Annotated in this window: 51 protein-coding genes and 1 riboswitch (1 of these 52 running past the window's edge); of the genes, 31 read left to right on the forward strand and 20 right to left on the reverse strand. The window is 37.3% G+C overall.

The window, feature by feature from the left end; translation table 11 throughout:
- Positions 1 to 539, reverse strand: a 539-nt coding sequence (locus WBM60_RS04115; protein ID WP_424282785.1) for a TrmH family RNA methyltransferase, incomplete at its 3' end; no start/stop codon positions are given.
- A gap of 45 nt (positions 540 to 584) precedes the next feature.
- Between WBM60_RS04115 and WBM60_RS04120 the strand changes: the two genes are divergently transcribed.
- Positions 585 to 1,280 carry an SIR2 family NAD-dependent protein deacylase gene (locus WBM60_RS04120; protein ID WP_424280055.1) on the forward strand — a complete coding sequence of 232 codons (696 nt, stop codon included), beginning with the start codon at positions 585 to 587 and terminating at the stop codon, positions 1,278 to 1,280.
- Here WBM60_RS04120 and WBM60_RS04125 read toward each other — a convergent pair.
- On the reverse strand, positions 1,243 to 1,716 hold the full coding sequence (locus tag WBM60_RS04125; protein ID WP_424282786.1) for a heme-binding domain-containing protein: 474 nt from the start codon (positions 1,714 to 1,716) through the stop codon (positions 1,243 to 1,245). The genes WBM60_RS04120 and WBM60_RS04125 overlap by 38 nt on opposite strands.
- A gap of 37 nt (positions 1,717 to 1,753) precedes the next feature.
- Between WBM60_RS04125 and WBM60_RS04130 the strand changes: the two genes are divergently transcribed.
- Positions 1,754 to 2,344: an adenylosuccinate lyase gene (locus WBM60_RS04130; RefSeq protein ID WP_424278087.1), complete on the forward strand. Its 591-nt coding sequence runs from the start codon at positions 1,754 to 1,756 to the stop codon at positions 2,342 to 2,344.
- 114 nt (positions 2,345 to 2,458) lie between these two features.
- Positions 2,459 to 3,802: an adenylosuccinate lyase gene (gene purB / locus WBM60_RS04135; RefSeq protein WP_424277179.1), complete on the forward strand. Its 1,344-nt coding sequence runs from the start codon at positions 2,459 to 2,461 to the stop codon at positions 3,800 to 3,802.
- Between the two features lie 67 nt (positions 3,803 to 3,869).
- Here the strand turns inward: purB and WBM60_RS04140 are convergent, their stop codons facing one another.
- From WBM60_RS04140 to WBM60_RS04160, 5 genes are all read right to left on the reverse strand, one after another.
- A complete protein-coding gene (locus WBM60_RS04140; RefSeq protein ID WP_424263519.1) occupies positions 3,870 to 4,682 on the reverse strand; it encodes a mechanosensitive ion channel family protein in 813 nt (270 codons plus the stop codon).
- 158 nt (positions 4,683 to 4,840) lie between these two features.
- Positions 4,841 to 5,380, reverse strand: a complete 540-nt coding sequence (locus WBM60_RS04145; protein WP_424263521.1) for a DUF4252 domain-containing protein — start codon at positions 5,378 to 5,380, stop codon at positions 4,841 to 4,843.
- 86 nt (positions 5,381 to 5,466) lie between these two features.
- Positions 5,467 to 6,021 (reverse strand): DUF4252 domain-containing protein, encoded by a 555-nt coding sequence (locus tag WBM60_RS04150; protein ID WP_424263523.1) that lies wholly within the window; start codon positions 6,019 to 6,021, stop codon positions 5,467 to 5,469.
- 10 nt (positions 6,022 to 6,031) lie between these two features.
- Complete coding sequence (locus tag WBM60_RS04155) at positions 6,032 to 6,451, reverse strand: hypothetical protein (protein ID WP_424277181.1); 420 nt, start codon at positions 6,449 to 6,451, stop codon at positions 6,032 to 6,034.
- Positions 6,438 to 6,947: an RNA polymerase sigma factor gene (locus tag WBM60_RS04160; protein WP_424263527.1), complete on the reverse strand. Its 510-nt coding sequence runs from the start codon at positions 6,945 to 6,947 to the stop codon at positions 6,438 to 6,440. The genes WBM60_RS04155 and WBM60_RS04160 overlap by 14 nt, the downstream gene beginning before the upstream one ends.
- Before the next feature lie 235 nt (positions 6,948 to 7,182).
- Here WBM60_RS04160 and WBM60_RS04165 point away from each other — a divergent pair, with 235 nt between their 5' ends.
- A complete protein-coding gene (locus WBM60_RS04165; protein ID WP_424277182.1) occupies positions 7,183 to 8,658 on the forward strand; it encodes a S41 family peptidase in 1,476 nt (491 codons plus the stop codon).
- Between the two features lie 7 nt (positions 8,659 to 8,665).
- Here the strand turns inward: WBM60_RS04165 and WBM60_RS04170 are convergent, their stop codons facing one another.
- Positions 8,666 to 10,531, reverse strand: a complete 1,866-nt coding sequence (locus WBM60_RS04170; RefSeq protein ID WP_424262129.1) for a TonB-dependent receptor plug domain-containing protein — start codon at positions 10,529 to 10,531, stop codon at positions 8,666 to 8,668.
- Positions 10,532 to 10,602: 71 nt separating this feature from the next.
- A riboswitch (cobalamin riboswitch) is annotated at positions 10,603 to 10,827 on the reverse strand.
- A 202-nt stretch (positions 10,828 to 11,029) separates the two neighbouring features.
- Here WBM60_RS04170 and WBM60_RS04175 point away from each other — a divergent pair.
- The 5 genes from WBM60_RS04175 (at position 11,030) to WBM60_RS04195 (ending at position 15,810) form a co-directional block, all read left to right on the forward strand.
- Complete coding sequence (locus tag WBM60_RS04175; RefSeq protein ID WP_424262131.1) at positions 11,030 to 12,190, forward strand: ABC transporter substrate-binding protein; 1,161 nt, start codon at positions 11,030 to 11,032, stop codon at positions 12,188 to 12,190.
- A complete protein-coding gene (locus WBM60_RS04180; protein WP_424277183.1) occupies positions 12,190 to 13,221 on the forward strand; it encodes a FecCD family ABC transporter permease in 1,032 nt (343 codons plus the stop codon). The genes WBM60_RS04175 and WBM60_RS04180 overlap by 1 nt, the downstream gene beginning before the upstream one ends.
- Before the next feature lie 64 nt (positions 13,222 to 13,285).
- On the forward strand, positions 13,286 to 14,038 hold the full coding sequence (locus WBM60_RS04185) for an ABC transporter ATP-binding protein (protein WP_424262386.1): 753 nt from the start codon (positions 13,286 to 13,288) through the stop codon (positions 14,036 to 14,038).
- Positions 14,039 to 14,101: 63 nt separating this feature from the next.
- A complete protein-coding gene (gene rmuC / locus WBM60_RS04190) occupies positions 14,102 to 15,439 on the forward strand; it encodes a DNA recombination protein RmuC (protein WP_424262384.1) in 1,338 nt (445 codons plus the stop codon).
- Positions 15,440 to 15,444: 5 nt separating this feature from the next.
- Positions 15,445 to 15,810: a 6-phosphogluconate dehydrogenase gene (locus WBM60_RS04195; RefSeq protein WP_424262382.1), complete on the forward strand. Its 366-nt coding sequence runs from the start codon at positions 15,445 to 15,447 to the stop codon at positions 15,808 to 15,810.
- Between the two features lie 50 nt (positions 15,811 to 15,860).
- Here WBM60_RS04195 and pgl read toward each other — a convergent pair whose 3' ends face one another.
- Together pgl and zwf are read right to left on the reverse strand one after the other, a co-directional pair.
- On the reverse strand, positions 15,861 to 16,574 hold the full coding sequence (pgl, locus tag WBM60_RS04200; protein ID WP_424262380.1) for a 6-phosphogluconolactonase: 714 nt from the start codon (positions 16,572 to 16,574) through the stop codon (positions 15,861 to 15,863).
- A gap of 9 nt (positions 16,575 to 16,583) precedes the next feature.
- Positions 16,584 to 18,116: a glucose-6-phosphate dehydrogenase gene (gene zwf, locus WBM60_RS04205; RefSeq protein ID WP_424262378.1), complete on the reverse strand. Its 1,533-nt coding sequence runs from the start codon at positions 18,114 to 18,116 to the stop codon at positions 16,584 to 16,586.
- 181 nt (positions 18,117 to 18,297) lie between these two features.
- Between zwf and gndA the strand changes: the two genes are divergently transcribed.
- Positions 18,298 to 19,707, forward strand: a complete 1,410-nt coding sequence (gene gndA / locus WBM60_RS04210) for an NADP-dependent phosphogluconate dehydrogenase (RefSeq protein WP_424262376.1) — start codon at positions 18,298 to 18,300, stop codon at positions 19,705 to 19,707.
- A gap of 170 nt (positions 19,708 to 19,877) precedes the next feature.
- Positions 19,878 to 20,927, forward strand: coding sequence for a phosphotriesterase (locus tag WBM60_RS04215; RefSeq protein WP_424279504.1), 1,050 nt, complete (start codon positions 19,878 to 19,880; stop codon positions 20,925 to 20,927).
- Between the two features lie 41 nt (positions 20,928 to 20,968).
- Here the strand turns inward: WBM60_RS04215 and carB are convergent, their stop codons facing one another.
- A complete protein-coding gene (gene carB, locus WBM60_RS04220) occupies positions 20,969 to 23,821 on the reverse strand; it encodes a carbamoyl-phosphate synthase large subunit (protein WP_424262372.1) in 2,853 nt (950 codons plus the stop codon).
- A gap of 93 nt (positions 23,822 to 23,914) precedes the next feature.
- Complete coding sequence (gene rpmH / locus WBM60_RS04225) at positions 23,915 to 24,073, reverse strand: 50S ribosomal protein L34 (RefSeq protein ID WP_297702715.1); 159 nt, start codon at positions 24,071 to 24,073, stop codon at positions 23,915 to 23,917.
- Between the two features lie 138 nt (positions 24,074 to 24,211).
- Between rpmH and WBM60_RS04230 the strand changes: the two genes are divergently transcribed.
- Together WBM60_RS04230 and WBM60_RS04235 are read left to right on the forward strand one after the other, a co-directional pair.
- Complete coding sequence (locus WBM60_RS04230) at positions 24,212 to 25,096, forward strand: DUF6263 family protein (protein WP_424262370.1); 885 nt, start codon at positions 24,212 to 24,214, stop codon at positions 25,094 to 25,096.
- A gap of 2 nt (positions 25,097 to 25,098) precedes the next feature.
- Positions 25,099 to 25,614 carry a tetratricopeptide repeat protein gene (locus WBM60_RS04235; protein WP_424262368.1) on the forward strand — a complete coding sequence of 172 codons (516 nt, stop codon included), beginning with the start codon at positions 25,099 to 25,101 and terminating at the stop codon, positions 25,612 to 25,614.
- A 4-nt stretch (positions 25,615 to 25,618) separates the two neighbouring features.
- On the opposite strand, the gene WBM60_RS04240 is transcribed toward WBM60_RS04235, so the two are convergent.
- Both WBM60_RS04240 and WBM60_RS04245 read right to left on the reverse strand, forming a co-directional pair.
- Positions 25,619 to 26,575, reverse strand: coding sequence for a lytic transglycosylase domain-containing protein (locus WBM60_RS04240; RefSeq protein ID WP_424262366.1), 957 nt, complete (start codon positions 26,573 to 26,575; stop codon positions 25,619 to 25,621).
- Between the two features lie 45 nt (positions 26,576 to 26,620).
- Positions 26,621 to 27,283, reverse strand: a complete 663-nt coding sequence (locus tag WBM60_RS04245; protein ID WP_424262364.1) for an alpha/beta fold hydrolase — start codon at positions 27,281 to 27,283, stop codon at positions 26,621 to 26,623.
- A 175-nt stretch (positions 27,284 to 27,458) separates the two neighbouring features.
- Between WBM60_RS04245 and WBM60_RS04250 the strand changes: the two genes are divergently transcribed.
- On the forward strand, positions 27,459 to 27,752 hold the full coding sequence (locus WBM60_RS04250; protein WP_424262362.1) for a GNAT family N-acetyltransferase: 294 nt from the start codon (positions 27,459 to 27,461) through the stop codon (positions 27,750 to 27,752).
- Positions 27,753 to 27,782: 30 nt separating this feature from the next.
- On the opposite strand, the gene mtaB is transcribed toward WBM60_RS04250, so the two are convergent.
- From mtaB to WBM60_RS04265, 3 genes are all read right to left on the reverse strand, one after another.
- Positions 27,783 to 29,111 carry a tRNA (N(6)-L-threonylcarbamoyladenosine(37)-C(2))-methylthiotransferase MtaB gene (mtaB, locus tag WBM60_RS04255; RefSeq protein ID WP_424262360.1) on the reverse strand — a complete coding sequence of 443 codons (1,329 nt, stop codon included), beginning with the start codon at positions 29,109 to 29,111 and terminating at the stop codon, positions 27,783 to 27,785.
- Between the two features lie 141 nt (positions 29,112 to 29,252).
- Positions 29,253 to 30,428, reverse strand: a complete 1,176-nt coding sequence (locus tag WBM60_RS04260) for a GlmU family protein (protein WP_424262358.1) — start codon at positions 30,426 to 30,428, stop codon at positions 29,253 to 29,255.
- An 83-nt stretch (positions 30,429 to 30,511) separates the two neighbouring features.
- On the reverse strand, positions 30,512 to 30,820 hold the full coding sequence (locus tag WBM60_RS04265; protein ID WP_424262356.1) for a type B 50S ribosomal protein L31: 309 nt from the start codon (positions 30,818 to 30,820) through the stop codon (positions 30,512 to 30,514).
- A 168-nt stretch (positions 30,821 to 30,988) separates the two neighbouring features.
- Between WBM60_RS04265 and WBM60_RS04270 the strand changes: the two genes are divergently transcribed.
- From WBM60_RS04270 to WBM60_RS04305, 8 genes are all read left to right on the forward strand, one after another.
- Entirely contained in the window at positions 30,989 to 31,507 is a 519-nt protein-coding gene (locus WBM60_RS04270; protein WP_424279505.1) for a DUF4199 domain-containing protein, read from the forward strand.
- A gap of 43 nt (positions 31,508 to 31,550) precedes the next feature.
- Positions 31,551 to 32,507 (forward strand): glycosyltransferase family 2 protein, encoded by a 957-nt coding sequence (locus WBM60_RS04275; RefSeq protein ID WP_424263014.1) that lies wholly within the window; start codon positions 31,551 to 31,553, stop codon positions 32,505 to 32,507.
- 49 nt (positions 32,508 to 32,556) lie between these two features.
- Positions 32,557 to 34,266 (forward strand): phospho-sugar mutase, encoded by a 1,710-nt coding sequence (locus WBM60_RS04280; protein ID WP_424282788.1) that lies wholly within the window; start codon positions 32,557 to 32,559, stop codon positions 34,264 to 34,266.
- Positions 34,266 to 36,095 carry an ABC transporter ATP-binding protein gene (locus tag WBM60_RS04285; protein ID WP_424277187.1) on the forward strand — a complete coding sequence of 610 codons (1,830 nt, stop codon included), beginning with the start codon at positions 34,266 to 34,268 and terminating at the stop codon, positions 36,093 to 36,095. Before WBM60_RS04280 ends, WBM60_RS04285 begins: the two co-directional genes overlap by 1 nt.
- Positions 36,096 to 36,155: 60 nt before the next feature.
- A complete protein-coding gene (locus WBM60_RS04290; protein WP_424264196.1) occupies positions 36,156 to 36,698 on the forward strand; it encodes an RNA polymerase sigma factor in 543 nt (180 codons plus the stop codon).
- Positions 36,699 to 36,816: 118 nt separating this feature from the next.
- Positions 36,817 to 37,320 (forward strand): hypothetical protein, encoded by a 504-nt coding sequence (locus tag WBM60_RS04295; RefSeq protein ID WP_424264194.1) that lies wholly within the window; start codon positions 36,817 to 36,819, stop codon positions 37,318 to 37,320.
- On the forward strand, positions 37,313 to 37,765 hold the full coding sequence (locus tag WBM60_RS04300; protein ID WP_424264192.1) for a hypothetical protein: 453 nt from the start codon (positions 37,313 to 37,315) through the stop codon (positions 37,763 to 37,765). The genes WBM60_RS04295 and WBM60_RS04300 overlap by 8 nt, the downstream gene beginning before the upstream one ends.
- 180 nt (positions 37,766 to 37,945) lie before the next feature.
- On the forward strand, positions 37,946 to 38,293 hold the full coding sequence (locus WBM60_RS04305) for a DUF6515 family protein (RefSeq protein ID WP_424277188.1): 348 nt from the start codon (positions 37,946 to 37,948) through the stop codon (positions 38,291 to 38,293).
- A gap of 81 nt (positions 38,294 to 38,374) precedes the next feature.
- Here WBM60_RS04305 and WBM60_RS04310 read toward each other — a convergent pair whose 3' ends face one another.
- Positions 38,375 to 39,403: a WD40/YVTN/BNR-like repeat-containing protein gene (locus WBM60_RS04310; RefSeq protein ID WP_424264188.1), complete on the reverse strand. Its 1,029-nt coding sequence runs from the start codon at positions 39,401 to 39,403 to the stop codon at positions 38,375 to 38,377.
- 193 nt (positions 39,404 to 39,596) lie between these two features.
- On the opposite strand from WBM60_RS04310, the gene WBM60_RS04315 reads away from it, so the two are divergent.
- The 8 genes from WBM60_RS04315 to WBM60_RS04350 all read left to right on the forward strand — a co-directional run bounded on the left by WBM60_RS04315 (position 39,597) and on the right by WBM60_RS04350 (position 52,988).
- Positions 39,597 to 40,808: an RsmB/NOP family class I SAM-dependent RNA methyltransferase gene (locus tag WBM60_RS04315; RefSeq protein ID WP_424282789.1), complete on the forward strand. Its 1,212-nt coding sequence runs from the start codon at positions 39,597 to 39,599 to the stop codon at positions 40,806 to 40,808.
- Positions 40,809 to 40,907: 99 nt separating this feature from the next.
- Positions 40,908 to 44,585, forward strand: coding sequence for a phosphoribosylformylglycinamidine synthase (purL, locus tag WBM60_RS04320; RefSeq protein ID WP_424282790.1), 3,678 nt, complete (start codon positions 40,908 to 40,910; stop codon positions 44,583 to 44,585).
- Positions 44,555 to 45,037: a GNAT family N-acetyltransferase gene (locus WBM60_RS04325; RefSeq protein ID WP_424259863.1), complete on the forward strand. Its 483-nt coding sequence runs from the start codon at positions 44,555 to 44,557 to the stop codon at positions 45,035 to 45,037. Before purL ends, WBM60_RS04325 begins: the two co-directional genes overlap by 31 nt.
- Before the next feature lie 145 nt (positions 45,038 to 45,182).
- A complete protein-coding gene (locus WBM60_RS04330; RefSeq protein WP_424282791.1) occupies positions 45,183 to 46,955 on the forward strand; it encodes an AMP-dependent synthetase/ligase in 1,773 nt (590 codons plus the stop codon).
- A gap of 138 nt (positions 46,956 to 47,093) precedes the next feature.
- Positions 47,094 to 47,558: a MarR family winged helix-turn-helix transcriptional regulator gene (locus WBM60_RS04335; RefSeq protein WP_424259865.1), complete on the forward strand. Its 465-nt coding sequence runs from the start codon at positions 47,094 to 47,096 to the stop codon at positions 47,556 to 47,558.
- A complete protein-coding gene (locus tag WBM60_RS04340) occupies positions 47,555 to 49,960 on the forward strand; it encodes a 3-hydroxyacyl-CoA dehydrogenase/enoyl-CoA hydratase family protein (RefSeq protein WP_424277191.1) in 2,406 nt (801 codons plus the stop codon). Before WBM60_RS04335 ends, WBM60_RS04340 begins: the two co-directional genes overlap by 4 nt.
- Before the next feature lie 4 nt (positions 49,961 to 49,964).
- Positions 49,965 to 51,155 (forward strand): acetyl-CoA C-acyltransferase, encoded by a 1,191-nt coding sequence (locus WBM60_RS04345; protein ID WP_424282792.1) that lies wholly within the window; start codon positions 49,965 to 49,967, stop codon positions 51,153 to 51,155.
- A 21-nt stretch (positions 51,156 to 51,176) separates the two neighbouring features.
- Complete coding sequence (locus tag WBM60_RS04350) at positions 51,177 to 52,988, forward strand: acyl-CoA dehydrogenase family protein (RefSeq protein WP_424276567.1); 1,812 nt, start codon at positions 51,177 to 51,179, stop codon at positions 52,986 to 52,988.
- Positions 52,989 to 53,072: 84 nt separating this feature from the next.
- Here the strand turns inward: WBM60_RS04350 and WBM60_RS04355 are convergent, their stop codons facing one another.
- Together WBM60_RS04355 and WBM60_RS04360 are read right to left on the reverse strand one after the other, a co-directional pair.
- Positions 53,073 to 55,103: a dipeptidyl-peptidase 3 family protein gene (locus WBM60_RS04355; protein ID WP_424278111.1), complete on the reverse strand. Its 2,031-nt coding sequence runs from the start codon at positions 55,101 to 55,103 to the stop codon at positions 53,073 to 53,075.
- A 367-nt stretch (positions 55,104 to 55,470) separates the two neighbouring features.
- On the reverse strand, positions 55,471 to 57,270 hold the full coding sequence (locus WBM60_RS04360; protein ID WP_424278110.1) for a glycoside hydrolase family 15 protein: 1,800 nt from the start codon (positions 57,268 to 57,270) through the stop codon (positions 55,471 to 55,473).
- 102 nt (positions 57,271 to 57,372) lie between these two features.
- Between WBM60_RS04360 and WBM60_RS04365 the strand changes: the two genes are divergently transcribed.
- On the forward strand, positions 57,373 to 57,671 hold the start of the coding sequence (locus WBM60_RS04365; RefSeq protein WP_424282793.1) for a bifunctional alpha,alpha-trehalose-phosphate synthase (UDP-forming)/trehalose-phosphatase. 1,909 nt of this gene lie beyond the right edge of the window; the window shows 299 of its 2,208 coding nt (coding positions 1–299); the start codon lies at positions 57,373 to 57,375; its stop codon lies off the right edge, out of view.

Here is a 57,671-nt window from a genome sequence, read left to right on the forward strand (position 1 = left end):
CTCTTAAGTTGTAGTGTTAAATTATATAATATAATGGCCGCAGAAACGGAGATGTTGAGACTCTCCGAAAATCCGCACATAGGTATTTTTAAATAACCATCAGCTTGATCTAAAACCTCAGGGCTTAATCCTTCTTTTTCGGTCCCAAAAAACAAAGCCACTTTATCTTCTAATTTAAAATCCTCCAGCAATGTGGAATTATTATTAGGAGTGGTAGCAATAATCTTATAACCATCACCTCTCAAATTACCTATACAGGATTCTACAGCAGTATATCTTTCTATATCAACCCATTTTTGAGCTCCCATTGCTATATTTTTGTCGAGACGTTGTCCAAATCGGTCTTCAATGATATGTGCGTTCTGAATGCCAAAAACGTCACAACTCCTAATTACTGCGCTTGCATTATGCATTTGAAAAACATCCTCAATAGCCACAGTAATATAATTGGTGCGCTCCCTTAAAACTTCATTGAATCGTTTTAGGCGTTCAGGTGTAATATAACTTTCCAAATAGGAAAGCAAATCAAGATCTATCATCACTCTAATTTAAGAAAAATGTATCTTTATAATAGACCTAAAATAATGCAAAAAAAAATTGTTGTACTTACAGGAGCCGGAATGAGCGCAGATAGCGGACTTAAAACTTTCCGTGATGCGGGCGGACTTTGGGAGGGACACGACGTGATGGAAGTTGCCTCCCCCTACGGTTTTGCCAGAGACCCTGCCTTAGTATTGGATTTTTACAACCAAAGGAGAAGGCAGTTGTTAAAAGTGATCCCTAATGCAGGGCATAAAATGCTGGTAGAACTTGAACGGCATTTCAATGTCACCATTATAACACAGAATATAGATGATTTGCATGAGCGTGCGGGCAGTTCTCATGTTCTCCATCTTCATGGTGAACTTTTGAAAGTTCGCAGTACTGGTGATGAAACATTGGTTTTGGATTGGAAAAATGATCTAAACCTGGGTGAGACTTGCTCAAAAGGATATCAATTGCGTCCTCATATTGTTTGGTTTGGCGAGGAAGTTCCATTATTATCTGAAGCTGCACAAATTACTGTAACGGCAGATATTCTTATTATTATTGGAACATCAATGCAGGTATATCCGGCAGCGGGGCTTTTGAATTACGCAAGACAGGGCATACCCATTTATTTTGTAGATCCAAAACCCAGTATAAATGCTATAGATTTTGAAAATCTCACAATTATTCAATCCACTGCAGCAAAAGGAGTTCCTACCTTGGTAAAGGACCTAGTCCGTAAAGAGTTTTAGTGCGCCTTGCCCATTCGAGAACAGCTTCACCTTGTTCCTTAGAGAGTCCGGCTTCCTGATGCATCCAATGGTATTCCTTTAGAGGCATTTCTTCTTTTTTAATGACCTCAATTATTTCTTCTAATTTGCGGTCCTTTTGCCCTTTGTTGTAATTATCCCAATCAGACAAATTTAGAGCTGCTTTGGCATCTTTGATATGGGCTGAAAGCCACCACGAAACTGGTGCAATATTGTTGTACCATGGATATTCTGTATGGTTACTGTGACAATCATAACAACTATGAGTCAAAATGGTTTTAACATTTTCAGGAGGATTGGTTTCATTTATAAAACCGGCTAAATGATTGCCCTGATTGATATTCTTTTCCGGTCTGAAAAATTGGATGGCAACAAAAAGAAGTAATAGCAATTTTGCTATTTTTTTTATTACTTTCATTTGGGGGTACTTTTGTCTGACCAAAATACAAATTTTTGTGACCAAATCTGAATTATCTAAATCATTAATTTATGTAAACGGTACAAGGGATAAACGCATTGAAGTAACCCAAATAGTGCTTGATAATCCACATTTAATTTCACCTCTATTAGAAATTTCTTTTGAGGATAATGTGGAAATTTCATCAAAAGCCTGCTGGATTTTAGAATTTGTCGCCAAAAAAAACATCCAATTAATACTAACTCATATTGATGCTTTTACTTTGGGTATCTCTAAAGTGCAATTAGATTCCTCTGTAAGGCCAGTGGCTAAAATTTGTGAACTTCTTATGAAGGCATTTTTTTCTAAATCAAAAAATGAAGTTCAGATGAAATTAAAGGAACATCACCTGGAAAAAATAACTACATCGTGTTTTGATTGGCTCATAGGGGAACATAAAGTAGCTGCTAAAGCCTACTCTATGACGAGCCTTTATTTATTGGGTGACAAATTTGAATGGATCAGACCCGAACTCCGTATGATTTTAGAGCAAAATTACAGCCTGGGAAGCGCTGCCTATAAAGCAAGGGCCAGACAAATTCTTGCATTAATCAGTAAGAAAAACAAAAACCAAAAAAGGGAGGCATAAATAAATTACCCAACTCACCTCAAAAATTTTAACTATCCTCCCAATATCCTTTTAATCTCCCAAGCATATAAGTATCTTTACATCTTTCAAAAAATTTAATCAATACTAAAGCCTATGTCGTTAAATCAATTAAACGCCATTTCTCCCATTGACGGCAGATATAGATCCAAAGTCGATTCCCTGGCAAATTTCTTTTCGGAAGAAGCATTAATTAAGTACAGGGTTATGGTTGAAATTGAATACTTCATAGCGCTCTGTGAATTAGACCTGCCACAACTCCCAAAATTATCTCAGGATAAGATCAATTCCCTCCGTAATATTTTTGAAAACTTTAATGTGGATGATGCTTTGGTTATTAAGGAAATTGAACGAACCACAAACCATGATGTTAAAGCAGTGGAGTATTTTATTAAGGATAAGTTCGATGCACTGGGGCTGGAAAGAAATAAGGAATTTATCCATTTTGGACTTACCTCTCAGGATATTAACAATACAGCCATACCTTATTCCATTAAAGAAGCTATGAATGAGGTATATGTACCCCTGTTTATGCAATTTACAGGGGTTCTAAAGACTTTAGTCAAAAATTGGGAAGCTGTACCTATGCTGGCCCGAACTCATGGACAGCCTGCATCACCAACGCGTTTGGGTAAAGAAATTAATGTTTTTGTGGTGCGCCTCGAGGAACAGTTTAATCTTCTGAATGACATTCCAAGTGCAGCAAAATTTGGTGGAGCCACCGGAAATTATAATGCCCATAAAGTGGCTTACCCAGATATAGATTGGCAAAATTTCGGACAAAACTTTGTCCAGAATAAATTGGGATTATCTCATTCCTTCCCTACCACTCAAATTGAGCATTATGATCATATGGCTGCTTTATTTGACACTCTTAAACGTATAAACACCATAGTAATTGACCTGAATCGGGATATGTGGACTTACGTTTCCATGGATTATTTTAAGCAAAAAATAACCGAAGGAGAAGTAGGTTCTTCCGCGATGCCCCATAAAGTAAATCCAATAGACTTTGAAAATTCCGAAGGTAATTTAGGGATTGCCAATGCCATTTTTGAACATTTATCTTCGAAGTTACCTGTTTCACGTATGCAGCGCGATCTAACAGACAGCACGGTACTCCGTAACGTGGGAGTTCCGTTTGCACATACCTTAATTGCCTTTAAGGCTACTATTAAAGGACTAAATAAATTACTGCTGAATAAAGCCAAATTTGAAAAAGATCTGGAGGACAATTGGGCGGTTGTCGCTGAAGCTATACAAACCATCCTCAGGAGAGAAGGCTTCCCCAATCCTTATGAAGCACTAAAAGGTCTCACCAGGACCAATGAACGTATTACAAAAAAATCGATTGCTGAATTTATTGATCAATTGGAAATAAAAGAAGAAATTAAGACCGAATTAAAAAATATTAGCCCCAGTAATTATACCGGTATTTAAAAACGACTCTTATATAACCAGTTCTGTGTTATAGTGCCTTTTATTATAACTTCAATACTAATTAGTGCTATTCCTTTTTAAGTATTTGTAAATGCGGGTAAGGTATTTCTATTCCGGCTTTATCCAGCGCAACTTTACAACCCTCTACTGTTCTAAAATATACATCCCAGTAATCCTCTGGTTTAGCGAAGGGTCTTACCGCAAAATTTATAGAACTGTCAGCCAACTCAGATACATTTACTGAAGGTGCAGGTTCCTTTAGTACCTTTTCATTGGCAGTAAGGACGCTCATTAAAACCTCTTTCGTCTTTTTTATATCTTCACCATAATCTATTCCAATTTCAATATCTACTCTTATTTTACCTTCAGCCGTGTAATTAATGATATTTCCATTGGCCATAGCCCCATTAGGAACAATCGCCAATTTGTTTTGAGGTGTAATAAGTTTTGTGGTGAAAATCTCAATTTCTTTAACGGCACCCAGTACTCCCTGTGCCTCTATTAAATCACCTATTTTGTATGGCCTGAAAATCATGATTAAAACACCCCCGGCAAAGTTTGATAAGGATCCCTGCAAAGCGAGCCCGACAGCCAAACCTGCGGCAGCAAGTACAGCGGCAAAGGCGGTTACATTTACCCCTAATTGAGAGATAACAATAATAATCAGAAATATTTTTAAAGCCCAGGAAGCAAGATTTAAAAGAAACCTTTGTAAAGACTCATCATACTTACTTTTAGACATCGCATTTCTGGAAGCCCTGATTATCTTATTTATTACCCAGGAACCAATTACAAAAATGAGTATCGCTCCAATTAATTTGGGTCCGTAAGTAATAATGAAATCAATTCCTTTGTCAATCCAAATTTCTGCGTTTTCCATAGTGATCAATTTTTAACGTTATTTAGATCAGGAAGATATAAAATAGGCCAGAGAAATTTAAATCGAATGAACACTTTTAAACATATTTTACATTTTGATAACAAAAAAACCCGCACGGATTGATTCCGCGCGGATTTTATTTATTGAAAATGTTTAAGTTATCCTTTAAGAAATTGGCCTATTTCACCAAGTCCTTCGCCTTTATAATCAGATTTTTGTATTGCATTCATAAGTTGAATAATATAAGCCGGGTTCATATCCTTACCCAGAACCCGAATGAGAGCAAAACCTTTGTCATCGCTGCTTCCGTAAATGATTACCTCATCTATTGCATCTTCATCACCCAGGTATTTAATAACACCCTTTCCGTACTCAGAATTCAATTTCATGAGTTCAACAAAATTATCATTCTTTAAAATAGCATTTACTTTTGCTTTTTCTACCTCATATTCGGCTCCATTTTCGCTCGTCTTCTTAAAAGCTAATAAATTCAATTTCTTTAATGATTGAAATGCTTGTTGTTGTGTTTCTGATAGATCCTCATTCTTCAAATTTAGTATGCTTGTTGGAACATCCAATGAAATGAAATTTGGGTTTTCTGAATTATCCACATAATATTCCTGGAGACTCTGATGGGAAGAACAGGCGGAAAGTACCAGGAGGGCAATTCCTGCAATAACTGTTATGAGTTTTTTCATTTTTTTGCTTTTTATATTTTATCAAAACCATTAGTAGTGGTAATTAACCGCCTTCTACGGCGGTTAATTACCACTTTCCTGATCTGCTATTCTGATTTGTCCTTTTTCTCTGCTTTATTTAATTCTTCCGGTAAATTCATCTTTTTTGTAAGTGAACCTATTTTGGTAAGATCAATATCCCCGGTCAATGTAAGAAGAACAGTTTCAATCTTTCTGTCATTTATTTCCATATCTGCATTATCGATACCGGTGACAAACATTAATAGTTCGCTTACATGATCTTCGTCTTTGCCGTTTTTCACATAGAACTTAACATTGGTTTCTTTGTCCTTTACCCTCATCAATTCTTCCAAAGAAGAAGATTTAAGATACTTATTAACGGTTGCCTGCATATCTGCAGAAACTGCTTTGTCTTCCGTAATGAATACTTTAAGACCACTTAGGCTTTTTGCAATATTCATAAAATCCTGAGCTTCCGGATCATCCACATCTACATCCATCTTAACCAAAAGGTTAAACATGTTTTTATTAATCACTACAGAACTTACCGCATCTGAATCCTCAAATTTATCAAAAATAGACTGTGAGAAACCACTAAGTGGTAAAACTGCCATTGCTGCTATTAGAATATACTTTTTCATCTTTTAAATTTTAATTGTTGTTGTAAATTTTTTGTTTTGTTTGTTCAAATTCATTTAAATAGGCTACTTTTTCGGTACCACGTTCCAAATTCTGTGCCAACAGGTTTAATGCCTTCTTTGTTTCATTATAGGCATACTCTGCTTCCTTTTGTTCCCGGTAATCATTACCGAAATATATTCCAAAGGCTATAACTGCTACTGCTGCAATAGAAATCCATTTGTGGTAAGATACCTTAGGTTTTAATGGAACCTGCTTAGTAAACCGTTCGTCTTTGGCTTTGGAAAAATAAGTAAACATTGGTGCGTATTGTTCCAGATGCGGTTCAACCGAATCCTGTGAAAAATAGTCTCTCAATTGTTCCTCCTCCGCCACCGTGGTAGTAGCCTCGAAGTACTTTTCCAATAATTTTTCAATTCTATCCAATTCCATAACTATGTTTTTGCATTAACTTATCTCTAACTGTTTTTCTTGCTCTGGAAAGTGCTACTCTTACTGCCGTAGGTTGCATTTCCAGTAAATCTGCAATTTCTTTAAAATCGTATTCCTCAACGTCTCGCAATTGCAATACCAATTTTTGTTGTTCGGGTAATTCCTCCATAATTTTTTCTACCCAACTTACGCTGTCTCTTGCCTCCAGCTGTTTTTGCAATGAAGTGTTCCCATCTACGTAATTGCTATGAACCAGTTTCAGGTTACTTGATTGTTTCGACTTTAACCTATCCAGGCAAAAGTTCTTGGTCATTGTCATTGCAAAGGCTTCAACATTTTTGTAATTCGCAATATTACTATTCTTGGACCACAATTTCATCAGTACCTCCTGAGTGGCATCTTCAGCCTCTTCTGCGGAAATAAGCAAGCGTTTTGACAATCTGTATAACTTGTCTTTAAAAGGCATAACCACATTTAGAAATTCTGATTGTGTCATTGTCGGTTGTTCTGTTGTTGTATAAACCATTCAAGGTGTTTTACATAAGCAAGACGAAGTACATCGAATTTTGTTACAAAAAATTTTATTTTCCTGCAGATGTAAGTAATTTGCACCCTATAAAGCTACTAATTTATAGAACTTTATATTCGTTCAATACGGAGGTAATAGTGTTAATGAATATTAAAATTGGAATGATATTTGCACGAACAACGTAAATTGCGAAAAAAATTAGATGAAAAAGTTTCTCCTTTTATTTCTGGGAATTGTCTCCCTAAGTATTTCCTGCAGTAAAGATGATGACATAGGTGTAAGCGGCCCCGGAGGTGACTCAGTAAGTGTTCAGGATTTTATGTGGAAGGCCATGAATATCTGGTATTTCTGGCAAGCAGATGTAGCTGACCTGGCGGATGATAGATTTAGCACCAATGAGGAGTATAGTGCATTTTTAGTCTCAGAAGCGGATCCTGCCGATTTTTTCGATAATAAACTTCGGTACATTGAGGATCGCTTTAGTTTTTATAGTGACGATTATAAAACACTAACAGACAATTTATCGGGAATTTCGCGCAGTAATGGTTTGGAGTTTGGATTATTTTTATACGGTGATAATGATACGGATATCTTCGGATATGTACGCTATATTGTTGCTAATTCCGATGCTTCTACAAAAGACATCTCCCGGGGAGAATTGTTTACAGGCGTGGATGGTCAAAGTTTAAACGAAAGTAATTACAGAGATCTTTTATTTGGCGAAAATGCGACCTACACGTTAAATATGGCGGATATCTCGGATGGAATAATAACTCCCAACGACAAAAGTGTAGAATTAACCAAACAGGACGGATTGGTGGAAAACCCGGTGTTCATAGTAAAATCTTTTGATATAAATGGCCAAAAAATAGGCTATCTGATGTATAATGGTTTTACAAACGAGTTTGATGAAGTGCTGAATGACGCCTTTGGACAATTAAAGACCGATGGGGTTACAGATTTGGTACTTGACTTGCGCTATAATCCGGGGGGTTCTGTAAATTCTTCCCGATTACTATCAAGCATGGTTTTCAGTACCAATACCAATAATGTATATATCAGACAACGCTGGAATGACAAATTACAAGAGGTTTTTACTGACGAGGATTTAACTGACTATTTTGCAGACAGAACAGGGGCAGGTACCGCAATAAATACCTTAAATTTAAACAGGGTTTATGCAATAACAACCGGGAGTTCGGCCTCGGCTAGTGAATTGGTAATTAATGCCTTAAATCCTTATATCGAAGTTGTCAAAATAGGTACTACGACCCGTGGTAAAAATGAATTTTCTCTTACTATGGTAGATGATCCCAACCGGGATGGGGCTCCATTTATTTATACTCCATCCAGAGAAAATAAGATTAACCCCGATAATAGCTGGGCCATTCAACCGTTAGTAGGTAGAAATGAAAATTCTGTGGGCTTCTTCGATTATACCGAAGGATTTGCCCCGGATATTGAACTAAATGAGGATTTAGAAAACCTGGGAGTCTTGGGGGATGCTAGTGAACCATTACTGGCCAGAGCAATTGAAGAAATTACAGGGATTTCTGGGAAAAGAGATTTTACAGTAAAGACGCCCGTTGAGCTTTTTACGAGTTCTAAAATGTTTTTACCAATGAAGGACAATATGGTCCTGGATAAGCCCCTTCATCTAAATCTTGACTTGAAATAATCAAAGTTTAAAGTTTTAAACTTAACCCTAACCTGAGGTTCCGCCCTCTTGTTGTAAATCCTATTACCTCGGTAAAATTGGTGTTAAACACATTTTCTACGTTTAAAAAGAATTTTAGTTTGTTTGCCATTACTTCCCGTGAGATATAAAACCCAAAGGTTGAAAAAGGATCGAGAATCTTATCATCAAATGTATTAAAATCCGTATCCAGTCTTTTCCCTATGTAAGAATACGTAAGTGATGTATAGGTCCTGGCTGAAAAACTATAGCTCAAAGCTGCATTAAAACTATGCTTAGGGATTCTTATGGCACTATCTCCTTTTCTCTCGGTAAAGGTGTAGTTTGCAGTCAAATTCATTTTTTTAAGAGGTACCCAAGCTAATTCGGCCTCAAAACCCTGTACTTTAATAGTATTTGAAGCATTAAAATATTGAGATAGCGTATTATCAAAAAATACAAAATTGTCTTCTTTTCTATTAAAATACAAAGCACTTAACCTTAATGAATCATTTGCTTTATATTCCAGACCTCCTTCAGCAGTCCTGTTAGTTTCTGGCTCTAACAATGGGTTCGCTCCGAACATGCCAAATAACTGGCTCAGCGAAGGTGTGATATAGGAGGTGGCATAGGAACCCATAAATTTTAAGTAACCCTCATCTATTCCAAATGAATAAGATGGATTAATATTATATACCAGGTGTGAACCATATTCCGAATGAAGGTTAAGTCGCAACCCGGCATTTATATTAATCCCAAAAGGTGAAACATAAACCAAATTTACATAAGGATCTATCAGTGAGAATTCCTGAGTTCCTTCAGCTTCAGCTCTATCCAGATTATAGTTAACCCCTAAAATCGTATATATGTGATGGTCAAAGGTATATCTGTTAAACAGGTCAACTATATAATTATTCCCTTCAAAGACAGAAGAAAAGGCACTCCTGTTATCTGACTTATAGTTTGTAAATGAACCGTTTAAATTTAAATCGCCTTTTTCATAAGACCATTTGGAGGATAAACCCAAACGTTTTTGCTCTGTAAGAAAGTTGTAGGGAGCATCAATTAGGCCAAAAGATTCATCATAAGCGCTGTTCAAATTAGTTTGATTGGCGTAAATAGTAAGATTAACCTGATCATTAAAAGTATATCCTAATTTTAGATCAATATTATATCTTGAAAAAGGGTCTTCCTCATTAGCTTCGGTAATAATTGATGATAAACCATTTGTATACACATTGGAAAAGCCCAGAGAATAAGCAAAACTCTCAAGAGTACCAGCAATCGTAGCGGTGTTGCTAAAATCTGCAATATTATAATTCTGTTCGAATGAAGATTGGTTCGTCCCGATACTGGATTGAAAATCACCGCTTATTTTTTTATCCGAGACCTTTTTGCTTGTTATATTGATCACGGCAGTAGCCGCACTCATTCCATACAGCGTACTAGCAGCTCCTTTAATGATTTCAATTGATTCTATATTCGAGGTGGCAAGCAATCTAAGATCATACTCCTGAGAGAAAGATGAAGGATCAGAAACTCTTATCCCGTCAATCAGGATCAAAACCTGTCTGCCCCTTCCACCTCTTGCAAAAACACCCAATACCTCACCTTGCCTGCCCCTGCTGCTATTTATTTCAATGCCACTTTTGGAATTAATTATCTCTGCCACAGTTTTTCCCTGGTTGTTTTCCAGTTCTTTAAGGCCAATTCTAATAACCGTTTTACCTGAGTTTTCCCTTTTTATAGGAAATCTGGAATCACTGACCACCACCTCATCTAATGCCTGCAACTCCATGGTATCCCTTTGGTTCTGGGCAGAAACCGTTGTTAACAATACGCAAAGAATGCAAAAAAGAGAGCCTCTTTTTATCATTAAAGTCAAATAATTTTTCGGGAAAATTGTACAGCTGTTCCTATACGCAAACTTTTATCCCGAAAGTTTAACATTGTTTGTTGAATTGGGCAGGTCTCCTGACTTACGTCTTGCCACCAACCTTCCCGCGGATGTTCAACATAAATGAACACAAACAGTGGTATTGAAGTGGTAACAAGCATTCCTTATTAAGGAACTAAGCTTACAGTTGCGGGAACAGTTCCGGATTTGAACCGGATTCCCTTTTAATTTCATTTCTATATAAAGAAGTGAAAACCAAATTACGAGGCTAATGTAGCATTATTTCTCTAGTCAGAGTTACTTTTCCTTCCCAGTTTTATGATAAGCCAGAGAATTCCTATAATAAAGTGAAGTATTACAATTCCTCCTATGATATATACTATGATATTAGAATCTCTTCCCATATGAGAATTTTTAACAAATTTAGAAAGTAAACAATTTTAGAAATGTGACTTTTGTTACCTTGCGGAAGTGTTTATGAATTCAATCGCAATTAAATATATAGCATTACTTAGTCTGATTCTGGCCCATGTTTCATGTAAAAAGAAAAGTGAGATTTCTTTTCCCGAAACCTTAAATAGGGATTTGGTTGCCATCAATTATGCTAAAGGATTCTCCATCGAGAAATGTGCTTCGGGTCTAACCATAATCAAGGTATTTTCTCCCTGGCCCGGTGCAGAGGATGGTTTTACCTACGCTTTAGTACCCAAAGAACTTAAAATTGTACCTTATCCTAACAAAAAAGATTTTGATGCAATTATAAATGTTCCCGTGGAACGAATTATTGCCACCTCTACAACGCATATACCCGCTTTGGAGAATCTGGGAGTTATTGACAAGCTCGTAGGTTTTCCTGATACGAGGTATATTTCTTCAGAAGTTACCAGAAAAAAAATAGATAAGGGAAAAATAACAGATTTGGGGAATAACGAGTCTATTAATACTGAAATGGCCATAAACCTTAATCCTGATCTAATAATAGGGTTCAGTATAAATAATCAGAATAAGGCCTATGAAACTCTTCAGCGTTCAAATATTCCACTTGTTTACAATGGAGATTGGACAGAAGAAACACCTTTGGGTAAGGCCGAGTGGATTAAATTCTTTGCACCTTTCTTTAGTTTGGAGGAAAAGGCTGAAGACATATTTAAAACTACTGAATCAAATTATTTAGCCGCCAAGGATTTAGCAATGAAGGCAACCAACAAACCGACAGTACTTAGCGGTGCCCTTTATAAAGATGTATGGTATCTCCCAGGTGGGAAAAGTTGGGCAGCCAGCTTTATTAATGACGCCAATGCAGATTATTTATGGAGCGACACAGATGCAACAGGAAGTCTTTCATTAAGTGTAGAAAGCGTGCTTGCAAAAGCAGGTAACGCTTCATTTTGGGTATCTCCTTCTCAATTTATAGCCTACAATGAATTAGATGAGGCGAGCAGACATTATAGCCAGTTTAAAGCTTTTAAAGAAAAAAAGGTATACACTTTTGCAAATACAAAGGGAGCAACCGGAGGTTTGTTATTTTATGAATTGGGCCCTGCCAGGCCCGATTTGATTTTAAAAGACCTTATATACATTTTTCATCCCGAATTACTTCCCGGACACCAACTTTTCTTTTTTAAACCCTTACAGTAGTGCAAAGATCAAATACATACCTGTTTCCTTTTCTAATCTTATTTTTGGTTTTACTTTTTTGCTTTGTACTTAACCTGAGCCTTGGATCTGTAGCCATTCCGTTTAATGAGACTTTGAAGAGTCTTTTTGGAGGAACAATTGAAAACGAATCCTGGCAATACATAATATGGAATTACAGGATACCAAAGGCCTTTACCGCTATTTTGGTGGGTAGTGGTTTATCCTTAAGTGGTTTGTTAATGCAGACTCTTTTTAGAAACCCCTTAGCGGGCCCTTTTGTACTGGGAATAAGCTCAGGTGCAAGTTTAGGGGCGGCACTTTTAATCATGGGGTCTGCGCTTTTTTCTCATTGGTTTATTTTTGAAGTTATCAATGACGTTTCCCTGGCCATTGCTTCAAGTATAGGGAGTTTTTTAGTTCTTTTGGCAGTAATTACAGTAGCTTCAAGAGTTAAGGATACCATGGCACTGCTTATTATTGGATTAATGTTCGGCAGTATCACAGCTGCCCTTGTTAGTGTCCTTTCTTATTTCACTGATGCCGAAAGACTGCAGCAATATATCTTTTGGGCATTTGGTAGTGTAGGAAATTTATCGGGGTTACAACTGGCTGTCTTAACTGTATTTATACTTGCAGGTATTATATTGAGTGTAATTTCCATCAAATCACTCAATGCCTTATTGCTCGGAGAGAATTATGCACTTAGTCTTGGTGTACACTTAAAGAAAACTCGTTTCCTAATTATTATCGCGACAGGTTTACTCGCAGGTGCGGTAACAGCTTTTGCAGGTCCTATTGCTTTTATTGGCCTTGCGGTACCTCACTTAACCCGTCAAATTTTTAATACCACAGATCATAGAATATTGGTGCCTGCAGTACTTGTTTACGGTGCCATACTTCTGTTACTTTGTGATTTGATCGCTCAATTACCCTCATCCTCCTATGTATTGCCATTAAACGCTATTACTTCGGTTGTAGGTGCACCTGTGGTCATATGGCTATTGGTACGAAAAAAGAAAATGATATTTTAATCACTTATAAAAACGCTCAATCATTTCGACAAAGGATAAACATATCATCTTAGAAGCCCAGAAGTTGGCCATTGGATATACTTCAGGTAAAAAACAAACAGATGTAGCTAACCATATTAGTTTTGGACTGACAAAAGGTGAGCTCGGGGCAATTGTTGGCATAAACGGCATTGGCAAGTCAACACTATTGCGAACTTTGGGACGATTACAGCCCAAATTATCCGGTTCAGTAATCATAAACAATAAACCCATAGAATCTTTAAGGTCAGATGAGCTCGCATCCCTTGTGAGTATAGTGCTTACGGAACCAATTGCATCAAAAAATCTGACGGTATCACAACTTATTAGTTTAGGAAGACATCCTTATACCAACTGGATTGGGACTTTATCTGCTGACGATCAATCTAAAATCCTAAACGCTATTGAAATTTTAGAATTGGAGAGTTTAAAGAATAGTAAATGTTATGAACTTAGCGATGGGCAATTGCAAAAGGTCATGATAGCCAGGGCATTGGCCCAGGATACCAAAATTATACTTTTGGATGAGCCCACCACACATCTGGATCTCTATCATAAAGTGCACATATTAAAACTATTACAAAGAATTGCTCATGACACTAATAAGGTGGTTCTTTATACCACCCACGAAATAGACCTGGCTATCCAGCTTTGTGATAAAATATTTATTATGAATAGGACGAATAATACTTTTGGTGCTCCCTGTGAACTTATCGAAAGCAAAAGCTTTGAGGATTTATTCCCCAAAGACACCATTACCTTTAACCCGGAATCAGGTTCATTTAAGATTAATAAGTAAGTTAAGTTACAACTGAAAATTTAATGTTAAACAATTATCTTTACTTACCAGAATCAAAAATCTATGGAAACCTATTTGGTTTATAGTATACTTGCCTTGGTTTTTTTGGTGGCCGGTTATTTTTTAGGTAACTACATCCAAAATCTTAAAACTAAATCGAGTAACAGCACACTTCTCGAACGTGAGCAACAGCTCAGGAATAACCTTGTAGAAATGGAGAAAAGGTTAGCGTTAGGAATTGAAGAGACTAGTGAATTGCGATCGCAAAAGGAACAATTAGGGATTCAGATCAGTCGATATGAAGCCGAAATGGAAAACCTGCAACAAAAAAATACAGAGCAGAAGGCAGATGTAGAAAAACTTCAGGAAAAGTTTACCAAAGAATTTGAAAATTTGGCCAATAGAATACTAGACGTAAAGTCTGAGAAATTCACCAAGCAGAATAAAGAAAATATTGAAAATATTCTTAATCCCTTAAAGGAAAAAATTAAAACGTTTGAAGACAAAGTTGAGAAGAGTCAAAAAGAAAATATTAGTATCCACTCTTCCCTCAAAGAGCAATTATTAAATCTGCAAAGCCAAAATCTAAAAATTACACAGGAAGCAGAAAACCTTACTAAAGCTTTAAAGGGCGACAGCAAAATGCAAGGAAATTGGGGAGAATTAGTGCTGGAGAGAGTTCTTGAAAAATCAGGTCTTGAAAAAGACAGGGAATATTCAGTTCAACAAAGTTTCACCAGGGCAGATGGCAGCAGGGTATTGCCCGACGTAATAATTAATCTCCCCGATGGTAAAAAAATGGTTGTGGATTCCAAGGTATCACTTACGGCCTATGAACGTTATATAAATGCCGAAGAGGAATTTCAGGAAAAGTTTTTAAAGGAACACATAGGTTCTATAAAGAACCATGTGGACCAGTTGTCTTCAAAAAAATACGAAGATCTATATGAAATGGAAAGCCCGGACTTTGTCCTGATGTTTATTCCTATTGAACCTGCTTTTGCAATTGCAATAAACAATGACAACTCCATTTACAATAAAGCTTTTGAGCAAAATATAGTTATTGTTACACCTTCCACCTTATTGGCAACACTTCGCACAATTGATAGCATGTGGAACAATGAGAAGCAGCAAAGAAATGCCATTGAAATAGCAAGGCAGGCGGGAGCTTTATATGATAAATTTGAAGGATTTATTTCAGATTTAACCAAAGTGGGTAAAAAAATGGATGAGGCAAAGTTTGAGTATAAAGGTGCTATGAATAAATTGGTAGAAGGTCGAGGGAACATCATAACAAGTATTGAAAAACTTAAAAAAATGGGGGCTAAAGCGAAAAAATCTCTACCGGAAAAATACCTTGAGCGAGCCCAGCAAGATGATTTTGATGAAAAACTAAATTAGTATACATGAAAAAAGCTTTATTCATTGCAGTTACCGTTATAATTTTGGCTTTTGCCTCTTTCTTTGCTTTTGTCTATTATGTGCCCTATAGTGAAGGTGTCCGATCTGGAGAACTCATAAAAATTAGTCATAAAGGTGTAGTTATGAAAACATGGGAAGGCGAGTTAAGCCAGGGTATTTCAGGTGCTCAAATATTTAAATTTTCCGTGTCCAATAAAAAGAAAGATGTAATAGATAAGCTGAAAGAATATCAGGGCGCCTATGTTAAACTCAATTATGAGGAACGTTATTCTACATTTGCCTGGTGGGGTGATACAAAATATTTCATTACCGAGGTCAAACTGGAGAAATCGCCACATTTTAACAACTGATTTCTTAAAAAAAGACTTGCTTTGACCTTAGTTGAATTTAAAAATCAACTTCATTCAATAAATTTTGCTGCGTCTGCATCCAAAAACCAGTTTAAGCTGCCTGACCTGGGCTCAACAAGAGAAGCAGGATAGGTATTACAGTTTCCCTTCTTCTCAATTATCTCCAATACTTTTTCCGCCTTATTAGCACCAGTTACCAAAAACGCAACCTCTTTGGCATTATTTATAATGTTACCGGTAAGAGTCACACGTTTCTGCCCCGTTTCAGGGTGTTCGGCAACCTCACAGTGCGCTTTAGAATTCCATAAGTTGATCTGGTTTGGAAATATAGAAGCAGTATGTCCATCATCTCCAAGTCCAAGGATAACGAGATCAAATTGTGGCTGCATTTTGAAATTTGGTAGTTTTTTTTTCAATAGATCAGAATATCTCTTGGCTTCTTCTAATGGTTCATTCTCACCCTTAATACGTTGTATGTTACCTAAAGGAAGTTCTATTTTAGAAAATAAATACTCAGTAGCCATTTTATAGTTGCTTTTCTCATCATCGGGCGGAACGCAGCGTTCGTCACCCCAATAGAATTGAACTTTAGACCAATCTATTTTATTTTTAAAATGTTCTGCCAACTCCTTAAAAACCTCCTTTGGAGTGCTCCCCCCGGACAAGGCAATATGTGAAATAGTATTTTTGGCGATAAGATTACTAAAGTATTCTGAAAATAATCGTGCTGTTTGTTTTTTTGATTCTGCTATATATATTTCCATCCTTCAGGTTTAACATATTACGCAGAAACCAGGATCATCTGCAAGGTTTTCCCCCGGATTCCGCCAGCTATAAAGGCCTTCAAAAAGTTCGTCGGCATTTTGAGGACCCCAGACTCCCGATGAATAGCCATAGGTTTTAACATCTTTCCCATTCTTCCAGTATTCTAAAATTGGATCCACAAACTCCCAGGCTGCTTCCACTTCATCTGCCCGCGCATATAAGGTTGGGTCTCCTTGCATTGCATCCAATAAGAGTCGTTCATAAGCACTCATTACATTGGTCTCTGATAGGCCGGAATAGTAAAATTCAAGATTAGCTCGTTCAACCTTAAAACCTTGCCCCGGAACCTTAACCCCGAATTTTATTAAAATACCTTCATCCGGTTGTATTCGTATAATCAACTTATTGTCTTTATCAATAATTCCTGATTCACTAAAAATATGATGATGAGGCGATTTAAAATGTATCACTACTTCGGTAACTTTTGTAGGCATTCTTTTTGCAGTTCTCACGTAAAAAGGTACATCTTTCCACCGCCAGTTATCGATGTAAAATTTTAATGCCGCATAGGTTTCTGTAGTAGATTCAGGATCTACTCCTTCCTCTTCTCTATAGCCAGCTACCCTTTCGCCCATTATATCCGATGCCAAATATTGCCCTTTAATTGTATTTTTAAAGAGTGTTTCCTCATCTCTCATAATCCTCAGAGACTTCAGGGCTTTTACTTTCTCATTCCTTATTTCTTCAGCTTTATCATCAATAGGGGGTTCCATCACGACCAATGAGATAATTTGTAAAAGATGATTCTGGAACATATCCCGCAATGCACCTGATTTATCATAGTAACCACCTCTTTTTTCTACTCCCACCGTTTCCGCATTGGTTATCTCAACATGATGAATATAATTTCGGTTCCATAAAGGCTCAAATATGCTGTTTGCAAATCTGGTTATCAAAAGGTTTTGTACTGTTTCCTTACCCAGGTAGTGATCTATCCTGTAAATCTGTGGTTCCCTAAAATATTTTTGCAGTCCTGTATTTAGATTCTTAGCGGTTTCGTAGCTGTAACCAAATGGTTTTTCTACGATAATCCTTTTCCATCCCTGCGTCTCATCTGCTAATCCCTGTTCTGCGAGATTCATGGCTATGGTCTCATAAATATTTGGAGGAGTAGATAAATAGAACATATAATTGTTTTCCGTACCAAGCTTTTCGTTAAGTGAGGAGATACGTTCTTTTAATCTGCTGTAGTCAGAATTGTAATCCTTTCCAATATCTGTATAAAAGATTTTATTAGCAAAGGCATTTATATAGGCTTCGTCATGAGCATTAAGCATTTCCTTTAAATATTTGCTTTTGGTAACAACCTTCTCTCTAAATTCCTGATCACTTAAAACACTTCTGCTGGTACCCAAAACGACAAAGTTTTCGGCCAGATGGTTTCCCTTATAAAGATCAAACAACGCCGGAATAAGCTTTCTTGAAGTAAGATCACCTGAAGCACCAAAAATTATTAGCATTTGATTTTCCTCTTTGCTCATAGACAGTTTTGTTAATTAATTAGTAATTCTACTTTGGAAGAAAATGCAGATAGAAACTAAATTCGATATTTTAAATTATTTTTGAATCTCGCCTGTGGCTAAGATATAATTTATTTAATTCTCCATTAGAAGAAATTTAAGGTATCCATCCTAAGTCGAATAAACATTTAAAACCACACTTATGCAAAATACTACATATGATTTTGGACTGGTCGGCCTTGGTGTTATGGGTCGCAATTTTATTTTAAATGTCGCAGACCACGAATATACAGCTTTTGGTTACGACCTTGATCCCGAAAAGGTGAGTGCATTAATAAAAGAAGGAGGGGATAAAGCGAGGGTAAATGCATCTGGTGACATTAGTACTTTTGTTGCTTCCCTATCGTTACCCCGTAAAATTATGTTACTGGTGCCTGCGGGAAAGATTGTAGATGCTGTGATTGAAAGTTTGCTTCCCTATTTGTCACCAGATGATATTATAATTGACGGAGGAAATTCTTTTTTTACAGATACGGACAGAAGAGAAGCATATTTGCAATCTAAAGGAATTCATTTTTTTGGTGCAGGTGTTTCCGGTGGAGCAGAAGGGGCAAGAAAGGGCCCTAGCATTATGCCCGGCGGCTCCAGAGCCGCATACAAGGAAGTACAGCCTATTTTTGAAGCAGTGGCAGCCAAATTTAATAATGAACCTTGTGTAGCCTATATGGGTCCGAAATCTGCGGGGAATTATGTAAAAATGGTGCACAATGGAATAGAATATGGATTAATGCAATTAACCTCAGAATTTTACGATCTGTTGCAAAAGGGAGGACAGTTAAACAACAATGAACTACATGAAGTCTACGCTAAATGGAATAAAGGAGACTTGCAATCTTTTTTGGTGGAGATAAGTGCAAAAATATTTGAGAAAAAAGATAATTTGGGTCAAGGTCAGTTAGTGGATAAAATTTTAGATAAAGCCAAGCAAAAAGGTACGGGTAAATGGACTTCTCAAAATGCAATGGATATTGGAATTCCTATTCCTACAATAGATATTGCAGTTAGCATGCGTGAGATTTCAGCATTAAAACAAGAGAGAGTATTAGCGTCAAAAAAGTATGAACGGGGGACAATCGACCTGGAAAAAAAGCAAAAACTTATTGAAAAAGCGGAAAAAGCTATGTTTTTTGCATTTATAATGACGTATGCACAAGGAATGCATCAATTAAGAGAAGCTTCCAGAGAATATGGTTATGAGCTTAGACTGGCAAGTATAGCCAAAATTTGGAGGGCCGGATGTATTATCAGGGCATCGCTACTCGAAGATATTGCCAAAGCGTTTGAGGAAGACAAAGATTTAGCAAATCTTCTTTTGGCACCTTCATTTGTAGAAAAAGTACAGGATTCTTTAGGAGCAGCAAGAGAACTGGTGGTTTATGCAGCAGAGAATGGTATTCCTATGCCAGGGCTTTTTAACTCACTTAGTTATTTTGATGCTTATACCTCCGAACGACTGCCTTTAAATCTAATACAGGCTCAGCGAGATTATTTCGGATCACACACCTACGAACGAACCGACAGAGAAGGTATTTTCCATACCGACTGGAGCTAAATTTATGAAAGCCATTACCTACTAAAAAAATGCAGCAAGTAGTTGATAAAAAGAAAAAACCATTATATAACTTGTGAAAAAGATAATACAACTTACCCGCATATCCTGTAGCTTTACAATTGAAAAAATAAAAATAATACTAGCGCAAACAAGCCATGAAAATTTAGTCCATGTTGAGCTCTAAAATTAATCGCATACTACTGAAAGCGTGTCGTTTTTACATATTCTTCCTAATGGTTTGGGGCGGAATAGCTCAAACCAAGCCCTTGTACATTCAGGAAATTACAGCTATGCATAAGGTAAAACCTGGAGAAATTTGGTTATCACATGAGCACATTTTGGTGGATTTTATTGGAGCAGATAGTATTAATTCCAGTTCCTGGAATAAGGTAGATGTAATTAATCAGGTGCTACCGTTTCTTCTAGAACTTCAGAAATTCAATGTGAAATATTTTGTTGATGCCACCCCGCAATACCTGGGCAGGGATGTTCATTTATTAAAGGAACTTGCAGACAAGACTGGTATAAGAATTATTACGAACACCGGGCTTTATGGGGCTCAGAATAACAAGTTTATCCCGGACATTGCCTGGAAAAATAGTGCTGAAGAATTAGCCCAGCAATGGCTGGAGGAATTTGAAGAAGGAATTGATGGCTCCACCATAAAACCTGGTTTTATAAAAATAAGCGTAGACAATGCAGATTCCCTAAGTCCCATGCATTCGAAGTTAGTTAAAGCCGCAGCCTTATGTCACTTAAAAAGTGGTTTGACAATTGCCTCACATACAGGAAAGGCAATTGCCCTATGGCCACAATTAGAGATTCTTTCTGAACAAGGCGTATCTCCAAAAGCTTTTATTTGGGTCCATGCACAAGCTGAAGAAGAAGAAACAAACTATCAAAAAGCAGCAAAAACAGGTTGTTGGATAAGCCTTGATGGTTTAGGTTGGGAGATGGACAAACATATTGAAAAACTGCTATATGCAAAAAGAAATGGTTTTTTAGATCAAATTCTGATATCACACGATGCCGGATGGTATGATCCACAGAAAAAATCGCAAAAATTTCAGCCGTATACACCCATCTTCAAAACGCTGCTCCCATTACTAAGGTCCAAAGGGTTTACAGAAGATGAAATTAATCTTCTAATTTCAGTCAACCCTTCTAAGGCCTATGCCATTCAGAAAAGAAGTATGGGCACAAAGCAAGAAAATCCATAAATATCAAATTCATTCTGATTTGAGAATGCAGTTCTTTACTCCTATTTGCTCAAATACATCTTGCGCTTAGAATACAGTTCGTAAAACTGATCATCCTTCAAACTGTCAATAAACAAGATGCTTTCTCCAGTACTCTTCATTTCCGGTCCCAGGTTTTTATTCACATTCGGAAACTTATTAAATGAAAAAACGGGTTGCTTTATGGCAAAGCCCTCCAGCTTTGGGTTAAAGCTAAAATCACTTAATTTTTTTTCTCCCAGCATTACCTTGGTTGCATAATTAACATAGGGCTCTCCGTAAGCCTTTGAAATAAAAGGAACAGTCCGGGATGCCCTTGGATTGGCTTCTATGATATAAACCAAATCATCCTTTATAGCAAACTGAATATTTATTAAACCTACTGTATTTAAGGCCAGGGCAATATTTTTTGTGTGATCCTTAATTTGTTGCATTACAAATTCACCCAGGTTAAATGGTGGCAGGGTGGCATTTGAATCGCCTGAATGTATCCCACAGGGCTCTATATGCTCCATTATTCCAATAATATAGACATCCTTGCCATCACAAATTGCATCAGCCTCGGCTTCTATGGCGCCATCCAAATAATGATCCAGTAACAGTTTATTGTTGGGTATTTTGCGCAGTAGATCTACCACATGTTCTTCCAGTTCTTCCTTATTGATTACAATTTTCATTCCCTGCCCACCCAACACATATGAGGGTCTCACTAATAAAGGGAAATCAAGAACATCTGCTAATTCCAGGGCTTCTTCAGCGCTTTCCGCAACTCCAAATTCGGGATAGGGAATATTATTTTCCTGCAATAATTTGGAAAAGCTCCCCCTGTCTTCGGCAAGGTCTAAAGACTTGAAACTGGTACCTATAATTTTGATTCCGTATTTATCTAACTTTTCTGCTAATTTAAGAGCGGTCTGTCCGCCAAGTTGAACAATCACCCCTTCAGGTTTTTCATGAAGGATAATGTCATAAATATGTTCCCAGAACACCGGTTCAAAATATAATTTATCTGCCGTGTCAAAATCTGTGGATACAGTTTCCGGGTTGCAATTAATCATTATTGTTTCATAACCACATTCCGCAGCTGCCAGTACGCCATGCACACAGCAATAATCAAATTCAATCCCCTGCCCTATTCTGTTGGGTCCTGAACCAAGAACAACTATTTTTTTTCGATCTGTTACGATGCTGTCATTCGCCACTAACCTCTGCCCTTCCGGGGTTTCAATTTCCTCTTCAAAAGTGGAGTAATAATAAGGCGTCATAGCTTTAAATTCAGCTGCACAGGTATCTACTAATTTATAGACCCTGTTAATTTTTAGTGCTATTCTTTTCTTGTGAACCTCACTCTCATAACAATCGAGCATATGGGCTATTTGCCTGTCTGCAAAACCTTTTTGTTTCCCTTCCAGAATCAATTCCCTGGGAAGGCTTTCAATGGTATATTTGGATATTTCCTTTTCCAGCAGGTGCAATTCTTCATATTGCTTTAAGAACCACATATCTATCTTTGTGATCTCATGTATTCGACTCAAAGGAATTCCAAGTTGTATAGCATCATAAATCACAAAAACCCTGTCCCAACTGGGAATTGTAAGTTTACTTATAATCTGATCATAATTTTTATATCCTTTCCCATCTGCTCCCAGGCCATTTCGCTTAATTTCAAGAGATTGAGTAGCCTTGTGCAGGGCTTCCTGAAAAGAACGTCCTATTCCCATAACTTCTCCAACCGATTTCATCTGTAGGCCCAGCGTTCTGTCTGACCCTTCAAACTTATCAAAATTCCAACGTGGTATTTTAACGATTACATAATCAAGTGTTGGCTCAAATAATGCCGAGGTAGATTTGGTTATCTGATTTTCCAGTTCATCTAAAGAGTAGCCGATAGCTAATTTTGCCGCAATCTTGGCAATGGGGTATCCTGTAGCTTTTGAAGCCAGGGCAGAGGATCTGGATACCCTCGGGTTGATTTCAATGGCAATAATATCTTCTTTTTCATCCGGACTTACTGCAAACTGGACGTTACATCCTCCGGAAAAATCTCCAATACTTCTCATCATGTGTATTGCCATATCGCGCATCCTTTGAAAAGTGCTGTCAGATAAGGTCATGGCGGGTGCCACCGTAATAGAGTCTCCTGTATGGATACCCATTGGGTCCATATTTTCAATGGTACAAATAATAACTACATTATCATTTTTGTCACGCAGCAATTCAAGTTCATACTCCTTCCATCCCATAAGGGCCTTGTCTATCATTACCTCATGAATGGGTGATATTTCAAGCCCACGGCTAAGTAGATCGTCAAAATCTTCCGGTTTATGTACAATTGATGCACCGGCCCCTCCCAGGGTATAAGACGCTCTAATTACCAGTGGAAAACCAAATTCCTGGGCAATCTCTTTTCCCTCGAGAAAAGACGTAGCAGTAGATTGGGGTGCCATTCCAACACCTATTTTAAGCATTAACTCGCGGAATTTCTCACGATCTTCCGTTATATTTATGGCATCTATATCAACACCAATAATTTCAATTCCAAAGTCATCCCAAATACCCCTTTCCCCGGCCTCAATGCACAAATTCAGGGCCGTTTGTCCACCCATAGTTGGTAAGACCGCATCAATATTCGGATGTTGTTTTAATATATGAACAATTGACTTGGTGGTAAGCGGGAGAAGATAAATATGATCTGCCATAGAAGGATCTGTCATAATAGTAGCAGGATTACTATTTATCAAGACAGTTTCAATACCGTCCTCTTTTAATGAACGTAGAGCCTGTGAACCAGCATAATCAAATTCACATGCCTGTCCTATTATTATTGGTCCGGATCCTATTATTAGTATTGATTTTAAATCTTTACGTTTTGGCATTTCTTTATTTTTTAGCTTTTTTATTATTTATTAGATAAAAAAAAGGTGCTACTTTTAAAAAGTAACACCCAATTATTTTAAAAAATTCAATCATTATTTTTTATGTCTCGGCTCTGAAGATACACTAAGTTTTTTTCTTCCTTTAGCTCTTCTTCTAGAAAGAACTTTACGTCCGCTTACTGACGCCATGCGTTCCCTAAAACCATGTTTATTTCTTCTCTTACGCTTGGATGGTTGATATGTTCTTTTCATTACCGCTTTTTTTACTTTGGAATCCCAAAATCTGCGCGCAAATATACGAAGAGTTTTTGCTTTGGCAAATGGAATTAAAAAAATATTTCGGATAGTTTTAGTACTTTTGCGGGAGCTTAAAAATTCTTGCATTAAAAGTTGAAAAAAATATCATATTTACTGATTTATCTGCTCATTAATACCGCATTATTTGGGCAATCCACGATGCAGTATAACCTATCCTTGGGTGATGTTTTTACAATTAAGCAGGACGCAAATCAAATAATTACTCAGGAAATAGACGGAGCTACCCATGAAATCACCAACACTCTTCATGGGATATTGGAATTTAGAGTTAAGGGTGATAATAATAACACCTATGATATAGACGTCATGTTTAAAGACTTGAACTTAAAAATGACATCTAGTATTCAAGGAGAATTGATGAACGTAAACGCTAAAGATTTTGAAGAAAATGATGCGCAATCTAAAATCTTCAATAGCCTGTTAGATGTTCCTATACAAATCATTTTAGCCAGAACAGGTGATATTTTAGAAGTTAATGGTGGTGATAGCCTGGTATCAATAATGGCTAAGGCATCTGGTTTAGAAGATGAATTTTCGTTGAACATGATGAAAAAATCTCTGGAAAAAGAATTTGGTTCAGAAGCACTATCTAATAGTTATAAACAATTAACTTTCATATACCCTGTCTCACCAATTGAGGTAGGTGATAGCTGGAAAAATGAATATTCGGGTAAACTACAGACACAAAACACCTGGACCCTAAATGCGATTTCCGAAGCTGGTGTAAATATAGAGGGGGAAGCCCTGGTGTTAATGGATGTTGTTGAGCCTTCTTCAACGATGAAACTGAATGGCACCCAGAACTCATCTGTAATAGCGGATATCATGACTGGTTTTGTCAAAAAAATGACGGTCCATGGATTAGCTGAAGGATATACAACTATGACTCAGATGGGTGATCAGGAAATCCCAACAATTATAGAATCTACAATTATTTACGAATTAATAGAAAACTAAATATGTTCAACAAGAATATTAAACTGGTAATTGCTGCTCTTATTATTGCATATGCTGTGTACCAATTCATAGAAGGCAATATTGGAAACGGTATTTTTCTGATTTTGCTTTCTTCAATTTTTGTATTTCTTTATTTCAGGAATGAATTTATTCTTCTGGCCTTCCTTAGGATGCGTAAGCAGGATATGCCTGGAACAGAAAAATGGTTACAAAAAATAAAGAATCCTGAATCGTCTCTTACTCCAAAACAGCAAGGTTATTACAATTACCTGTTCGGTATTATCTTTTCACAAAAGAATCTTACCCAAGCTGAAAAATATTTTAGGAAAGCTCTAAAATTGGGCTTAAACATGGACTATGACGTTGCCATGGCCAAACTTAGCCTAGCTGGTATAGCTATGCAGAAAAGGCGAAAAAGAGAGGCCACAACACTCCTTCAGGAAGCCAAAAAACTTGATAAGAACAACATGCTTACTGATCAGATAAAAATGATGCAGCAGCAAATGAAGAAGATCTAAAGGCCTATTTTGATACTTTGTAATACCCCTTGTTCGGAATTTCTAAAGTATAGGTTTTACCGGAAGTATTATTAAGATGCGGTTCCCTTAACCAGGGGTTATGCCTTTTAAGAATTTTGTAGTTGATTTCATACTGCTGAGCGAAATCCGCAAAATTTTGTACCGGTTCTTCTACCACCACATTAAATGTTGGTACTGCATTATAAAGGTCATCATTTTCAATGTCAAATCCGTATTTTTCCGGATTACTGAGTATTTCCTTTATAGCAAGTATCCGAAAAACATAGCGACCTGTTTCTTCTCCCAATAGTAAATCATAATAATCATTAGCCTTCTGAATACCCATATATTTATTTATAGAGCCTGGACCGGCATTATAAGCAGCCGCAGCTAGGGTCCAGCTACCATATTTTTCCTTGTATTTCTGCAAATATTTACAAGCCACCTCCGTGGACTTCTCCAGATGATAACGCTCATCAACATTGTCATTTATTTCCAACCCATATTCACGTCCAGTCGCCTTCATTATTTGCCAAAATCCTGTAGCTCCGGCATGTGATACCACATTTTGCAAGCCACTCTCAGCTACTGCTAAATATTTGAAATCATCAGGAATCCCATTTTTAGAAAGTATAGGCTCAATTACAGGAAAATATTTATGAGCTCGTTTCATTAGTAGAAGCGCATTTGATTGCCAATACGTATTTACCAAAAATTCCCTGTCTACACGCTCCATTATTTCTGGATCTTCCTGAGGTACTATTTCGTTGGCAAAATTTAAATCAGCCGGAATTTCAATGGCTGAAATTCGATATTCACTCGAAACATTTTTGTCTTTTAATTGAATGTCTTTCCCCTGATATTCAGCACCAAAATCATCCCCTTGTTGCACCGCAAAGATTAAGGTGCTTATTACAAAAACAACCCCTAAAATCATCAGCATATTCTTAATTATCCTCATAATATATTATTTAGTGACCTATCAAAGGTATAAAATACAACTCCGTTATTCCAAAATAATTGTGGGCAATCGTTCATTAAACCATTTATATCTATGAATGATCATGGTATGGGTGCCCTTCTCAACGACATGACAATTCTTGATATATTGAATAGGAAAAACCGCATCATTATCTCCATGGATATGAATTAAATTTGGATCGCAACTACTTTGATCCCAATGAACTAGTTTGTCTATACACCAATCTATATAGTATTTATCACGCACAGACAGGTATTCTTCATATAATTTGAGACGTTTGGTAATCATCTCTCCAAAAGCGTATTTAACCAAAAGTTCAACATTATTTACTAACCCGGTTGGCAGTAATTTGTGTATTTTGGTGTATTTCGCAAATAGCAGGCGTTTAGGTAATTCTGATTTTTGTTTAATGCTCGAAATGATAATTACTTTTTCTACATCTAAAAGCTTTGCCATTTCCTGTACAAGCAGTCCTCCCAATGATACACCTACAAGCACCGGTCTTTTATGTCTGATTTGCCTGCACATTGCAGCTGCATAGGCTTCAAAAGTAATTCCGTATTCCGGAATAAACCATTCTAATAAATGTATTTCAAATCTGTCTTTTGGTAATTCAATGTTTTTAAAAATAGCAGAGCTCGCAGCCATTCCGGGCATGAAATAAACTTGAATTTTAGTCGTGCTCATTTAATCTAAACTATTGTTTTTACTAGGAAAATAGCAATTTTTTTCTTACTTTTGTACGCTGTTTGTTAAATTACCACTGCCAGTTGGAGAATTAAACATTGGCCGACAATATAGATAACTACGATTAATGCAAGATCGTGATTTTTTTATCTGAAACCATTTTAAATCATACTATATGAATGAAGTAGCAATTAAGGATAATAGTTTCTTACGTCAATTTGAAACTAAGGTTGATGGTCATCTTGCCAAGATTGAATACTCTTCGCAGGAAAGAAAAGTTTTTCTAACCAAATTGGTTATTCCTGATGAAATATCTCAAGAAGGGTTTAAAGAAGAATTTATTAAAGCGGTTTTGAATCTCATACAGGAACAAAAGCTCAGAGTGGTTCCCACAAGTCCTCAAATTGCAGGTTTTTTACGAAAGAACAGACAATATAAGGAAATGCTCCCGGTAGGCATCCGGATTTAAAAATTTACAACCTCCTTTCCGGAGGTTTTTTTATGCCCAGACTTCATTCTGCACAAAATTTATCTGTACCAATCCGTCTTCATATATTTCAGCAAGGGTTACTTTGTGTAATGTATTTACTAATTCAGGATTCCATGGCGTTTTGACTTTTACGTAGTTATCTGTGAACCCATGGATATAACCTTCCTTATTTTCACTTTCAAACAATACAGCTCTATTCTTTCCCAGTTGGCTCTCATAAAATGACCTTCTTTTTTTAACGGACAGGCCCCGTAACATTTTACTTCGCTTACTCCTGACATTTTTTGGTACTACCTGCGACATACTTGCTGCTGCAGTACCGTCTCGTTCTGAATAGGTAAAAACATGCAGATAGGAGATATCCAACCCATTTAAAAAATTATACGTTTCCAAAAAGTGTTTATCCGTTTCACCGGGAAATCCCACTATAACATCTACTCCAATGCACGCATGAGGCATCACTTTCCTGATTCTCTTAATCCTATCCACATAGAGATCCGTGAGATAACGCCTTTTCATTTGTTTAAGAAGTTCATCGCTCCCACTCTGCAAAGGGATGTGAAAATGCGGCACGAAAGTATTACTATCCGCTACAAAATCGATGGTTTCATTTTTCAACAGGTTAGGTTCTATAGAAGATATTCGAAATCTGTGAACACCTTCAACGCTATCCAAAGCTTTTACAAGGTCAAAAAAAGTATGCTCGTGCTTTTTATTACCGAATTCTCCTTTACCATAATCCCCAATATTTACACCAGTAAGTACAATCTCCTTTATGCCTTGTTCTGATATCTCCTTTGCATTTTTCAATACATTTACAAGAGTGTCGCTTCTGGAAACACCCCTTGCCAGGGGGATAGTGCAATAGGTACATTTATAATCACAGCCATCCTGGACCTTTAAAAAAGCACGGGTTCTATCGCCAACGGCATAACTGCCAACATAGAAATCCACCTCATCAATTTCACAGGAATGTACTACACCAAAGTCATTCTTGGAAAGATCATTGATATAGTCCAATATCTTAAACTTCTCTGAAGCACCTAAAACCAGATCCACACCATGAATATCTGCAAGGTCTTGCGGTTTTAATTGTGCATAACAACCAATGGCTGCAACAAAAGCTTCGGGATTTGTTTTTTGTGCTTGTCTTACAAGCGTTTTAAAGCGTTTATCCGCATTCTCTGTTACCGAACAGGTATTTATGACATACATATCTGCGCGATCCGTGAAATCTACACGATCGTATCCTTTATTCTCAAAACTCCTTGCAATGGTCGAAGTTTCAGAAAAGTTTAGCTTACAACCCAGCGTATAAAATGCTACTCTCTTCTTCATTACTGCTTTGATACAAAATTAAAGACCGTAAAGATATCAAAATTTAAGGCAAACCATCTAAGCTATAGCAGTTTGGGAAATACTTAAACCCTTTTGCGGAGCTTTGAACGGGTCTTCTTGCTTATAGTTGGTGTTTTTCGTTTAGTAGTTCCGGAACTTCTTAGTTAATTCAAATACATGGTTAAGGATAGCCGCCTCTTGTTCATCAAAAACAACTCCTCTTCTTGCCATCATTACTTCTGCAGCTTCAAAAGCCTTCTTCGGCAGATATGTGGTAAACCCGGAAGCGCCACCCCAACTAAAGCTGGGTACAAAATTTCTTGGAAAACCAGGCACGTAGATATTTGCGTTCACTCCAATAACGGTTCCCGTATTAAACATGGTATTAATTGCTGTCTTGCTGTGATCACCCATCATAAGGCCGCAAAATTGAAGCCCTGTATGTTCAAATCGCTCAGTGGCGTAATTCCACAAACGCACTTTGGCATAATTATTTTTCAAATTTGAATTGTTGGAATCCGCTCCAATATTACACCACTCCCCTAAAACGGAGTTTCCCAAATAACCATCATGGCCTTTGCTCGAATATCCAAAAATCACCGAATTATTAATTTCTCCACATACTTTACCATAAGGGCCAATTGTGGTAGGTCCATAAATCTTGGCTCCCATTTTTACAACGGCCTTTTCACATAAAGCAAATGCCCCCCGAATTAGGTTTCCTTCCATTATTTCAGAGTCCTTTCCTAAGTATATCGGGCCGTTACTGGCATTCAAAATACTGTATTCCACTATGGCGCCTTCCTCAAGAAAAATATGCTCAGCATTGATTAAATGATTGGTAGAAGATATTGGAGCGCTTTTCCTTCCCTTAGTAATCATATCAAAGTCGTGCTGTAAAGCAATCCCATTTTTAGAAAAAATATCCCAGGTGTTTACAACCCTAAGTAAATCTCCCTCGAAATTTATTTTTTTAAAATCAGATATATTAACATTTTGTTCGGCATCTTCTGCGAAATAAGCAATTACAAGATCTTCTTTAAAAACGGCTTCGTTCTTTTTTAACTTAAGTATAATAGAGACAATTTCTTCTGTTGGACAGAAAGATGCGTCAATTAAAACATTAGCCGGGCCATTTACTAACGGATATTTTTTAGAAAGATATTGTTCTGTCTTTGTGCTGGTAGTTGCAGACAGTAGCTTCTCCCATTTTTCTCTAATTGTAAGAATGCCGATTCTAATATCGGCAACGGGCCTGGTAAAAGTAAAAGGTAATAACGAATTCCTGACTTCACCGTCAAAGAGAATATAATTCATCTATTTAAATTTTAAATAAAAATAAAAAAATAACGCCCCCGATAATAATCGGAGGCGCATCTATATACGGGATTATAAAAAGTCTACTTTTCCTCAGTACCTGACTTCGTATCCTTAGCCTCCGGAGCGGAAGGTTTTGCCTCCTTTTCGAACTTTTTATATTTGCTCTTAAATTTATCTATTCTACCAGCAGTATCTACCAATTTAGCCTTACCAGTATAGAAAGGATGAGAGGTTCTTGAGATTTCCAATTTAACCAACGGGTATTCCACACCGTCAACTTCCAAAGTCTCTTTTGTAGCTGCTGTAGATTTGGTGATAAACACATCTTCATTAGACATATCCTTGAATGCTACCAATCTGTAATTATCCGGATGTATACCTTTTCTCATTTTATATTCTTTTTAAACTTCTGAATTTTAAGCGTGCAAATTTAATTAATTTTCTGAGAAACAACAATTTTAATTTCCCAAAAAAGAAAACTTAAAAATTGTATCTTTAAATGTAACAAAAATCAAACAAGAACAACTAACTATCTAAAACATCAAATTCATATAAAAATGGAAGAAAATCAACCTAAAACCGGAAAGTTTTCATTGAATTACGGATTAATCCTGGGAGCAATCGGAGTAATATTTGGTATAATGTTATATAGCATGGATGCCCATTATTCGCAGGACCCGAGTAATACGGTAATAAGTATCTTAATTATGGTTGGCGTCATTATTTGGGGTATTATTAACTTTAGAAAGGCTAATGAAGGATTTTTAACCTTGAGTGAGGCCTTAAAACTAGGAGCTGGAATAGCCTTAGTTGCCGGAATTATAACAGTCATTTATACTCTGTTTTTATCTAATGTACTCGATCCGGAGTTTGCAGTAAAAATTGCAGAAACCACAAAAGCAGCTAGTGAGGCGGGTGGTCAGATGTCAGATGCACAAATACAACAGCAATATGATGGTACAATTAATTATTTCTGGATTTCTTATCCTTTCATTTTAATATTTAATATCATAGCTGGTTTAATTATTGGACTAATCGGAGGTTTGATCCTGAAAAAAGCAAAACCAGATTATTAATTATTAAAAATTGTACTTTTGGCAGGAATTTCCTTAGAACTCAATGAATCTATCCATAGTTATTCCTTTACTTAACGAAGAAGAGTCTTTAGAAGAACTCCATGATTGGATTGCCGGTGTTATGCAATCCAATCATTTTTTATACGAGATCCTCTTTATTGACGATGGCAGTTCAGACCAATCATGGAAAGTAATTGAACGGTTAGCGGAAAAGAATGAAAACGTAAAAGGCATACGATTTCATAAGAATTTCGGAAAATCTCAGGCACTTCATGCAGGGTTTAAAGTTGCACAGGGTGATGTGATTATCACCATGGATGCGGATTTACAGGATAATCCGGAGGAAATACCACAACTTTATAACCTAATTACAAAGGAAGGATTTGATCTGGTTTCGGGCTGGAAGAAAATAAGATATGATTCCCTCTTCTCCAAGAACATTCCTTCAAAGCTTTTTAATTGGGCTGCAAGAATTACATCCAATGTAAAATTACATGATTTTAATTGTGGGTTAAAGGCCTTTAGAAGTGACGTAGTTAAAAATATTGAAGTCTCAGGCGAAATGCATCGTTATATCCCGGTTCTGGCTAAAAATGCGGGGTATTCCCATATAGGTGAAAAAGTTGTAAAACATCAGGCTCGTAAATACGGTAAGACAAAGTTCGGGGCGGAACGTTTTATTAATGGATTATTAGATTTAATAACTATCTGGTTTGTTTCCAAGTTTGGTAAACGCCCAATGCACTTATTTGGAGCTTTAGGTGTACTGATGTTTATAATTGGTTTTGGATTTGCTCTTTATCTTGGAATTGACAAACTTTTTATTAATCCTTTCGGGCGATTGTTATCTGAGCGGCCACAATTTTACGTTTCACTTACATCAATGATCATTGGAACACAATTTTTTCTTGCTGGGTTTCTCGGAGAAATAATGGTTAGATCAAGGGTAAATGTACAACGCTATACGATTTCTGAAGAATTAAATCTTTCAAGGCCTTAAAACAGATATTCTTTGTAATTTTAAATTTTCAATCGAAAATTCCATACAAATGGACGACATTCTTTCCAATGCCAAAGCATGGCAAACCGACTTTTTTGATCCCTCGGTCAAAAAAGAAATTCAGAATCTTATGGCCAATGATCCGGAAGAACTGAAGGATAGATTTTATAAAAACATGGAGTTTGGTACCGGAGGTATGAGGGGTATAATGGGAGTTGGTACAAATAGAATAAATAAATATACTTTAGGCAAAAGTACTCAGGGACTGAGCAACTACCTGAAAAGAGTTTGTCCTGGTGAAGATTTAAAAGTAGTAATTGCCTATGACTGCAGACATAATAGTGATACTCTGGCAAAGACAGTAGCCGACGTTTTTTCAGCGAACGGAATAAAAGTATTTCTTTTCTCCGAATTGCGGACAACCCCTGAACTTTCCTTTGCGGTTAGATATTTAGGCTGCAATGCGGGAATAGTTTTGACAGCATCACATAATCCCCCCGAATATAACGGATATAAAGTTTATTGGACAGATGGGGGGCAAATCGTGCCTCCTCAGGATAATGAAATCATTGAAGAAATTAATAGGCTGAACTACGAAGAAATCAATTTTAATGCCAATTCGAACCTGATTGAATTAATAGATAGCGAAGTTGATGAAGCTTTTATACAGGCATCTGTGAAAAATGGAAGCTTTGGCGCAAAAGAGAAGGACAATTTTAAAATTGTCTTTACATCCCTTCATGGAACTTCAATTACAGTTATCCCTGAAGTTCTAAAACGAGCCGGCTACAATAATGTGACCATTATACAAGAACAGGCTGTACCAGATGGTGATTTTCCCACAGTGAAATCCCCGAATCCGGAAGAGCCGGAGGCACTTACCCTGGCGATGAAAAAGGCCGAAGAAATAGGGGCCGATATGGTTGTTGGAACGGATCCGGATAGCGATAGATTAGGCATAGCAGTCCGGAATCTTGAGGGAAAAATGGAATTATTGAATGGAAATCAAACCATGCTCCTGATGACTAAATTTTTATTGGACCAGAGAGCAAAACAAGGATTTACCGGAATTGAGTTTATAGCTACTACCATAGTATCTACCCCTATGATGAATGAAATGGCCAAAAGCTATGGGGTGGAATGCAAAACATCCTTGACCGGATTTAAATGGATTGCGAAGATGATCAAAGATTTTCCCGAACAGCATTTTATAGGAGGTGGTGAAGAGAGCTTTGGCTATATGGTTGGTGATTTCGTAAGAGATAAGGACGCGGTTACAGCCACCTTACTGGCCTGTGAAATAGCTTCGGACGCTAAAGCTAATGGCAGCTCTTTTTATAAACAGCTTATTGATTGTTATGTCAATTATGGTTTCTATAAAGAAAAGTTGATATCAATAACCAAAAAAGGAATGAGCGGTGCAGAAGAGATAAGCCAAATGATGATTGACTTTAAAGAGAATCCGGTAAAATCGATTGGAGGCGCAAATGTTGTTATTGTTGATGACTATAACACGTCTACTTCTAAAAACCTGGTAACCGGTGAGGTTAAACAAATTGATATCCCAAAATCTAACGTCTTAATCTATACCACAGAAGATGGAAGCAGAATGGCAGCCAGGCCCAGTGGTACAGAACCAAAAATTAAATTTTACTTTAGCATAAATACCAGACTCGATTCTGCAGAAAACTTTAAAAAAGTAGATAAGGAATTGGATGCACGCATTGAAAGGATTCTTACAGAACTGAAGCTTCATTAATGGAATATTTTAAAAAAATCCTGCGTTTTGCCATCCCGTATCGCAGGTACGGATTCTTAAATATTTTTTTTAATATTCTTTATGCACTTTTTAGTGCACTTTCCTTTGCCGCCCTTATTCCCATGCTGGATGTGCTTTTCGACAAAACCAAAAAAGTGTATCAGGCACCTGTTTATAACAGTTCTGTAAACTTAAAAGACTATCTCCAAGAGTACGTAAATTATAAAGTCACTGATTATTCAGGTGATGATGAAATGAGTGGTTTGGTATTGGTCATTGGATTGGTACTGATACTCTTTCTCCTTAAGAATTTGTTTAATTATTTGGCCATGTATTTTATTACATTTTTAAGGAATGGTGTCCTTAAAGATGTCAGAAACAAGATGTATCAAAAAATTGTGGACCTTCCCCTCGCCTATTATTCTGAGAAAAGAAAAGGTGATGTTATAGCGAGAATTTCATCCGATGTTCTTGAAATTCAATATTCATTTCTTTCCATTCTAGAGTTGATTATCAGAGAACCGCTTACCATACTTTTCACAATAAGCATTATGTTTTTAATAAGCGTAAAGCTCACCCTCTTTGTATTTATTTTTATTCCAATTGCAGGAATGATAATTTCCCGAATAGGAAAATCCCTTAAAAAGAATTCAGACAGGGTGCAAAAAGAACAGGGCGAATTCCTTTCTATAGTTGAAGAAACTTTGGGCGGACTAAGAGTTATTAAAGCATTTAACGCAGAATCTAAATTTTATGGAACTTTTAAAAATTCTACAGAACGTTTTTTTAAATTTTCCAACAAATTACTTAACAGACAAAATCTCGCATCCCCTACCGGAGAATTTTTGGGCATCCTAGTAATTGGTGTACTATTATGGTTTGGAGGAAAAATGGTGCTTATAGATAAAACTCTGGGCGCATCCGAATTTATAGCATATATGGGATTGGCTTATAACATACTTACTCCGGCTAAACAAATTAGCAAAGCATTATATGGGGTCAAAAAGGGCAATTCCGCAGCCGAACGGGTTTTAGAAATTCTGGAAACAAAAAACCCAATCGCTGAAAAGAAAGATGCTATTGTCAAAACCGATTTTAATACCGGGATAACATTAGAAAACATTGCTTTTAAATACGAGGATGAATACGTTTTGGATAATTTCAATCTTTATGTGCCTAAGGGTAATACAGTAGCTTTGGTGGGACAATCCGGTAGTGGTAAAAGTACAATAGCTAACCTGGTTACCAGGTTTTATGATATCAATGAAGGCGCAATAAAAATTGATAATACAAATATTAAGGACCTCACTAAAAAATCACTCAGAGATCTAATAGGGCTGGTTACACAAGACTCTATTCTCTTCAATGATTCGGTAAAGAATAATATAGGACTGGGAAAGGAGAATGCCAGTATTGAAGAAATTAAGGATGCTGCGAAAATTGCCAACGCTCATGACTTTATAATGGAATTGCCTCAGGGCTATGACACAAATATCGGGGATAGTGGTAATAAGCTAAGTGGTGGGCAGAAACAACGTCTTTCTATTGCAAGAGCCGTTTTAAAGAACCCTCCGGTTATGATTATGGACGAGGCCACCTCTGCACTGGATACGGAAAGCGAACGCCTAGTTCAAGATGCACTCGAAAAAATGATGCGTAACCGCACCTCTATTGTTATTGCGCACAGATTATCCACCATACAAAATGCGGATACTATTGTTGTGTTACAGAAAGGAAAGATTGTAGAACAAGGGTCTCATAAAGAACTGCTAAAATCAAGTGGTATGTATAAAAACTTGGTAGATATGCAAACACTGGGCGTAATATAAATTTAAAATGCAATTAAACCTTTTAAATTCAACGCAGTCTTAAATAAATAAGTATTTGCTTTGATCGCCGAAGAAACCTTAATAGAAAATTTAAAGCAGAAAGATACCCAGGCCAAAGCCTTTGAGGTACTCATTAATACTTACAAAGAACGCTTGTACTGGCATATTCGTAGAATTGTGATAGATCATGACGACACGGATGATGTATTGCAGAATACATTTGTTAAGGTCTTTAGAAATATTGATAAATTTAAAGGAGATAGTAAGTTATATTCCTGGATGTACAGGATTGCTACTAATGAAGCACTTTCATTCCTTAAAGTAAAGTCCAAAAAATTAGGGGTCAGTAATGATGAACTTCAGGAAAGATTGGCTAATAATTTACAGGCAGATGTATACTTTGAAGGTGATGAAATACAATTAAAGTTACAAAAGGCAATTGCTTTATTGCCGGAAAAACAGAAATTGGTTTTTAATATGAAGTATTTTGAAGAATTAAAGTACGAGGAAATATCGGAGATATTAGAAACCTCAGTAGGTGGTCTGAAAGCTTCCTATCATTTAGCTGTAAAAAAAATTGAAGCCAGTTTAAAGGAAGAGTAATTGAAGTAATGCTTATTTAATATATTTAGATTTAAAGTAAATTGGGAATATATAAGTAAAATGATATAAAACCGGCGAATATTAAACCTTTTAGGACATCGAGAGTCAAACCATAAGGATGGGTAAAAAAAGAAAAAATAGTGGATTTAAGACCCCTGAGGGCTACTTTGAAGGCTTAACGGATAATCTTTTAAACAAAATGTCAAAAGAGGCTTCAAGTCTTCCTAATAAGGATGGATTTAAAATTCCTGAAGGCTATTTTGATACTCTAAATAAAGAAGTACTAGAGAAGGTAACTGAAAAGGAAATAAAAGTAATACGTCTTCAAGCCTATAAGAAATACTTTTATGCGGCAGCCTCAGTAGCGGCAATTGTATTATTAGTACTAAGTATTCAATGGAGGGATAAAAGTAGTTTTACCTTTGATGATCTGGCCAGAACAGATATTGAAATTTACCTCGAAGAAAATGAACTGGGTTTGAGCAGTTACGAACTTGCGGAGGTACTACTAACAGAAGAAATGGAAGTAAATGATATTCTGAATATTGAACTGGATGATGAAAACATCATAGATTACCTTGAGGATAATATTGATGAATTAAATTTGGAGATCGATGAATAATTTCGGCAAAATATGGGTATTTACTGTGCTATTTTTAACAGTTGCTATAGTATCGGGGCAAGACAGGCCAGGAATGGACAAAATTAAATCCCTGAAGGTTGCATTTATAACAGAACGTGTAGGTCTTACAAGTAAAGAGGCTACAATGTTTTGGCCTGTTTACAATGAGCATGAGGAAGCACTATCTCAAATTCGAAGAAAGGAACGCGTCGAAATAAGAAGTAAAATGGCCGATTTTGAGAACTTAAGCGAGAATGAGGCCAGTAAACTCTTAGATCAGTTTATTGAGCTTGAACGGGAGAAACAAGAGCTTAATATAGTATTCCTGTCAAATATTCGTGACGTTATTTCACCTAAAAAAACCTTTCTTTTAATTAAGGCCGAAGAAGATTTCAGGAAACGCCTGTTGAGACAAATTCAGCAAAGGCGTCAAGGAGGTGGATAAATTATGGGCTCATATAGAATAATTGAGGAAACATTTTGGTTTCCTTTTTTGTTGGTTAAATCAGGAGTTAAACCCTTTAATTATAATATTTAACTACTTTAATATCAATAAAATTTAAACTTTAATTAAACCTTTACTTTAATTAATAGTCTTAGTTCTATAATCAATAAAAAAGAAGTTATGAAAAGTTTAAAACTATTAGTAATCATTATTTTATTAGTTGGTACAACTTCAACAATTACTGCTCAGCGCAACATAAAAGTATATCCTAAACATGGTACGGTTGTTACAACATTATACCAACCAAGACTTGTCGTGCATAAAGGAGTAAATTTTCATTTTTCCAAAGGTGTCTGGTACAAAGCCAGAGGAAGAAAATACATGGTGTGTGCAGCTCCTGTGGGAGTTAAAGTGAGACAACTTCCCTTAGGAAATAAAGTGGTTGTATATGGTGGCAGGAAGTATTATGCTTATCATGGAGTTTTTTATAAGAAAAAAGGTCGTAGCTATATCGTAGTTAATGTATAGTTGGTTGGGTATTGATTTGGTTACCACAAAAAGTGGATAAATTGTTGGTGATAAAAAAGGGAAGTACTTATACTTCCCTTTTTATTTAAAAGTAAGTTTGGCAATGCGATTTTTTCCTGCAGCATATGCCACCGAATCATTCTGGAATCGTATGGTGTAGAACCCTTCGTTTGAAATAGCCTTCCAATTCATCCCCATATCATGGGAATATGATATTCCTGTAAATCCTATGGCCACAATCTCATTACCTTCAGAATCAGGAACAAATCGGATACAACTCTTGTAACCGGGTTCTTGATTATTAGCAAGTAGCTGCCAGCTTTTACCTCCATCACGGCTGATCGCCTTATTGGCTTTTCGTTTATCAGGCTCTGTATAATCTCCTCCAATCGCAATTCCCAGCAAGTTATCGTAAAAATCAATCGAATAAATACCCTGAGTAGGTTTATCTCTAAGGATCGGGGTTTGTACCGCGCTCCATGATAATCCCTTGTTATCAGTATAAAACACACGTCCTTTAGTTGTTCCTATCCAGCCTTTATTTCCCTGAACAACAATATTCGTGTTACTGGCTGCAAAAGCTCCTTCCCCATCAAGCGCCTCAGGCAATTGGGCGCAAGAGAGTTTGGTCCAGCTATATCCACCGTCTCTGGTTATAATAATAGACAGGCAACCTCCAACATTATCCCCTATAGCGATACCCTCTTTGTCATTCCAAAAAGCCATTGCATCATAAAAAACGTTCTCCCCTTCTTCTGTGTAAACCAATTCCATGCTTCCTTTATCGCCTGTTTTATATAACAAGGCAGGATTTGCTACGGAGAGCATAAAAAAATCGGTAGAGGTATGTGCTATTGCCCTAAATTCGGGCAAAATACTATCGAATTTTTGTCTATTGGTCCGAACTGTTTTGGTCTGCAGATCAATTGTACCAAAAACACCCTCATTGGCGGCAAAACCTAAACTACCTCCCATTAATTCAATTGCTCTTATATTTAATGAATCCTCATAAAGTACTTCAACCTTAACCTTTGTAAAATAAGGCCTGTTAACAGGCTTCTTGCAGGAATGAATTACAAACAATGTGATGAATAAGATAATATAGCGCATATGTAAATGTAGGAATAAAACCGGATTTTGGGCCGATAGCAAAAAACGATTATTCTGCCGTTATATAGCACTATCTGAAAAATAGAGACGGCATTTACAGGTTTAAAAAAAATAAAAAACTATGTTTAGTTGCTAAGGTGTAATTGATTGGTTAAAAATTAAAAGCAATACCTTTGCCTACTAAATTTTGCAGATGCGATTACATAGAAATTTGGTGTTTGCAGTGGTAGATGCACTCAACCTTATATTTAACGAAGGAGAATATGCCGATAAGGTAGTGGAAAAAACTTTGAAGCACGACAAACGATGGGGCTCCAGGGACAGAGGTTTTATTGCTGAAACCACTTATGACATAGTGCGTTGGAAGCGACTCTATTCAGAAATTGCAGAAGTAGTGGCTCCCTATTCCAGACCAAACTTATTTAGGTTGTTTGCCGTGTGGGCAGTACTTAGGGGAATTCAATTACCAGACTGGAAACAAATCGAAATGACCCCGACCAGACGAATTAAAGGAAAATTCGATGAGCTTTCCAAAATAAGAAAGTACAGAGAATCTATTCCAGACTGGATAGAAGAATTAGGCCTAAATTCCTTGGGAGAAGACTTATGGACAAGGGAAATTGCCGCATTAAATCAACAGGCACAGGTAATTCTCAGGACCAATACACTTAAAACCACTAAAAGTAACTTAAAAAACCTTCTGTTAGAAGAGGGTATTGAGACCGAAACTATTGAGGGTCATCCTGATGCCTTGAAATTAAAAGAGCGTACGAATGTTTTTAAAACGAAGGCATTCACTGACGGCTTTTTTGAAGTTCAGGATGCCTCATCACAACAGGTTGGATATTTTACACAGGTTGAACCAGGATTACGGGTAATTGATACCTGCGCAGGAGCCGGCGGTAAAACTTTGCATTTAGCCGCTCTTATGAAAAACAAAGGACAACTTATTGCACTTGATATATATGAGAATAAATTAAAAGAACTTAAGAGAAGAGCGAAAAGAGACGGGGCCCATAATGTCGAAACCAGGGTAATAAGCAGCAGCAAGGTTTACAAAAAATTATTTGCAAGTGCAGATAGAGTGCTTATAGATGCCCCTTGTACAGGCCTGGGCGTACTAAGACGCAATCCGGATGCCAAGTGGAAATTACAGCCTGAATTTCTGGCCAAGATTATCAAGGTACAGCAGGAAATACTGAAAAATTACAGCAAAATGGTAAAAGAAGGCGGTAAACTTATATATGTTACTTGTTCTATTCTGCCTCAGGAAAATACGGAGCAGGTGAAACAATTCTTAGATTCAGATGAAGGAAAAGTATTCTCTATGGAAAAAGAAGTGAACATTTATGCCTCAGAAAGCGGATTTGACGGTTTCTATATGGCTAGAATGATTAGGAAGTAATGAACAATTGCATTTGAAAACTGTTAACTTTTCTCTTAAAAAAACCCATATTAATAATGTAAATTTGTGCTTTCGTAATCCTAATTTTTAATAAGTTCCATGATTCATTTCTTTGGAGACCTCAGCACTAAAGTTTTTGCAGTACAAACTAACCAAGAACTTTCAGAAACAGACATTGAGAAACTTAGTTGGTTATTTGGGAATCAATCCAGAATAAATGTGGCGTCTATAGACGCCTTTTTTGTTGGACCCAGGGCTGCCATGATTACCCCGTGGAGTACTAATGCTACCGAAATAACACAGAATATGGGTGTTTCTGGAATTCTTAGAATTGAAGAGTTTACAACGGTGGATGAAAAATTTATAGATTTTGATCCAATGCTCTCGGAAAAGTACCAAGGGTTAAATCAGGAGATTTATAGTATTGAGGTGGCACCTCACCCCATTTTGGAAATTGATGATATTACCAAATATAATAAAGAAGAGGGCTTGGCACTGAGCCCGGATGAAGTAGAATATCTTGAAGGATTATCAAAAAAAATAGGTCGGAAATTAACAGATTCTGAGGTCTTTGGTTTTAGTCAGGTAAATTCTGAACATTGCAGGCACAAAATTTTTAACGGAACTTTTGTTATTGATGGCAAAGAAATGCCTGCCTCACTTTTCAAGCTAATAAAAAAAACAGCTCAGGAAAATCCAAATGAAATTGTATCCGCATATAAAGACAATGTGGCTTTTGTAAAGGGTCCTAAGGTGGTTCAATTCGCTCCAAAAACTTCAGATAAACCAGACTACTATCAGGAAAGCGAGTTTGAATCTGTTATTTCACTAAAAGCCGAGACCCACAACTTTCCAACTACGGTAGAGCCTTTTAATGGGGCAGCTACCGGTTCCGGAGGTGAGATACGGGATCGACTGGCAGGAGGTAAAGGTTCATTACCCATCGCAGGAACCGCCGTATATATGACCTCATATTCACGCCTGGAAAAAAACAGGTCATGGGAGAATGGTATGGAGGAAAGACCATGGTTATACCAAACTCCAATGGATATTCTTATAAAAGCTTCCAATGGTGCTTCTGATTTTGGCAACAAATTTGGTCAACCTTTAATTTCAGGATCTTTGTTGACCTTTGAGCACGAAGAACATTCCAGAAAACTGGGATATGATAAGGTTATAATGCTTGCAGGAGGTATTGGTTATGGCAAAGCAGACCAGGCCCTAAAAGGAATTCCAAAAAAAGGAGATAAAATAGTTATTCTTGGGGGTGACAATTACCGCATAGGAATGGGTGGCGCTGCCGTTTCAAGTGCTGATACCGGTGAATTTAGTTCATCTATAGAATTAAATGCGGTACAAAGGTCGAACCCGGAAATGCAAAAACGCGCGGCCAATGCAATAAGGGGCCTTGTGGAAAGCAAAGAGAATCCCATAGTTTCTATTCATGATCACGGTGCGGGCGGACATTTAAACTGTTTATCAGAATTAGTAGAAGAGACAGGAGGTAAAATTGATCTGGATATGCTCCCGATTGGAGACCCTACACTTTCTGCCAAGGAAATTATAGGGAATGAATCTCAGGAACGCATGGGACTCGTAATGGGTGCAAAAAATATGGGTTTATTACATAGAATTGCCGATAGGGAACGCTCTCCGATCTATGATGTAGGGGATGTTACCGGAGACAATAGATTCACTTTTGAATCCAAAACAAAAGGAACTAAGCCAATGGACCTTGAACTTTCTGACATGTTTGGCAGCTCTCCAAAAACCATCATGGATGATATTACTGTCAACAGGAAATATCAGGTAACAGATTATAAAATAGAATTTTTTCACGACTACCTCGAGCAAGTCCTTCAACTGGAAGCCGTTGCATGTAAGGACTGGTTAACCAATAAAGTAGACCGATGTGTTGGCGGCAAGGTTGCCAAACAACAGTGTGCCGGACCTTTGCAATTACCCTTGAATAATTGTGGTGTCATGGCGTTGGATTTCAAGGGCAGAGAAGGCATTGCGACTTCTATTGGTCATTCCCCAATAAGCGGATTAATCGATCCGGTCGCAGGTAGCAGGAACAGTATTGCAGAAGCCCTTTCAAATATTGTCTGGGCACCTTTAAAAGACGGCTTAAAATCGGTTGCTCTCTCTGCTAATTGGATGTGGCCCTGTAGAAACGAAGGAGAAGACGCCAGATTGTATGAAGCAGTTAAAGCTATATCGGACTTTGCCATTGAACTTGGGATCAATGTCCCCACCGGCAAGGACTCATTATCCATGAAGCAAAAATACAAGGATGAAGAAGTTATTTCTCCGGGAACCGTCATAATTTCCGCCGCAGCAAATTGCACGGATATTACCAATGTAATAGAACCTGTATTTCAAAGTAATGCGGGAAGTATTTATTATGTTAACATCTCACAGGATGCATATGAGTTAGGCGGATCTTCTTTTGGACAAATCCTCAATAGAATTGGTGATAAAGCCCCTACTATAAAGGAATCGGCTTATGTCATTAATGTATTTAATACACTTCAGGAATTGATAAAAGATGGACAAATTGTAGCTGGCCATGATGTCTCTTCAGGAGGATTGATAACCACACTTTTGGAAATGTGTTTTGCAGATATTAATCTGGGAGCATCTTTGGATCTTACAAATCTGGCCGAAAATGACACGATCAAATTACTTTTTGCCGAAAATTCCGGATTGGTTTTTCAGGCCAAAGATGATTCAGTGGAAATAAAAATGCAGCAGGTAGGAATAGATTATAAGAAAATAGGGAAAGTTAACCAACAACCGGAATTGAACTTAAAAAATCAGGAAACTGAAATAAGTTTAAACATTAACAGTTTACGCGATATCTGGTATAAAACGTCTTATCTCTTGGACGAAAGGCAAACCTCCAATAATCTTGCTAAATCAAGGTATGGAAATTATAAAAAACAACCTCTGAATTTTATCTTCCCTGAATATTTTCAAAATCTTCATCCTGAAAGAAGTGCAGAAAATATAAAGCGGCCAAAGGCAGCAATTTTAAGAGAAAAAGGAAGTAATTCTGAGCGTGAAATGGCCAATGCAATGTACCTTGCCGGGTTTGATGTCAAGGACGTCCACATGACCGATCTTATTGCTGGCAGGGAAACTCTGGAAGACATTCAGTTTATAGGTGCAGTAGGCGGATTCTCCAATTCAGATGTTTTGGGAAGTGCAAAGGGCTGGGCAGGTGCTTTTAAATATAATGAAAAGGCAAGGCAGTCACTTCTAAACTTTTTTGAGAGGACGGATACTTTATCGGTAGGAATATGCAACGGATGCCAGCTTTTTATGGAATTAGAATTAGTAAATCCTGAACATGAAGTTCATGGTAAAATGACTTTTAATAATTCGCACAAGCATGAGAGCAGTTTTACCTCCGTGAAGGTTATAGACAATAATTCGATAATGCTTGCTTCTCTTTCGGGAACGACTCTTGGAGTATGGATATCCCATGGTGAAGGGAAATTTAGTCTTCCATTGAGTGAAGAAAATTATGATATCGTTGCTAAATATGGTTATAGTGACTATCCCGCAAATCCCAATGGAAGTGATTTTAATACTGCTATGATGTGCGATAAAACAGGAAGGCATTTGGTGACCATGCCACATATTGAGCGTTCTATTTTTCCTTGGAACTGGGCGTATTATCCAAAGGATAGAAACGATAAAATATCACCCTGGTTAGAGGCGTTTACTAACGCCAGAAAATGGATAGAAAAACAAAACGAAGTATCTTGATTATTCGCAGGGCCCAACAAAAGGACTTACCAGCTATGGTAGAACTCATAGCTAACGATGAATTAGGCAGGTTAAGAGAAAACTTCAAAACACCTTTACCTGAGCAGTACTTGAATGCATTTGATAAAATTAATTCGGATCAAAATCAGGAATTAATGGTCATGTCAAATGACTCCGGAGATATAATTGGCACTTTGCAACTAAGTTTTATTCAATATCTAACTTATCAGGGAGGCATAAGAGCACAAATAGAAGCCGTAAGGGTGCATGAGGATTACAGGAATAAAGGAATTGGAAAGGAGCTTATACAATGGGCAATAGATCGCGCTAAACAAAAAGAAGCACATGTAGTGCAGCTTACTACGGATAAAAAAAGGGATACGGCCGTGAAATTTTATGAAAAACTAGGGTTCATTGCATCCCATGAAGGAATGAAACTTCATTTGCACTAAATAATGAAGTGACCTTTTAAGATCCTATTTATTATGAGATTGCATTCTATTAACAAATTATAATAAATTAAGGTCTTTTTTTAGTAATTCCGTATTAAATACCGTTACCTTTTCTTATTTTGCAATTACAATTCAGAAATTGAGTATGCAAGATATAACACGTCTTTTTGATTTTCCTTATTACCAATTAGAAAAATTCGATCTAAAGAATTCCCTGGTTACAAAATATAATGGGGAGTGGATTGCCACTTCTACTAGGGAGTATATAAATAAGGCAAATACAGTGAGCAGGGCTTTACTAAAATTAGGTGTAAAACCCAATGACAAGATTGCACTGATATCCATGACCAACCGAACAGAATGGAATATAATGGATATTGGTATTTTACAGTTAGGGGCCCAAAATGTGCCTATTTATCCCACGATTTCTGAAGAGGATTATGCTTATGTCCTTAACCATGCAGAATGTGTTTATTGTTTTGTATCCTGCAGTGAGGTTTATGAGAAAGTCAAGGCGGTTAAGGATAAAGTTCCTTCCTTAAAGGAAATATATTCTTTTGATGAACTCGGGGAATGTAAGAACTGGAAGGAACTATTACAACTTGGAAAAGACGAGTCAAACCAGACTGAAGTAGAAAAACTTAAAGACTCCGTAAAACCCAAAGACCTGGCCACATTAATTTATACTTCCGGCACCACGGGAAGGCCAAAAGGGGTTATGCTATCCCATGATAACATAGTGAGTAATACCTTGGAAAGTTCGTCCAGATTACCCATTGCCGATGGTACAGTTAAAGCGTTGAGCTTCTTGCCAGTTTGCCACATTTATGAACGAATGCTAATGTATTTGTATCAGTATAGAAGTGTTTCTATATATTTCGCTGAATCACTTGAAACGATTAGTGAAAATTTAAAGGAGGTTGAGCCCCATGTCATGACTGCTGTTCCCAGACTTATAGAAAAGGTTTATGATAAAATAATTGCAAAGGGCGCTGACTTAAAAGGCATAAAGAAATTCTTGTTTTTTTGGGCAGTAAAAGTAGGGCTTAGATATGAGCCATATGGCCAAAACGGATGGTGGTATGAGCAACAACTCAAACTGGCACGTAAATTAATTTTTAGCAAATGGAAAGCCGGACTTGGGGGTAATCTTAGTCTTATTGCATCTGGTAGTGCGGCCTTGCAACCCAGATTAGCCAGAATTTTTAATGCTGCTGAAATGGGTCTTATGGAAGGTTACGGACTAACGGAAACCTCTCCGGTTATCTCCGTAAATGACATGCGCAATAATGGTTTTAAGATTGGAACCGTAGGTAAACCAATAGGGCGCACTGAGGTAAAGATTGAAGCTGATGGAGAAATTTGCATTAAGGGGCCTCAGGTTATGATGGGCTATTACAGAGATACGGTAAAAAGCGCTGAAGTATTAAAGGATGGATTTTTTCATACAGGTGATATTGGTGAAATTGATGCCGATGGTTTCCTCAGGATTACAGACCGAAAAAAGGAAATGTTTAAAACTTCCGGAGGCAAATATGTAGCACCTCAGGTAATGGAAAACCGGTTTAAACAATCCAGATTTATCGAACAAATTATGGTTGTTGGCGATGGTGAGAAAATGCCCGCTGCGCTGATCCAACCCAATTTTGAATTCTTGGGGGAATGGGCGGTAAGGCATAAGCTAAGTCTGGGAACCAATACGGAATGTGTTGTTAATCCAAAAGTTTTGGCCAGATTTCAGGAAGAAGTTGATCACGCCAATGAAAAATTTGCCAAATGGGAAAAAATTAAGGAGTTTAGACTTACCCCCGATGTATGGAGTGTTGACGGAGGCCACCTCACTCCTACTATGAAACTTCGCCGAAAGATTATTAAAGAAAAGTATACGGCTCTCTACAATCAAATATATGGGCATTAAGAGTGGATGCTTCCTCTTAAAGGAATCTGAACAACTTAATTTGACCTAAATTTCTTTTAAAATCAACAGGCTATTCTTGTAAATTTATTATGCATGCATAATAAATTTTTATATCTTTGAGGTACAATTGAAGATTTCATGAAGGATATAACAATAGATTATGCCTTGCGCGCTACCTGGCAATCCGTTGCTAAAATGTATAATGAAGAAGCCAAGCATTTTGGCACAACTATGGCCGTTGGCTTTACGCTGCTAAGCATAGATCCTAAAACCGGTACACCATCCACATCCCTGGGTCCTAAAATGGGAATGGAGGCCACCAGCCTGTCCCGAATACTAAAAAGCATGGAAGAAAAAGGGCTAATTATCCGCAAACCTAATCCGGATGATGGGCGTGGCGTTTTAATACATCTTACCCCTTTTGGTCTTGAAAAGCGTAAAGATTCCAAAGATGTTGTTTTACGGTTTAATGACGTAGTTAAGGAAAATGTTAGTGAGGGACAGCTGAACAACTTTTTTGAAGTTATGGAAACCATAAACAGTCTTATTACTGAGAAAAAAATATATAGTCGGAATACCAAATTAAATAATCATCATCAATGAATAAGCATATTAAAAAGGTAGCTGTTATAGGTTCCGGTATAATGGGTAGCGGAATTGCCTGTCACTTTGCTAATATTGGAGTTGAAGTCCTATTATTAGATATTGTTCCCAGGGAACTTAATGAAAAGGAAAAATCAAAAGGACTTACACTTAAAGATAAAGCCGTAAGAAATAGAATTGTCAATGATTCCTTAACAGTGGCATTAAAATCAAAGCCATCTCCTATCTATCATTCAGATTTCGCCGGTAGAATTACCACCGGGAATCTTGAAGATGACATAGCAAAAGTAGGACAGGTAGATTGGATTATCGAAGTGGTTGTGGAACGCCTGGATATTAAGAAAACGGTATTCGAGAACCTCGAAAAACACAGAAGTCCGGGAACATTGATAACCTCTAACACCTCTGGTATTCCCATTAAATTCATGAGTGAAGGAAGAAGTGATGATTTCCAGGAACATTTTTGTGGTACCCATTTCTTTAATCCTGCTCGTTATTTAAAGCTTTTTGAAATTATTCCTGGGCCGAAAACCAAACAATCTGTGCTGGACTTTTTAAATAGTTATGGTGAAAAATTTCTTGGAAAAACATCTGTAATTGCAAAGGATACGCCTGCCTTTATAGGCAACAGAATTGGGATTTTTAGCATTCAGAGCTTATTTCATATGGTCAAAGAATTAGGGCTTACAGTTGAAGAAGTAGATAAGCTAACGGGGCCTGTAATTGGCAGACCAAAATCTGCAACTTTCAGAACAGTGGATGTTGTAGGGCTCGACACTTTAGTGCATGTGGCCAATGGTATCTATGAAAATTGTACAGATGATGAACAACATGAATTATTTCAATTACCGGAATTTATCCAGACCATGTCGGACAACAAATGGCTGGGTAGTAAAACAGGTCAGGGATTCTATAAAAAGGTAAAGACAAAGGACGGTAAAAGTGACATTCTTAGCCTGGATCTGGATACTATGGATTACAGACCAAAAAAGAGAGCGAATTTCGCCACACTGGAAATTACCAAACCCATAGACAAAGTTATTGATCGTTTCAAAGTTTTGGTAAATGGCAAGGATAAAGCCGGCGTCTTTTACCGTAAAAGCTTTGCAGCACTTTTTGCCTATGTTTCTCACCGCATCCCGGAAATAACAGATGAATTATACAAAATTGATGATGCTATGAAAGCCGGTTTTGGCTGGGAGCACGGGCCTTTCCAAATATGGGATGCCATTGGTTTGGAGAATGGCTTGAAAATGATTGCAGAAGAGGGACATAGTCCGGCCAAATGGATTAAGGAGCTCAAGGACTCAGGTGCTTCTTCATTCTACAGTGTTAAGGACGGAGCCACCTATTTTTATGATATTCCTCAGAAGACTATGGCTAAGGTACCCGGCCAGGATGCCTTTATTATTTTAGATAATATAAGAAAATCTAATGAAGTATTTAAAAATAGCGGCGTTGTTATAGAAGACCTTGGTGATGGAATACTCAATGTAGAATTCCAATCTAAAATGAATACTATTGGAGGAGATGTATTGTCTGGTTTAAACAAAGCAGTAGACCTTGCCGAGAAGGATTTTCAAGGGCTTGTTATAGGCAACCAGGCAGCTAACTTTTCTGTTGGAGCAAATATAGGAATGATATTCATGATGGCTGTAGAACAGGAGTACGATGAATTGAATATGGCTATTAAATACTTTCAGGATACAATGATGCGCATGCGCTATTCTGCTATCCCAACAGTCTCAGCGCCTCATGGAATGTGCCTGGGCGGGGGATGTGAGCTATCACTGCATGCCGATAAAGTTGTGGCAGCAGCAGAAACCTACATTGGATTGGTCGAATTTGGAGTTGGTGTCATACCGGGTGGGGGTGGTTCTAAAGAAATGGCATTGAGGGCATCTGACACATTCAAGAAGAATGATGTAGAATTAAATGTGCTGCAGGAATATTTTCTGACTATTGGAATGGCCAAAGTGTCTACTTCTGCATATGAAGCATATGATTTAGGTATCCTGCAAAAAGGAAAAGACATTATTGTCGTAAATAAAGACCGGCAAATAGCAACAGCTAAAGCGCAGGCAAAACTTTTGGCTGAAGGAGGTTATACCCAACCCATTAAAAGAAAAGATGTAAAGGTATTGGGGAAACAGGCTTTAGGCATGTTCCTTGTAGGAACGGATTCTATGGAAGCAGGTCACTATATTAGTGAACACGATAAAAAAATTGCTGATAAATTAGCTTATGTAATGGCCGGAGGAGATTTATCTGAAGCGAGTCTTGTCAGTGAGCAATACTTATTGGATTTGGAAAGAGAGGCCTTTTTATCGCTCTGTACTGAGAGAAAAACATTGGAACGAATTCAGCACATGTTAAAAACAGGTAAACCACTTAGAAATTAAAAAAATGAAAACAGCATATATCGTTAAGGCGTACAGAACAGCAGTTGGCAAAGCACCAAGAGGATTATTTCGTTTTAAAAGACCTGATGAATTGGCGGCAGAGACCATCGCATATATGATGAACGAGTTGCCACAACTCGATAAAAAAAGAATCGATGATGTCATTGTAGGCAATGCAATGCCCGAAGCTGAGCAAGGTCTTAATATGGCTCGCCTGATATCCTTAATGGGATTAGAGATAGATGATGTGCCCGGTGTTACGGTAAACCGATATTGTGCCTCTGGACTGGAAACCATAGGTATAGCCACAGCGAAGATACAGTCGGGCATGGCTGATTGCATCATAGCCGGGGGAGCGGAAAGCATGAGTTATATCCCAATGGGGGGATACAAGCCAACCCCCGATTACGAAATCGCAAAAGAAGGACATGAAGATTATTACTGGGGCATGGGTTTAACAGCCGAGGCTGTTGCAAAACAATTTAAGGTATCGAGGGAAGATCAGGATGATTTTGCATACAACTCTCACATGAAAGCCTTGAAAGCACAAAAGGAAAATAAGTTCCGGGAACAAATTGTGCCCATTGAAGTAGAACACACCTTTGTTAATTCTGCAGGTAAGAAAGAAACAAATTCCTACATCGTGAATAAAGATGAAGGCCCAAGAGCAGATACTTCCAAAGAAGTTCTTGCCAAATTAAGACCTGTTTTTGCAGCAGGTGGCAGTGTTACTGCAGGTAATTCTTCACAAATGAGTGATGGTGCAGCTTTTGTAATGGTGATGAGTGAGGAAATGGTCAAAGAGTTAAAGTTAGAACCAATTGCCCGTCTGGTAAATTATGCCGCTGCCGGTGTAGAACCCCGAATCATGGGAATTGGTCCTGTAAAAGCAATTCCTAAGGCATTAAAACAAGCAGGTTTAAAGCAGGATGCTATTTCATTAATAGAGCTTAATGAGGCTTTTGCCTCTCAATCCCTTGCAGTTATAAGAGAATTAAACCTTAATCAGGATCTGGTTAATGTAAATGGGGGTGCTATTGCACTGGGTCATCCGCTGGGTTGCACAGGAGCAAAACTTTCTGTTCAATTATTTGATGAAATGCGCAAACGCGATATGAAAGGTAAATACGGAATGGTAACCATGTGTGTAGGAACAGGCCAGGGTGCAGCTGGTATCTACGAGTTTTTAAATTAACAACAATTAAAGAGATATAAAATGAGTACAGATACAATTAACAAAGATATCTTACGTGGAGGTCAGTTTTTGGTTAAAGAAACAAAATGCGAAGATATTTTTACGCTTGAAGATCTGACCGAAGAGCAAAAAATGATGCGTGAAAGCACCAAGGATTTTGTAGATCGTGAATTGTGGGCACATTGGGAAAGATTTGAAAAAAAGGATTATGCCTTTACCGAAGAGTGCATGCGTAAGGCCGGTGAACTGGGTCTTTTAAGTGTTGCTGTTCCCGAGGCATATGGCGGTCTCGGTATGGGATTCGTTTCTACAATGTTGGTATGTGATTATATATCCGGCGCTACAGGTTCATTTAGTACGGCCTTTGGAGCGCATACGGGCATAGGCACCATGCCAATAACCCTTTACGGTACAGAAGAGCAAAAAAAGAAATATGTACCCAAACTGGCATCAGGTGAATGGTTCGGAGCTTACTGTCTTACAGAACCAGGTGCAGGATCAGATGCAAATTCCGGAAAAACCAAGGCTGTATTATCCAAAGACGGAAAGCACTATCAAATTAGCGGTCAAAAAATGTGGATTTCCAATGCGGGTTTCTGTAAATTATTTATTGTTTTTGCCAGAATAGGAGATGATAAAAACATTACAGGCTTTATTGTTGAAAATGATCCTTCAAATGGAATCACGATGGGAGATGAAGAAAAAAAATTAGGTATTCACTCCTCCTCCACCCGACAGGTATTTTTTAGCGACACTAAAGTCCCCGTTGAAAATATGCTATCGGAACGAGGGAATGGATTTAAGATTGCAATGAATGCCTTGAATATTGGAAGAATAAAGTTGGCTGCAGCTTGTCTGGAAGCTCAAAGGAGAGTGCTGGGTGAAGCGGTTAATTACGCCAATGAAAGGATTCAATTTAAAACCCCAATCATAAATTTCGGAGCTATTAAAGCAAAGATTGCGCAAATGGCAACGAATGCCTATGCTGGAGAATCTGCCAGCTATAGAGCAGCTAAGAATATTGAAGATAGGATAGCCATACGTGTTGCTGAAGGCAATTCACACCAGGAAGCTGAACTAAAAGGCGTTGAGGAATATGCCATAGAATGTTCTATACTAAAAGTGGCTGTATCTGAAGATGTCCAACAAACTACAGATGAAGGTATCCAGATCTTTGGCGGCATGGGTTTTAGCGCAGATACCCCAATGGAATCAGCCTGGAGAGATGCCCGTATAGCACGTATTTATGAAGGAACTAATGAAATAAACAGGATGTTAGCGGTTGGTATGCTGGTAAAGAAAGCAATGAAAGGCCATGTAGATTTATTGGGCCCGGCAACGAAGGTGGCCGAAGAACTTATGGGCATACCCTCTTTTGATACCCCTGATTATTCTAAACTCTTTTCGGAAGAAAACGATATCATCGCCCGACTTAAGAAGGTATTTCTGATGGTAGCCGGAAGTGCAGTACAAAAATTTGGCACTGATCTGGAAAAACACCAACAAGTGTTATTGGCTGCATCAGACATATTAATAGAAATATATATGGCCGAATCTACAATTCTTAGAACAGAGAAAAATGCCCAAAGATTCGGGGAAGAGAACCAGGCTACACAAATTGCGATGTCCAGGCTGTATTTATACAATGCAGTGGATACAGTAATTCAAAAAGGCAAGGAAGCAATAGTCTCATTTACAGAGGGTGATGAACAACGAATGATGCTTATGGGATTAAAGCGTTTTACAAAGTATACCAATCAGCCTAATGTTGCGGCTCTCCGAATGCAAATAGCGGAAAAGGTGGCCTCGGATAATGCCTATACTTTTGATTAATCACAATCAATTTATTTTGGAATAAAAAAAACCGCTCAATTGAGCGGTTTTTTTTTATTAAAGTCTCCTAAAATTACTATTTGTTTAATTCTTAGAAATAAGAAAACCATAGCTTGCTGAATAGTTTAACATCTGTTCCTCAAAACTTGCAGGCTGTACTAATTCAACTTCAATAATCTCACCTTCTTCATTAGCAGTTGGAACCAGTACGGGGTTAACAAATCCGCTATAGGGTGCAGACTTAAATTGCGCATTCCTATCCAGCACTTCCGCGTGTAATGCCTGATCAACTTTAACTCCATAACCTTCTACCAATTCCTGAGCAGCTTCAAAATCACCTTCAGACTTTATCCTTTGAGTTTCACGCAATAATTCTCCAAATAATCCACGTAGTTCTTTGTAATCATTGATGTTATAATAGGTCTTACCGTCCCTGGTTACTTTTTCTATGACATTGTTGGGTTTGCCTTTTTCAAATACCCAGGCTGATACCCACTGTCTGTTCACCATGTGATCCTCTTCCACATCATCTCCTAATTCAATTCTTATCAATTGCGTAATCAAACCATTTCTTATATACTCATCATATGAGGCTTTGGCAGTTTCTTCCCAGTTTTCTACCAGACCCAATTCCTCCAGCTTAGGATCCATAACAAAATACAGACCAACCAGGTCTGCTCTGCCCTCTTCAATAGTTGATCTATAATTTTTTAAGGTCTCCTTAGGTTGTCCTACCCCCGGGTTTATTTGTCCCGAAGCATGACCTATTACTTCGTGCAATGCGGTATGTAATTTATCTGCCAGTTTACCATATTTTTCTTCAAGCCTGATCTCCTCCTCATCATTAGCAAACTCTTTTAATCTGCCACTACCTCCGGCATTACTATACGCATCAACTATATTTCCTAATGACACAGACTTACTGCCATGTTTTTGGCGTATCCAATTATTATTAGGGAGATTTACGCCGATAGGAGTGCTTGGAGAGGCATCACCCGCCTCACCGGCAACATTAACGGTCTTATAAGAGACACCAACTACATTATCCTTTTTATGTTCTTCCATTAAGGTAGAATTATCTTCAAACCATTGGGCGTTTTCCGAGAGTACAGCCATTTTTTTTGACATATCAAAATCGTTAATTTCAATTATGCTCTCGTAAGATCCCCTGTAACCCTTGGGATCGTTATAAACTTCTATAAAGCCATTTATCCAATCTATATTACCCTGAGTTGAAGTCGCCCATTCCATAGCGTATGCATCCCATTTGTCAAGACTTCCTGTTTTGTAATACTCGATTAGTAATCCCAAAGTCTTGGCTTGTTTTTCGTTTTCAGCTACAGTCCGCGCTTTTTCTAACCATTTGATTACTTCGTCTATAGCTGTGCCATACAACCCTCCCGATTTCCATATCTTTTCTACCAATTTGCCATTCTCTTTCACTAGCGTAGAATTCAAACCAGTTTCTATTGGCCGACCCTCAGGACCTTTATATGCGGTTTTATAAAAGGTATCCACATCCGCATCGGTGATATCAGGGGAATAAAAATTAACTGCTGAGGAGGCCACATTATCAACTCCTTTCTTTTTGTTTACTTTTTTACTATCCACTTCATTAAAAATAACCTCAAAAGCCTCTCCTTCCAGTTTCGTATTGGTTTCTGCAAGTAAATAGTTTAAATATTCTTTAGAAAAACCAGGGTTTATTTTATCATTGGAATAATGATGATGAATTCCGTTGGAGAACCATACTCGTTTTAAATACACATCAAATGAATTCCAGTCAAAGGTCGATTTATCACCTTCAAAAGTGGTGTAAATGTTTTCCAATGCTGTCCTTATTTTTAGATTATGCCTGTAATTCTGATCCCAAATAATATCCCTGCCAGCTAAACCAGCTTGGGTTAAGTAATAAACTAATTTTTTTTCTTTTAAAGTGAGATCCTCAAAGCCAGGAACCTGATAACGGAGTATTCTCAGGTCTGCAAACTGATCTACTACATATTCAAATTCCTTTTCCGTGACTAAAGCAGTCTCTTCAGGCATTACTTTTTGCTTACAAGACCACAATAGTAATACTATTAGAAAACTACTAAAAACATGTTTCCATTTCATGATTTTTACCTTTTAATATGATCCTACAAATTTACAGAAACATTACCTATTTGTTACACTTGTTAGAGACAACTTCAATGTCTAATATCATTTGTTTCAGAATTATCAATAAAGACAAAGATTTCTCAAGTCTCAATAAAATCAATGCATCAATTCGGCAAGATTTACTCGAAGAAGGTAACTTCTATATTGTGCAAACAAAAATTAAAGGAATTATTTACCTAAGGGCCAAAATTATGAATCTATTTACCCATGAAGAATACTTTAAAGAATTGATCGAAAAAATAAAAAGTAAAACTGTTTTTTTATTAAATTCATAAATCTTCTAACTCAAAAAGCACTTGACACTTCCATTACCGGCCAATTGTCAGCGCATAGATTCCAATACTTTTTCTTCACTGGCCTTGTTCGCAAAATTTACAGCACATTCTATTAAGGCCAAATGCGAGTAGGCCTGAGGGAAATTTCCCAGTAACCTTTTTGTTTTGAAATCAATATCTTCACTAAAAAGCCCTAAATGATTGCTATAGCTTAATAACTTATCGAAAAGTTGTTGTGCTCTTTCTTCTTCTCCTATCTTAAAAAGGCTGTTAATAAACCAGAACGTACAAATAGTAAATGAGGATGAAGGTAATCCAAAGTCGTCCTCATTTTTATATCTATATAATAATCCATCATTGCTTAGCTCTTTTTCAATTGCTAAAACTGTGCTTACAAATTTAGGATCCTTAGCATGAATAAATCCATAAGATTCCATCAATAAAACAGAGGCGTCTAAGTGCATGGATCCATAAGACTGGGTAAATGCATTAACCTCGCTGTTCCAGGAATTGGAATAAATATCTTCTTTTATTTCCTGTTCTAATTTTATCCATTTTTCAAGTTTCCGGGTTTTTTTAAGTATCCTGGCAACTTTTATAGCCCGGTCAATAGCCACCCAGCAAAGCACTTTAGAAAAAGTAAAATGCCTTTCTTCCGTTCTCAATTCCCAAATTCCTTTATCGGCCTCTTTCCAGTGTCTCGATACGATCCAGACAATACCTTTGGTTATGCCCCATAATTCCTCCCCGTTCTCTATATTGGTACTAAATTTTACCAACTGAGCGTGAATTACATCCATAAGAATACCATAGATGTCATTTTGCTTTTGCTTATAGGCAGCATTACCAACGCGCACGGGTTTGGAACCTTTATATCCGCTTAAGTGATCCAGAGTCACTTCGGTAAGGTTTTTTTCCTTGTTTATGCCGTACATTATCTGAAGTTTCTCATCTTTATCAGGAATAAGATCAATAATAAACTGAAGGTATCTCCGGGCCACGTTCTTATGCCCTAATTGGGCCATTACTTTAATAACCATTGAGGCGTCCCTTATCCAGCAAAAACGATAGTCCCAATTTCTTACTTCGCCTATGGTTTCGGGTAATGATGTGGTGGCAGCAGCGAGTACTGCCCCTGATTTATCGTAGCTCAATAGTTTAAGTGTTATTGCACTTCTTGTAATTTCCTTATTATACTGATTATAAGTCGGAGTCCTGTTGGTCCAGTTGAGCCAATAGACTTTGGTATTTTCCAGATCTAAATAAATTTTCCTTGAATCGGGCTGTAATATCTTCTCATTATAAGTTAATAAAAAGTACCCGTTTTTTGTGACCTCGAGCTCCCTTCCCTCGAGTACGGCATTTTTATTAAATGAGGTATATAAAAAGACGGTATCAAATTTTTCATTGTCTGTAAGGCTAACAATAAAATTCTTTTTTACATAAGACCGGGTCTCCCCTATTGCATACTCCAGTTTTGGATCATAAAGTACTTTAAATCTGGGGTTTCCCTTGATGTGTCTCACATACCGAGCTAACTCGGGGGGTGCATGATATTTTCCATTTTCTGCATAATACCTTGGCATAAAATCGTGCAGTTCAAATATATTGTCTCCATCTGAATACCTGGTAATCAGGATAGCTGTGTTTTTCTTATATCGCTGGCTTATTGAATACTCTTCAGAAACATGAATTTCAAAGCTGCCACCAATTTTATCATCCAGTATCTTTGCAAAAACAGATGAGGAATCAAATTCAGGTAAACAACACCATTCTAGGGAACCTGTTTTGGAAATTAATGCTGCACTCCTGCAATTTCCGATAATACCATAATCTAAATTGTCCATAATTGAATTATCCGCTAAAAGTTCCTTAATAATTGTTATTGCACTGCAATTTGACGAAATTTAGAAAAATAAAAATCAAATCCCCGTAATTTTATTCAATACATGAGCAAAACTATCATAATCTCAAATAGACTCCCCGTTCAATTGCAAATTAGCAATGGGAACATTAATGCAATACCAAGTGTTGGAGGTTTGGCTACTGGCATGAAATCTGTTCATTCGGGGGGAGACAGTCTTTGGATTGGGTGGAGTGGCCTCACAGATGAAGAAATTCCAAAGGAACTGGCACCTAAAATAGATAAAGCACTTGCAGAACATGGTTCTTCCAAGGTTAATCTCAAAGAAGAGGAGGTAAACGGATTTTATTTTGGATTCAGCAATCGAACAATCTGGCCTTTATT

The organism is Eudoraea sp. (assembly GCF_049669105.1).
Lineage (GTDB): Bacteria > Bacteroidota > Bacteroidia > Flavobacteriales > Flavobacteriaceae > Eudoraea.

Coding starts and splice junctions, on each gene's coding strand:
- WBM60_RS04260 (WP_424262358.1), bottom strand. CDS start 30,428: ATGAATTATATTCTCTTTGACGGTGAAGTCAGGAATTCGTTATTACCT.
- WBM60_RS04300 (WP_424264192.1), top strand. CDS start 37,313: ATGAATAATTTCGGCAAAATATGGGTATTTACTGTGCTATTTTTAACA.
- rmuC (WP_424262384.1), top strand. CDS start 14,102: ATGGAAACCTATTTGGTTTATAGTATACTTGCCTTGGTTTTTTTGGTG.
- WBM60_RS04340 (WP_424277191.1), top strand. CDS start 47,555: ATGAATAAGCATATTAAAAAGGTAGCTGTTATAGGTTCCGGTATAATG.
- WBM60_RS04270 (WP_424279505.1), top strand. CDS start 30,989: ATGGAAGAAAATCAACCTAAAACCGGAAAGTTTTCATTGAATTACGGA.
- WBM60_RS04165 (WP_424277182.1), top strand. CDS start 7,183: ATGAAAAAGTTTCTCCTTTTATTTCTGGGAATTGTCTCCCTAAGTATT.
- WBM60_RS04120 (WP_424280055.1), top strand. CDS start 585: ATGCAAAAAAAAATTGTTGTACTTACAGGAGCCGGAATGAGCGCAGAT.
- WBM60_RS04295 (WP_424264194.1), top strand. CDS start 36,817: ATGGGTAAAAAAAGAAAAAATAGTGGATTTAAGACCCCTGAGGGCTAC.
- gndA (WP_424262376.1), top strand. CDS start 18,298: ATGCAAAATACTACATATGATTTTGGACTGGTCGGCCTTGGTGTTATG.
- WBM60_RS04155 (WP_424277181.1), bottom strand. CDS start 6,451: ATGGAATTGGATAGAATTGAAAAATTATTGGAAAAGTACTTCGAGGCT.
- WBM60_RS04170 (WP_424262129.1), bottom strand. CDS start 10,531: ATGATAAAAAGAGGCTCTCTTTTTTGCATTCTTTGCGTATTGTTAACA.
- WBM60_RS04350 (WP_424276567.1), top strand. CDS start 51,177: ATGAGTACAGATACAATTAACAAAGATATCTTACGTGGAGGTCAGTTT.
- zwf (WP_424262378.1), bottom strand. CDS start 18,116: ATGAGCAAAGAGGAAAATCAAATGCTAATAATTTTTGGTGCTTCAGGT.
- WBM60_RS04315 (WP_424282789.1), top strand. CDS start 39,597: ATGCGATTACATAGAAATTTGGTGTTTGCAGTGGTAGATGCACTCAAC.
- WBM60_RS04355 (WP_424278111.1), bottom strand. CDS start 55,103: ATGAAATGGAAACATGTTTTTAGTAGTTTTCTAATAGTATTACTATTG.
- pgl (WP_424262380.1), bottom strand. CDS start 16,574: ATGGAAATATATATAGCAGAATCAAAAAAACAAACAGCACGATTATTT.
- WBM60_RS04150 (WP_424263523.1), bottom strand. CDS start 6,021: ATGAAAAAGTATATTCTAATAGCAGCAATGGCAGTTTTACCACTTAGT.
- rpmH (WP_297702715.1), bottom strand. CDS start 24,073: ATGAAAAGAACATATCAACCATCCAAGCGTAAGAGAAGAAATAAACAT.
- carB (WP_424262372.1), bottom strand. CDS start 23,821: ATGCCAAAACGTAAAGATTTAAAATCAATACTAATAATAGGATCCGGA.
- WBM60_RS04285 (WP_424277187.1), top strand. CDS start 34,266: ATGGAATATTTTAAAAAAATCCTGCGTTTTGCCATCCCGTATCGCAGG.
- WBM60_RS04215 (WP_424279504.1), top strand. CDS start 19,878: ATGTTGAGCTCTAAAATTAATCGCATACTACTGAAAGCGTGTCGTTTT.
- WBM60_RS04140 (WP_424263519.1), bottom strand. CDS start 4,682: ATGGAAAACGCAGAAATTTGGATTGACAAAGGAATTGATTTCATTATT.
- WBM60_RS04145 (WP_424263521.1), bottom strand. CDS start 5,380: ATGAAAAAACTCATAACAGTTATTGCAGGAATTGCCCTCCTGGTACTT.
- WBM60_RS04335 (WP_424259865.1), top strand. CDS start 47,094: ATGAAGGATATAACAATAGATTATGCCTTGCGCGCTACCTGGCAATCC.
- WBM60_RS04360 (WP_424278110.1), bottom strand. CDS start 57,270: ATGGACAATTTAGATTATGGTATTATCGGAAATTGCAGGAGTGCAGCA.
- WBM60_RS04175 (WP_424262131.1), top strand. CDS start 11,030: ATGAATTCAATCGCAATTAAATATATAGCATTACTTAGTCTGATTCTG.
- purB (WP_424277179.1), top strand. CDS start 2,459: ATGTCGTTAAATCAATTAAACGCCATTTCTCCCATTGACGGCAGATAT.
- WBM60_RS04345 (WP_424282792.1), top strand. CDS start 49,965: ATGAAAACAGCATATATCGTTAAGGCGTACAGAACAGCAGTTGGCAAA.
- WBM60_RS04195 (WP_424262382.1), top strand. CDS start 15,445: ATGAAAAAAGCTTTATTCATTGCAGTTACCGTTATAATTTTGGCTTTT.
- WBM60_RS04280 (WP_424282788.1), top strand. CDS start 32,557: ATGGACGACATTCTTTCCAATGCCAAAGCATGGCAAACCGACTTTTTT.
- WBM60_RS04160 (WP_424263527.1), bottom strand. CDS start 6,947: ATGACACAATCAGAATTTCTAAATGTGGTTATGCCTTTTAAAGACAAG.
- WBM60_RS04265 (WP_424262356.1), bottom strand. CDS start 30,820: ATGAGAAAAGGTATACATCCGGATAATTACAGATTGGTAGCATTCAAG.
- WBM60_RS04275 (WP_424263014.1), top strand. CDS start 31,551: ATGAATCTATCCATAGTTATTCCTTTACTTAACGAAGAAGAGTCTTTA.
- mtaB (WP_424262360.1), bottom strand. CDS start 29,111: ATGAAGAAGAGAGTAGCATTTTATACGCTGGGTTGTAAGCTAAACTTT.
- purL (WP_424282790.1), top strand. CDS start 40,908: ATGATTCATTTCTTTGGAGACCTCAGCACTAAAGTTTTTGCAGTACAA.
- WBM60_RS04330 (WP_424282791.1), top strand. CDS start 45,183: ATGCAAGATATAACACGTCTTTTTGATTTTCCTTATTACCAATTAGAA.
- WBM60_RS04240 (WP_424262366.1), bottom strand. CDS start 26,575: ATGAGGATAATTAAGAATATGCTGATGATTTTAGGGGTTGTTTTTGTA.
- WBM60_RS04235 (WP_424262368.1), top strand. CDS start 25,099: ATGTTCAACAAGAATATTAAACTGGTAATTGCTGCTCTTATTATTGCA.
- WBM60_RS04125 (WP_424282786.1), bottom strand. CDS start 1,716: ATGAAAGTAATAAAAAAAATAGCAAAATTGCTATTACTTCTTTTTGTT.
- WBM60_RS04305 (WP_424277188.1), top strand. CDS start 37,946: ATGAAAAGTTTAAAACTATTAGTAATCATTATTTTATTAGTTGGTACA.
- WBM60_RS04310 (WP_424264188.1), bottom strand. CDS start 39,403: ATGCGCTATATTATCTTATTCATCACATTGTTTGTAATTCATTCCTGC.
- WBM60_RS04245 (WP_424262364.1), bottom strand. CDS start 27,283: ATGAGCACGACTAAAATTCAAGTTTATTTCATGCCCGGAATGGCTGCG.
- WBM60_RS04325 (WP_424259863.1), top strand. CDS start 44,555: ATGGATAGAAAAACAAAACGAAGTATCTTGATTATTCGCAGGGCCCAA.
- WBM60_RS04250 (WP_424262362.1), top strand. CDS start 27,459: ATGAATGAAGTAGCAATTAAGGATAATAGTTTCTTACGTCAATTTGAA.